The organism is Pseudomonas sp. SWRI111 (assembly GCF_014268555.1).
Classification (GTDB): Bacteria; Pseudomonadota; Gammaproteobacteria; order Pseudomonadales; family Pseudomonadaceae; genus Aquipseudomonas; species Aquipseudomonas hamedanensis.
The window spans coordinates 111,215-168,885 of the sequence record NZ_JABWQQ010000013.1; the positions used below are offsets into that span (position 1 = coordinate 111,215).

At 59.6% G+C, this 57,671-nt stretch carries 45 protein-coding genes and 1 pseudogene (2 of these 46 running past the window's edge); 23 read left to right on the forward strand and 23 right to left on the reverse strand.

The features are described from left to right. The 5 genes from aceK to HU755_RS16575 all read left to right on the forward strand — a co-directional run. Positions 1–759, forward strand: the 3' end of a protein-coding gene (gene aceK, locus HU755_RS16555) for a bifunctional isocitrate dehydrogenase kinase/phosphatase (RefSeq protein WP_186634546.1). 963 nt of this gene lie to the left of the window's left edge; 759 of the gene's 1,722 nt are visible here — the last part of the coding sequence; its start codon lies beyond the left edge, outside the window; its stop codon occupies positions 757–759. 196 nt (positions 760–955) lie between these two features. Next, positions 956–4,867 (forward strand): ATP-dependent RNA helicase HrpA, encoded by a 3,912-nt coding sequence (hrpA, locus tag HU755_RS16560; RefSeq protein WP_186634549.1) that lies wholly within the window; start codon positions 956–958, stop codon positions 4,865–4,867. Between the two features lie 328 nt (positions 4,868–5,195). Beyond that, a complete protein-coding gene (locus tag HU755_RS16565; protein ID WP_186634552.1) occupies positions 5,196–6,317 on the forward strand; it encodes a beta-ketoacyl-ACP synthase III in 1,122 nt (373 codons plus the stop codon). Between the two features lie 135 nt (positions 6,318–6,452). Then, a complete protein-coding gene (locus HU755_RS16570; protein ID WP_186634555.1) occupies positions 6,453–7,064 on the forward strand; it encodes an RNA polymerase sigma factor in 612 nt (203 codons plus the stop codon). After that, on the forward strand, positions 7,058–7,294 hold the full coding sequence (locus HU755_RS16575; protein ID WP_186634558.1) for an anti-sigma factor: 237 nt from the start codon (positions 7,058–7,060) through the stop codon (positions 7,292–7,294). Before HU755_RS16570 ends, HU755_RS16575 begins: the two co-directional genes overlap by 7 nt. A gap of 185 nt (positions 7,295–7,479) precedes the next feature. Here HU755_RS16575 and HU755_RS16580 read toward each other — a convergent pair whose 3' ends face one another. Then, complete coding sequence (locus HU755_RS16580; RefSeq protein ID WP_186634561.1) at positions 7,480–8,802, reverse strand: putative porin; 1,323 nt, start codon at positions 8,800–8,802, stop codon at positions 7,480–7,482. A 281-nt stretch (positions 8,803–9,083) separates the two neighbouring features. Here HU755_RS16580 and HU755_RS16585 point away from each other — a divergent pair, with 281 nt between their 5' ends. Then, a complete protein-coding gene (locus tag HU755_RS16585; protein ID WP_186634564.1) occupies positions 9,084–10,208 on the forward strand; it encodes a GNAT family N-acetyltransferase in 1,125 nt (374 codons plus the stop codon). 117 nt (positions 10,209–10,325) lie between these two features. Here HU755_RS16585 and HU755_RS16590 read toward each other — a convergent pair whose 3' ends face one another. The 4 genes from HU755_RS16590 to HU755_RS16605 all read right to left on the reverse strand — a co-directional run bounded on the left by HU755_RS16590 (position 10,326) and on the right by HU755_RS16605 (position 14,555). Then, a complete protein-coding gene (locus tag HU755_RS16590) occupies positions 10,326–12,158 on the reverse strand; it encodes an ABC transporter ATP-binding protein (protein ID WP_186634567.1) in 1,833 nt (610 codons plus the stop codon). An 88-nt stretch (positions 12,159–12,246) separates the two neighbouring features. Then, the gene (locus tag HU755_RS16595) at positions 12,247–12,810 is read right to left on the reverse strand and encodes a peptidylprolyl isomerase (protein ID WP_186548769.1); all 564 of its coding nucleotides are present in this window, start codon (positions 12,808–12,810) and stop codon (positions 12,247–12,249) included. Between the two features lie 3 nt (positions 12,811–12,813). Then, a complete protein-coding gene (locus tag HU755_RS16600) occupies positions 12,814–13,617 on the reverse strand; it encodes an alpha/beta fold hydrolase (RefSeq protein WP_186634570.1) in 804 nt (267 codons plus the stop codon). Between the two features lie 14 nt (positions 13,618–13,631). Beyond that, positions 13,632–14,555: a LysR family transcriptional regulator gene (locus HU755_RS16605; protein ID WP_186548765.1), complete on the reverse strand. Its 924-nt coding sequence runs from the start codon at positions 14,553–14,555 to the stop codon at positions 13,632–13,634. A 49-nt stretch (positions 14,556–14,604) separates the two neighbouring features. Here HU755_RS16605 and HU755_RS16610 point away from each other — a divergent pair, with 49 nt between their 5' ends. Together HU755_RS16610 and HU755_RS16615 are read left to right on the forward strand one after the other, a co-directional pair. Then, the gene (locus tag HU755_RS16610; RefSeq protein WP_101158571.1) at positions 14,605–14,919 is read left to right on the forward strand and encodes a 3-phosphoglycerate kinase; all 315 of its coding nucleotides are present in this window, start codon (positions 14,605–14,607) and stop codon (positions 14,917–14,919) included. A gap of 232 nt (positions 14,920–15,151) precedes the next feature. Further along, on the forward strand, positions 15,152–15,751 hold the full coding sequence (locus tag HU755_RS16615; RefSeq protein WP_186548763.1) for an FMN-dependent NADH-azoreductase: 600 nt from the start codon (positions 15,152–15,154) through the stop codon (positions 15,749–15,751). A gap of 53 nt (positions 15,752–15,804) precedes the next feature. Here the strand turns inward: HU755_RS16615 and HU755_RS16620 are convergent, their stop codons facing one another. Next, positions 15,805–16,056 (reverse strand): hypothetical protein, encoded by a 252-nt coding sequence (locus HU755_RS16620; protein WP_186620393.1) that lies wholly within the window; start codon positions 16,054–16,056, stop codon positions 15,805–15,807. Positions 16,057–16,095: 39 nt separating this feature from the next. On the opposite strand from HU755_RS16620, the gene HU755_RS16625 reads away from it, so the two are divergent. Further along, positions 16,096–16,962, forward strand: a complete 867-nt coding sequence (locus HU755_RS16625) for a carboxylate/amino acid/amine transporter (protein ID WP_186620392.1) — start codon at positions 16,096–16,098, stop codon at positions 16,960–16,962. Positions 16,963–16,984: 22 nt separating this feature from the next. Next, positions 16,985–17,074, forward strand: a pseudogene (locus HU755_RS27800) (metal ABC transporter ATP-binding protein); the annotation flags it as partial. A 15-nt stretch (positions 17,075–17,089) separates the two neighbouring features. Here HU755_RS27800 and HU755_RS16630 read toward each other — a convergent pair. Next, complete coding sequence (locus tag HU755_RS16630; RefSeq protein ID WP_186634573.1) at positions 17,090–18,388, reverse strand: mechanosensitive ion channel family protein; 1,299 nt, start codon at positions 18,386–18,388, stop codon at positions 17,090–17,092. Between the two features lie 192 nt (positions 18,389–18,580). Here HU755_RS16630 and HU755_RS16635 point away from each other — a divergent pair, with 192 nt between their 5' ends. After that, positions 18,581–19,921 (forward strand): DEAD/DEAH box helicase, encoded by a 1,341-nt coding sequence (locus HU755_RS16635; protein ID WP_186548757.1) that lies wholly within the window; start codon positions 18,581–18,583, stop codon positions 19,919–19,921. Positions 19,922–19,972: 51 nt separating this feature from the next. Here the strand turns inward: HU755_RS16635 and HU755_RS16640 are convergent, their stop codons facing one another. The 4 genes from HU755_RS16640 to HU755_RS16650 form a co-directional block, all read right to left on the reverse strand. After that, entirely contained in the window at positions 19,973–20,248 is a 276-nt protein-coding gene (locus HU755_RS16640) for a hypothetical protein (protein ID WP_186548755.1), read from the reverse strand. 90 nt (positions 20,249–20,338) lie between these two features. Next, entirely contained in the window at positions 20,339–20,950 is a 612-nt protein-coding gene (locus tag HU755_RS16645) for a Fic family protein (protein ID WP_186634576.1), read from the reverse strand. Then, complete coding sequence (locus tag HU755_RS27495) at positions 20,947–21,117, reverse strand: YhfG family protein (RefSeq protein ID WP_225922823.1); 171 nt, start codon at positions 21,115–21,117, stop codon at positions 20,947–20,949. Before HU755_RS27495 ends, HU755_RS16645 begins: the two co-directional genes overlap by 4 nt. A gap of 156 nt (positions 21,118–21,273) precedes the next feature. Further along, on the reverse strand, positions 21,274–22,017 hold the full coding sequence (locus HU755_RS16650; RefSeq protein ID WP_186634579.1) for a thioredoxin family protein: 744 nt from the start codon (positions 22,015–22,017) through the stop codon (positions 21,274–21,276). 175 nt (positions 22,018–22,192) lie between these two features. Here HU755_RS16650 and HU755_RS16655 point away from each other — a divergent pair, with 175 nt between their 5' ends. Beyond that, the gene (locus HU755_RS16655) at positions 22,193–22,585 is read left to right on the forward strand and encodes a transcriptional regulator (protein WP_186634620.1); all 393 of its coding nucleotides are present in this window, start codon (positions 22,193–22,195) and stop codon (positions 22,583–22,585) included. Between the two features lie 121 nt (positions 22,586–22,706). On the opposite strand, the gene HU755_RS16660 is transcribed toward HU755_RS16655, so the two are convergent. The 3 genes from HU755_RS16660 to HU755_RS16670 form a co-directional block, all read right to left on the reverse strand. Continuing rightward, positions 22,707–23,576 carry a DUF6279 family lipoprotein gene (locus HU755_RS16660; RefSeq protein ID WP_186634582.1) on the reverse strand — a complete coding sequence of 290 codons (870 nt, stop codon included), beginning with the start codon at positions 23,574–23,576 and terminating at the stop codon, positions 22,707–22,709. Positions 23,577–23,653: 77 nt separating this feature from the next. Then, positions 23,654–24,370: a TorF family putative porin gene (locus HU755_RS16665; RefSeq protein ID WP_186548745.1), complete on the reverse strand. Its 717-nt coding sequence runs from the start codon at positions 24,368–24,370 to the stop codon at positions 23,654–23,656. Between the two features lie 206 nt (positions 24,371–24,576). After that, complete coding sequence (locus tag HU755_RS16670) at positions 24,577–24,765, reverse strand: hypothetical protein (protein WP_016985943.1); 189 nt, start codon at positions 24,763–24,765, stop codon at positions 24,577–24,579. A gap of 338 nt (positions 24,766–25,103) precedes the next feature. Between HU755_RS16670 and HU755_RS16675 the strand changes: the two genes are divergently transcribed. From HU755_RS16675 to HU755_RS16685, 3 genes are all read left to right on the forward strand, one after another. After that, complete coding sequence (locus tag HU755_RS16675) at positions 25,104–25,940, forward strand: S1 RNA-binding domain-containing protein (protein ID WP_186548743.1); 837 nt, start codon at positions 25,104–25,106, stop codon at positions 25,938–25,940. 131 nt (positions 25,941–26,071) lie between these two features. Beyond that, positions 26,072–26,464 (forward strand): DUF2177 family protein, encoded by a 393-nt coding sequence (locus tag HU755_RS16680; RefSeq protein ID WP_186634623.1) that lies wholly within the window; start codon positions 26,072–26,074, stop codon positions 26,462–26,464. Between the two features lie 282 nt (positions 26,465–26,746). Next, complete coding sequence (locus HU755_RS16685; RefSeq protein ID WP_186548741.1) at positions 26,747–27,679, forward strand: DMT family transporter; 933 nt, start codon at positions 26,747–26,749, stop codon at positions 27,677–27,679. Here the strand turns inward: HU755_RS16685 and HU755_RS16690 are convergent. Beyond that, positions 27,624–28,805, reverse strand: coding sequence for an MFS transporter (locus HU755_RS16690; protein ID WP_186634585.1), 1,182 nt, complete (start codon positions 28,803–28,805; stop codon positions 27,624–27,626). The genes HU755_RS16685 and HU755_RS16690 overlap by 56 nt on opposite strands. A gap of 104 nt (positions 28,806–28,909) precedes the next feature. On the opposite strand from HU755_RS16690, the gene HU755_RS16695 reads away from it, so the two are divergent. After that, positions 28,910–29,803: a LysR substrate-binding domain-containing protein gene (locus tag HU755_RS16695; RefSeq protein ID WP_186634587.1), complete on the forward strand. Its 894-nt coding sequence runs from the start codon at positions 28,910–28,912 to the stop codon at positions 29,801–29,803. Between the two features lie 141 nt (positions 29,804–29,944). Further along, positions 29,945–30,073: a PA1414 family protein gene (locus tag HU755_RS27690; protein WP_003184145.1), complete on the forward strand. Its 129-nt coding sequence runs from the start codon at positions 29,945–29,947 to the stop codon at positions 30,071–30,073. Positions 30,074–30,234: 161 nt separating this feature from the next. On the opposite strand, the gene HU755_RS16700 is transcribed toward HU755_RS27690, so the two are convergent. From HU755_RS16700 to speB, 4 genes are all read right to left on the reverse strand, one after another. Further along, positions 30,235–31,614 carry a sodium:solute symporter gene (locus HU755_RS16700; protein ID WP_186620383.1) on the reverse strand — a complete coding sequence of 460 codons (1,380 nt, stop codon included), beginning with the start codon at positions 31,612–31,614 and terminating at the stop codon, positions 30,235–30,237. Between the two features lie 155 nt (positions 31,615–31,769). Then, positions 31,770–33,272 (reverse strand): cytosine permease, encoded by a 1,503-nt coding sequence (locus tag HU755_RS16705; RefSeq protein WP_186634590.1) that lies wholly within the window; start codon positions 33,270–33,272, stop codon positions 31,770–31,772. A gap of 51 nt (positions 33,273–33,323) precedes the next feature. Further along, entirely contained in the window at positions 33,324–33,746 is a 423-nt protein-coding gene (locus HU755_RS16710) for a nuclear transport factor 2 family protein (protein ID WP_186634593.1), read from the reverse strand. 10 nt (positions 33,747–33,756) lie between these two features. Then, a complete protein-coding gene (gene speB / locus HU755_RS16715) occupies positions 33,757–34,707 on the reverse strand; it encodes an agmatinase (protein ID WP_003222717.1) in 951 nt (316 codons plus the stop codon). 368 nt (positions 34,708–35,075) lie between these two features. Here speB and HU755_RS16720 point away from each other — a divergent pair, with 368 nt between their 5' ends. Then, complete coding sequence (locus HU755_RS16720) at positions 35,076–35,969, forward strand: LysR family transcriptional regulator (protein ID WP_007956593.1); 894 nt, start codon at positions 35,076–35,078, stop codon at positions 35,967–35,969. 5 nt (positions 35,970–35,974) lie between these two features. Beyond that, positions 35,975–36,571 (forward strand): tRNA-uridine aminocarboxypropyltransferase, encoded by a 597-nt coding sequence (locus tag HU755_RS16725; RefSeq protein ID WP_186634596.1) that lies wholly within the window; start codon positions 35,975–35,977, stop codon positions 36,569–36,571. A 139-nt stretch (positions 36,572–36,710) separates the two neighbouring features. Here HU755_RS16725 and HU755_RS16730 read toward each other — a convergent pair whose 3' ends face one another. From HU755_RS16730 to HU755_RS16740, 3 genes are all read right to left on the reverse strand, one after another. After that, complete coding sequence (locus tag HU755_RS16730) at positions 36,711–38,072, reverse strand: HlyD family type I secretion periplasmic adaptor subunit (protein ID WP_186548727.1); 1,362 nt, start codon at positions 38,070–38,072, stop codon at positions 36,711–36,713. Between the two features lie 225 nt (positions 38,073–38,297). Then, the gene (locus tag HU755_RS16735; RefSeq protein WP_186634599.1) at positions 38,298–40,457 is read right to left on the reverse strand and encodes a type I secretion system permease/ATPase; all 2,160 of its coding nucleotides are present in this window, start codon (positions 40,455–40,457) and stop codon (positions 38,298–38,300) included. 188 nt (positions 40,458–40,645) lie between these two features. Next, positions 40,646–42,004, reverse strand: coding sequence for a TolC family outer membrane protein (locus HU755_RS16740; RefSeq protein WP_186548724.1), 1,359 nt, complete (start codon positions 42,002–42,004; stop codon positions 40,646–40,648). 532 nt (positions 42,005–42,536) lie between these two features. On the opposite strand from HU755_RS16740, the gene HU755_RS16745 reads away from it, so the two are divergent. From HU755_RS16745 to HU755_RS16760, 4 genes are all read left to right on the forward strand, one after another. Beyond that, on the forward strand, positions 42,537–50,399 hold the full coding sequence (locus HU755_RS16745) for a retention module-containing protein (RefSeq protein WP_186634602.1): 7,863 nt from the start codon (positions 42,537–42,539) through the stop codon (positions 50,397–50,399). Positions 50,400–50,799: 400 nt separating this feature from the next. Then, on the forward strand, positions 50,800–52,719 hold the full coding sequence (locus HU755_RS16750; protein WP_186634605.1) for a hypothetical protein: 1,920 nt from the start codon (positions 50,800–50,802) through the stop codon (positions 52,717–52,719). A 147-nt stretch (positions 52,720–52,866) separates the two neighbouring features. Further along, positions 52,867–54,804: a hypothetical protein gene (locus tag HU755_RS16755; protein WP_238350006.1), complete on the forward strand. Its 1,938-nt coding sequence runs from the start codon at positions 52,867–52,869 to the stop codon at positions 54,802–54,804. A 182-nt stretch (positions 54,805–54,986) separates the two neighbouring features. Beyond that, positions 54,987–57,272: an autotransporter outer membrane beta-barrel domain-containing protein gene (locus HU755_RS16760; protein ID WP_186634608.1), complete on the forward strand. Its 2,286-nt coding sequence runs from the start codon at positions 54,987–54,989 to the stop codon at positions 57,270–57,272. Positions 57,273–57,359: 87 nt separating this feature from the next. On the opposite strand, the gene HU755_RS16765 is transcribed toward HU755_RS16760, so the two are convergent. Continuing rightward, positions 57,360–57,671: the 3' end of an Ig-like domain-containing protein gene (locus HU755_RS16765; RefSeq protein WP_186634611.1), read on the reverse strand. Its footprint extends 2,544 nt past the window's final position; 312 of the gene's 2,856 nt are visible here — the last part of the coding sequence; its start codon lies beyond the right edge, outside the window — the gene reads right to left on this strand; it ends in the stop codon at positions 57,360–57,362.

Consider the following 57,671-nt stretch of genomic DNA (forward strand, 5'->3'; position numbering starts at 1 on the left):
GGCATGGTCATGAGCGTGTTTACCCTGCCGGGCTTCAATACCGTTTTCAAGATCATCAAAGACCGATTCTCGCCCTCGAAAAACGTCGACCGCGCCACGGTGATTGAAAAGTATCGCTTGGTGAAAAGTGTCGACCGGGTCGGCCGCATGGCCGATACCCAGGAGTTCGCCGATTTTCGTTTTCCGCTGAGCAAATTCGATCCGGCATGCCTCGAGGAATTGCTCGAAGTCGCGCCGTCCACGGTCTCGGTCGAAGGCGAAAGCGTGCTGATCCGCCACTGCTGGACCGAGCGCCGGATGACCCCGCTCAACCTTTATCTGGAAAACGCCAACGACGCGCAGGTACGTGAAGCGCTTGAGGACTACGGTCTGGCGATCAAGCAATTGGCGGCGGCGAATATTTTCCCCGGCGACATGCTGCTGAAAAACTTCGGCGTCACCCGCCACGGCCGAGTGGTGTTTTATGACTACGACGAAATCTGCTTTCTGACCGAAGCCCATTTTCGCCACATCCCGGCACCGCGCACACCGGAAGACGAAATGGCCTCTGAACCGTGGTATTCGATCGGGCCGCTGGATGTGTTTCCCGAGGAGTTCCCGCCGTTTCTGTTTGCCGACGCCGGGCAGCGCAAGCTGTTCGATCAGTTGCATGGCGAGTTGTACAACGCCGATTACTGGAAGAGCCTGCAAGAGGCGATTCGTGCCGGTAAAGTCATCGACGTGTTCCCGTATCGGCGCAAGGGCCTCGATAACGAATAACGCTTGGTCTGCCCCTGATCGTTCCCATGCTCTGCGTGGGAATGCCTCATCGGACGCTCCGCGTCCGCTTCTGGGACGCGGAGCGTCCCTGGCTGCATTCCCACGCGGAGCGTGGGAACGATCACAGCAGGTCAATCGCAGGCAAATCTGCGACAATCCGCCCCCTGCACAAATAGACGACCGAATTGCCTACCCGATGACCGACGAATCGCCCTCCATCGACAAACTGCTGAAAAATCTCGATCACGCCATGCTCGCCGACCGTCACCGGCTGCGGCGGCAGTTGCTTGAGCTGCGCAAGAAACCCGACGAAGCCAAACTGACGCAGTGGGTGACGCGCATGCAGGCGTCCTGTGATCAGGTGCTGGCGCGCCGCGCCAGCCTGCCGGTGATTCGTTACGACGACAGTTTGCCGATTGCCGCCAAGCGCGACGAGATCAAAAAGGCCCTGGAGCAACATCAGGTGCTGATCATCGCCGGCGAGACCGGTTCGGGCAAAACCACGCAGTTGCCGAAAATCTGTCTGGAGATCGGTCGCGGCCAGCACGGCCTGATCGGCCACACCCAGCCGCGTCGGATCGCCGCGCGCAGCGTTGCCAGTCGCGTTGCCGAGGAGCTTGGCACACCGCTCGGTGCACTGGTCGGCTATCAGGTGCGCTTTGAAGACCAGAGCGATGCCAACACCCTGATCAAACTGATGACCGACGGCATCCTGCTCGCGGAAACCCAGAATGACCGCTACCTCGAACGCTACGACACGATCATCGTCGACGAAGCCCACGAGCGCAGCCTCAACATCGACTTCCTTCTCGGCTATCTGAAAACCCTGCTGCCGCGGCGTCCCGACCTGAAAGTCATCATCACTTCGGCGACCATCGACCTGGAGCGCTTCTCCAAGCATTTCGACGATGCACCCATTGTCGAAGTGTCGGGCCGTACCTTCCCGGTGGACACCTGGTATCGCCCGCTGACGCTGGAGCAGGACGAGGAAGGCAACCGCGTCGAGGATGACTTGACGGTCGATCAAGCGATTCTCGCCACCCTCGACGAAATCGCTGCGTACGAGCGTAGCGAACGCCGCAGCCCCGGTGATGTGTTGGTATTCCTGCCGGGTGAGCGGGAGATTCGCGACGCCGCGGACATGTTGCGCAAGGCCCAGCTCAAGCACACCGAAATTCTGCCGTTGTATGCGCGTCTGTCGCCGGCCGAGCAGCAGCGGATTTTCCAGTCGCACCCGGGCCGCCGCGTGGTACTGGCGACCAACGTTGCCGAGACCTCGCTGACCGTGCCGGGCATTCGCTACGTGATCGACAGCGGCACCGCGCGCATCAGCCGTTACAGCTACCGCGCCAAGGTCCAGCGTCTGCCGATCGAAGCGATTTCCCAGGCCAGTGCCAATCAGCGCAAGGGCCGTTGCGGGCGGGTCGAGCCGGGCATCTGCGTGCGTTTGTACAGCGAGGAAGATTTCCTCGGTCGTCCGGAATTCACCGATCCGGAAATTCTGCGCACCAACCTCGCCGCCGTGATTTTGCAGATGCTGCACCTGCGCCTCGGCGAAATCACCGCGTTCCCGTTTATCGAGCCGCCGGACGGCAAGGCGATCAGCGACGGCTTCAATTTGCTGCAAGAGCTTTCGGCAGTGGATCGCAACAGCCAACTGACGCCACTCGGTCGGCAGTTGGCGCGCTTGCCGGTGGATCCGCGCATGGGCCGCATGCTGCTCGAAGCGGCAAAACTCGGCAGTCTGCAGGAAGTGCTGATCGTCGCCAGTGCCATGTCGATTCAGGATCCGCGCGAGCGGCCGCCGGAGCGTCAGCAAGCGGCCGATCAGGCCCATGCGCAATGGAAGGACCCTGACTCGGATTTCGCCGGACTGGTCAATTTGTGGCGTGGTTTCGAAGAGCAACGCCAGGCACTGACCGCCAGCCCGCTGCGTAATTGGTGCCGCAAGAACTTCCTCAATTATTTGCGTTTGCGTGAGTGGCGCGACTCTCACCGCCAGTTGAGCCTGATCTGCCGCGACATGCAACTGAGCCTGAATAAGGAGCCGGCGGATTATCCGAAGCTGCACAAAGCGGTGCTGGTCGGCCTGCTCAGTCAGATTGGTCAGAAAACCGAGGACGGCGATTACCTCGGCGCGCGCCAGCGGCGCTTCTGGATTCACCCCTCTTCAGGCATCGGCAAGAAGCGCCCGCAGTGGTTGATGACCGCCGAACTGGTGGAAACCACCAAGCTCTACGCGCGCATGGTCGCCAAGATCGATGCCGACTGGATCGAACCGCTGGCCGGGCACCTGATCAAGAAAAACCACTTCGAACCGCACTGGGAAAAGAAGCGCGGCCAGGTCGTGGCGTACGAGCAGATCACCCTGTTCGGGCTGATCGTGGTCGGTCGTCGTCCGGTGCATTACGGTCCGGTGGACCCAGTGGTTTCGCGTGAGCTGTTTATCCGCGAAGGGCTGGTGCGCGGCGAGATTCAGTCGCGGGCCAAATGCCTGAGCGCCAATCAGAAGTTGCTCGAGCAGCTCGACGAACTGGAAGCCAAGGCCCGGCGCCGCGACATCCTCGCTGACGAAGAAACCTTGTACGCCTTCTACGATGCGCGTTTGCCGGCTGAGATCCATCAGACCGCGACATTCGACAGTTGGTACAAGGTCAACAGCCAGAAAGACCCGCAGCTGTTGATCATGCGCGAAGAAGACGTGCTGGCCCGCGAGGCCAGCGAAGTCACCGCCCGCGATTACCCGGATACGCTGCACATCGGCGATCTGGAGCTGGCGCTGACTTACCACTTCGAACCCAACCACCCGCGCGATGGCGTGACCTTGCGCGTACCGGCGCCGCTGCTGCCGATGCTGCCGCCGGAACGTCTGGAATGGCTGGTGCCGGGGCTGATCGAGGCCAAGTGCATTGCCCTGGTACGCAACTTGCCGAAAGCCCTGCGCAAGAACTTCGTGCCGGTGCCGGACTTCATCAAGGCCGCGTTGCAACGCATGGCCTTCGGCGACGGCTCGCTGCCGCAAGCGCTCGGCCGCGAGCTGCTGCGCATGACCGGCGCGCGGGTCAGCGATGAAGCGTGGGCGGAAGCTGCGCAACAGGTCGAAAGCCATCTGCGCATGAACCTGGAAATCGTCGACGGCCAAGGCAAGTTCCTCGGTGAAGGTCGCGATCTGGCCGAGCTGACCGCACGCTTTGCCGAAGCCAGTCAGGCCGCACTGGCGGTGCCGCAGAGTGCGAAAAGTCAGCAACCGGTCGAGGCGAAAGTCTTCGCGCCGGTGGCGGAAAAGACTCAGCAGAAGATCGCCGGGCTGTCGATGACGGTGTACCCGGCGCTGGTGGAAGAGGGCGGTACGGTCAAGGAAGGGCGTTTCTCCACCCCGGCTGAAGCCGAGTTCCAGCATCGCCGTGCCTTGCAGCGCTTGCTGATGCAGCAACTGGCCGAGCCGGCGAAATTCCTGCGTGGCAAGTTGCCGGGGCAGACGGAGCTGGGGCTGCTGTATCGCGAGCTGGGCCGGGTCGATGCACTGATCGAAGACATTTTGCTGGCCAGCCTCGACAGCTGCATTCTCGAAGGCGAAGACCCGTTGCCCCGCGACGGCGCCGGGTTGGCCGCACTGGCCGAGCGCAAGCGTGGTAACTGGACCGAGCATGCCGAGCGTGTGGCGCGGTTGACCCTGGAAATCCTCAAGATCTGGCACGGCCTGCAAAAGCGCTTCAAGGGCAAGATCGATCTTGCTCAGGCAGTGGCGCTCAACGACATCAAGCAGCAGATCGGCCATCTGGTCTATCCGGGCTTCGTCCGCGAAACGCCGATGCAGTGGCTCAAGGAACTGCCGCGTTATCTGAAAGCGGTCGAGCAGCGTTTCGAGAAACTCGGCGCGCAAGTACAGAAGGACCGGGTCTGGAGCGGCGAACTCGCCGGCCTGTGGGCGCAATACCAGACCCGCGCGGCCAAGCATGCGCAGGAAGGCAAACGCGATCCGCAACTGGAGTTGTACCGCTGGTGGCTGGAGGAATACCGCGTGTCGCTGTTTGCCCAGCAGTTGGGCACGAAAGTACCGATCTCGGACAAGCGCCTGAATAAACAGTGGAGCCAGGTAGAGCCCTGATCTTCAGGTATACACAATCCCCTGTGGGAGCGGGCTTGCTCGCGAAAGCAGAGTGTCAGGTACATATTTGGCTGCTGACACACCGCTTTCGCGAGCAAGCCCGCTCCCACATCAGGATGTGTGGTGTGCTTCACATAGGCGCCAAAATTCTGGGTTTATGGCAAACTTCGCCACCATAACCCGCCGTTTCGCGACCCAGAGCCTTCGGCCGTGTCGCGCCGCGGAATAAAACGATGCCAGGTTTGCGTTCCCCGGATGGGAATAGACCCTTTGCGTGTTGGTACGACGGTTCCAGCACTTTCTGCCTGAACAGATTAGAGAAACGACCATGCATAACGTCGTCATCAGCGGCACCGGCCTGTACACACCGGCCAACAGCATCTCCAACGAAGAGCTGGTGCAGTCTTTCAATACCTATGTCGCGCAGTTCAATGCGGACAACGCCGAGGCCATCGCTCGCGGTGAAGTCCAGGCCCTGACCGAATCCAGTGCCGCGTTCATTGAAAAAGCTTCGGGCATCAAGAGCCGCTTTGTCATGGACAAGGACGGCATCCTTGATCCGCAACGCATGGCCCCGCGCCTGCCGGAGCGTTCCAACGACGAATGGTCGGTGCTGTGCCAGATGGCCATCGGCGCTGCCGAGCAAGCCTTGCAACGTGCCGGCAAGACCGCCGCTGACATCGACGGCGTCATCGTTGCCTGCTCCAACCTGCAACGCGCTTATCCGGCCATCGCCATCGAAGTCCAGGAAGCGCTGGGCATTCAGGGCTTCGGTTTCGACATGAACGTGGCGTGCTCTTCGGCGACGTTTGGCATTCAGGCCGCGGCCAACAGCGTGCAACTGGGCCAGGCGCGGGCGATCCTGATGGTCAACCCGGAAGTCTGCACCGGTCACCTGAACTTCCGTGACCGTGACAGCCATTTCATCTTTGGTGACGCGGCGACTGCGGTGATCATCGAGCGCGCGGATCTGGCGACGTCGAAATATCAGTTCGACGTGGTCAGCACCAAGCTGCTGACCAAGTTCTCCAACAACATCCGCAACAACTTCGGTTTCCTCAACCGTGCCGCCGAGGAGGGCATCGGCGCCCCCGACAAGCTGTTCGTGCAGGAAGGCCGCAAGGTGTTCAAGGACGTCTGCCCGATGGTCGCCGAACTGATCGCTGCACACCTGCAAGAGAACCAGCTCAACGTTGCCGATGTGAAACGCTTCTGGCTCCACCAGGCCAACCTGAGCATGAATCACCTGATCGTGCGCAAGCTGCTGGGCCGCGAGGCCACCGAAGAAGAAGCACCGGTGATTCTCGATACTTACGCCAACACCAGCTCGGCGGGCTCGGTGATTGCCTTCCACAAAAACCAGGATGATCTGGCGTCGGGTTCGCTGGCGGTGCTGAGTTCGTTCGGTGCCGGTTACTCGATCGGTAGCGTGATTCTGCGCAAGCGCTGAAACAGGTTAATTTCCCCTTAATCGCGTCGCCCTTTCCTACATCCGAAGCGGCTGAAACGCTGTAATTTTTCGGACATGGCGGCAGGTGAATACCTGCCGCGTTCATTTTCGAAGTCCGGACAAGGGGATTGATCGATGGCGGCTGACGACACCCAACTGCTCGCGCGCTTGCTGGCGGGGGAGCAACAGGCGTTCAAGGAACTGGTCACTACTTATCAAAGCGCCATGCGCGCCGTGGCTTATGCCATTGTGGGCCAGCGTCATGTCGAAGAAGTGGTGCAGGATGCCTGGTTGTCGGTGGTGCGCCATTTGGGTAGCTTCGAGGGCCGATCCAGTCTCAAGACCTGGTTGCTGACCATCACCGCCAACTCGGCCAAGAGTCGCTACAAGCTCAATCGCCGGGAAGTGCTGATGGACGATCTGCCGGCGCTGCACGGCACCCTTGGCGATGAACGCTTCTCCTCAAGCGACGGGCATTGGCTGGTCGCGCCTTTCGCCTGGCATCAGGACACTCCCGAAGCGCTGCTGACCGAAAATGAACTGCGCGAATGCCTCGAGCACACCTTGCTGAGCCTCTCTGAGTTGCAAAGCAGCGTGTTGCTGTTGCGCGAACGGCAGGGCCTGGAGCTGGAAGAAATCTGTAATCTTCTGGAAATATCGCTCTCCAATGTCCGCGTGCTGCTGCACCGGGCGCGCTTGAAGGTCTTTGCGACCGTGGAACATTTTGAGGAGACGGGAGAATGTTGACCTGCAAGGAGCAAGTGGCACGATCCAGCGATTATCTCGACGGCCAACTGAGCTTTCGCGAGACGCTGATGGTGCGTCATCACCTGTTGTTCTGCCCCAACTGCCGGCGTTTCATGCGGCAGATGCGCTTGATGCAGGCGACGCTCAAAGCCATGCCGGAACAGCCTGACGAGAATGTCGATGCGCTGGCCGAGCGCTTGGCCGAGCATCGCCGTAACAACAGCCCCTGATGGACATGTGGCGAGGGAGCTTGCTCCCGCTGGGTCGCGAAGCGGCCCCCGCTTTACAAAAGCAGAGGGCCGCTTCGCAGTCCAGCGGGCGCCAGCTCCCTCGCCACAGATCAATGAATAACCCAAGTGCGGATGAAACGAACGGATGATGGGGATCGTTCCGCCCGCACCGGGCCATTACTCTTTTAGAACTTGGCTTCGGCATCCAGCTGCAAGGTGTTTGCATCGGCATCGCGCTGACCACGGCTGGCGAAATCAGCCTTGGTCAGGAAGTACGTGGCACCGACGGCGAAGTTCTTGTCGATGTCATAACCGACCTTGAACTTGTGCCCGCGCGAACCGGTAGTGCCGTTGGCAAAGTCGGAGTCGGTGAAGGCGCCAACCACGGCGTTGCGCTGCACGTCGCGATAGTTGTAGTCGAGGTTGAAACCGAAGACTTTCGACTTCGCACCGAGCAACCAGGCAGTGTCCTGATCGGTCACGGCATCGTTGTTCTTCACGTACTGGCCGTAGAACGACAGCGGCATCGGCAAACCGCCGATATCGACCTGGCTGAACCCTTCATACAAACGGAATTCGTTGTTGGCCGAGTTGCCATTGACCGCCAGGGCGCACGGCGTGGAGGTGCCGGTGCAGCGGCTGTCTTCATCGTTCTGGTAGGCGTAGACGCTGCCGCCCAGGGTCAGTTTCAGGTTGTCGGTGACGTTGAAGCGGCTCCCCAACTGGCCGGCGGTCAGGCGCAGGTCGTGACGGAATTGCACGCCGTCGCCGTCAACGTTGTCCTTGAGATTGTAGTTACCCAGGCTGCCGAACAGTTCGGCGCTGCTGCCCAGCGGGTATTTGTAGGTAACAGCCAGACCTTCCGGGTTGATGTCGCTGTCCCAGATCACGTCGCCCATGCTCACCCACGGTTGCAACATCTTGCCGCCGATGACGTGCAGGTTCTTGATCTGGTCGGGGTGGTAGTCGATGTAACCGAGGTCGAGCCAGATCTGCTTCTTGTCGAAGTAGTTATCCTGGTCCTGGTTGGTCGAGCGGGCATCGTCGCCGCCGCCGGTGGCGATACGGATGCCGGTGTCGACCTGCGGGTTGATCTCGGTGTAGGCGCCCAGACGTGCACGGATGCGCTGACGGTCCTTGTCGCGGCCGCCGTTGTTCGGCTCGCCGTCGATCTTGATGGTCTCCTGACGGATACGCACGTCGCCCTTGAACTGGGTCTTGGCCGCCCAGGCCAGTTTCTGGTCGAAAGCGCTCTGTTCGTTGGTCTTTTTCGCGACCGCCGCCACTTGCTCGTTGGTTTCCTGCTGTGCCTGCCGGGCGATCTGCTGAGCCTTCTGATCCTTGGCCAGTTCTGTTTGCAGCTCGATGTACTGCGCCTGGGAAATCGACCCGTTGGCTTTGAGCATGTCGAGCAGTTTGGCGTCGACTGCAGCACTGGCCGGAACGCTCATGGCCAGCAACAAGCCGCCGCACAGGGCCGCCGCAGTTTTGGTGGAAGCAAGACGCATAGCAATCTCCAAAGATGAAAGGGGATGGCTGAACCATCCTGGGCACAACCGACCCGAAGGCCGGAAAACGGTGTCCGGGTTAGAACCCGGCGCTCTAAAAACAGGCGCCAGTATCGCGATCGTTTATGACAGAGCGGTGGCACAGTGATGGCAGGTTGATGACGATGCAGGTCGAGCGTGAACTATTGAGATAGAGCGCTGTCGGCCGATTGAGCGTGTGCAACGGCTCGCGATCAGCGATACTCGCCGGGCTTTGTCGCCAAGCTGTGGAGTGCCAGTGGATGCCGTTGCAACGCCTGCAAAACCTGTCAGAAATCACCCCGGCAAGCTGGGATGCGCTGGTACCGGATAACCAGCCGTTCCTGCGTCACGCTTTTCTGAGTGCGCTGGAAGACAGTGGCAGTGTCGGCCCACATTCGGGCTGGCAGCCCGAGCATTTGCTGCATATCGAAGGTGATCGACTGATCGCCGCGCTGCCCAGTTACCGCAAGTGGCATTCCTACGGCGAGTACGTGTTCGATCATGGCTGGGCCGACGCCTGCGCGCGGGCCGGCATCGATTACTACCCCAAACTGTTGACTGCCGTGCCGTTCAGTCCTGTCAGCGGCCCGCGCTTGCTGGCGGCAAAGGTTGAGGATGGTTTCGAACTGCTGAAGAGCCTGCCGGGGTATCTGCAGATCGAAGAGCTTTCCAGTGCGCACATCAACTTCACCGATCCGTTTACTGACGCGGCGATGGCTGAGCAGCCGGGCTGGTTGCAGCGCATCGGTTGCCAATATCACTGGCAGAATCGTGATTACCGCGACTTTCAGGATTTCCTCGACGCCCTCAGCTCACGCAAGCGCAAACAGATGCGCAAGGAGCGCGAGCAGGTGGCGGGGCAGGGCTTTGAGTTTGAATGGCTGGAAGGTCGCGAGCTGGACGAGGCGCAGTGGGATTTTGTCTACGCCTGTTATGCCAACACCTATGCGGTGCGACGTCAGGCACCGTATCTGACCCGAAAATTCTTCAGCCTGCTGGCCGAGCGCATGCCCGAAGCGATTCGCGTGGTGCTGGCGAAGCAGGGCTCAAGGCCGGTCGCAATGGCCTTCAGCCTGGTCGGGGGCGACAGTTTTTACGGGCGCTATTGGGGCTGCCTGGCCGAATTTGATCGGCTGCATTTCGAGACGTGTTTTTATCAGGGCATGGATTATGCGATTGCCCATGGCATCCAGCGCTTCGATGCCGGCGCTCAGGGCGAGCACAAGTTGATTCGTGGTTTCGAACCGGTGATCACCCATTCCTGGCATTACCTGCGCCATCCGGGATTGAAAGCGGCGGTGAAGGATTTTCTTCAGCAAGAGCGCGCCGGGGTCCTGGCGTATGCCGAAGAGGCGAGAACGGCGTTGCCCTATCGCCAAACCTAGATCCCTTGTAGGAGTGAGCCTGCTCGCGATAGCGGCGTGTCTGTCAATATTACTGGTGCTGACACTCCGCTATCGCGAGCAGGCTCACTCCTACAGGGGTTGTGGTGATCGGCAATCTCAATCGATGCCGACAAAACCTCCGGTCTGGTGCGCCCACAACCGCGCGTACAAGCCTCGATGCGCGAGCAGCTCGGCGTGGGTGCCGCTCTCGGCGATCTTGCCGTTCTCCAGCACCACCAGCCGGTCCATGCGTGCGATGGTCGAGAGGCGGTGGGCAATCGCGATCACGGTTTTGCCCTGCATCAAGGTCTCGAGGCTTTCCTGAATCGCCGCTTCGACTTCCGAGTCCAGCGCCGAGGTGGCTTCGTCCATGATCAGAATCGGCGCGTCCTTGAGCAACACTCGCGCAATCGCGATGCGCTGACGCTGACCGCCGGACAGTTTCACCCCGCGCTCGCCGACATGCGCATCGAAACCGGTGCGGCCTTCAGCGTCGGACAGCAGAGGAATGAACTCATCGGCGCGAGCCTTGTGCACCGCATCCCACAACTCGGCATCGGTCGCATCCGGTTTGCCGTAAAGCAAATTGTCGCGGATCGAGCGGTGCAGCAGCGAGGTGTCTTGAGTGATCATGCCGATCCGCGCGCGCAGGCTTTCCTGGCCGACTTCGGCGATGTTCTGCCCATCGATCAGGATGCGCCCGCCCTCGACGTCGTACAGGCGCAGCAACAGGTTGACCAAGGTCGATTTACCGGCGCCGGACGGCCCGATCAAGCCGATTTTCTCGCCCGGTTTGATGGTCAGGTTGAGGTCGCCGATGATGCCCTTCTGCTTGCCGTAGTGAAAATCCACCTGCTCGAAACGCACTTCGCCACGGGCCACGTCCAGCGGCTTGGCCTGCTCGCGGTCGGTGACGCTGACCGGTTGCGAGATGGTGCGCAGACCGTCCTGAACCATGCCGATGTTCTCGAAAATGCCGGTGACCACCCACATGATCCAGCCGGACATATTGACGATGCGAATCACCAGGCCGGTGGCCAGGGCAATCGCGCCGACGGTGATCAGCGACTGTGTCCACAGCCACAAAGCCAGCGCGGTGGTGCCGACAATCAGCAAGCCGTTCATGGCAGTGATTGCCACGTCCATGCTGGTGACCACGCGTCCGGCCATCTGCGCCTTGACGGTCTGTTCTTCGATGGCTTCCTTGGCGTAATGCTGTTCGAAGTTGGTGTGGGCGAACAGCTTTAACGTGGCGATGTTGGTGTAGCCGTCGACGATGCGCCCCATCAGTTTCGAGCGCGCGTCGGAGGCTTCCACCGAACGGTCTTTCACGCGGGGAACGAAGTAGTACAGCGCGCCGATGTAGGCGACGATCCACGTCAGCAGCGGAATCATCAGGCGCCAGTCCGCCTCGGCGAACAGCACCAGCGAACTGATTGCGTAGATCACCACGTGCCACAGCGCGTCGACCGCTTGTACGGCAGAATCGCGCAGCGAGTTGCCGGTCTGCATGATGCGCTGGGCGATGCGCCCGGCGAAGTCATTCTGGAAGAAATTCAGGCTTTGCTTGAGCACATAGCTGTGGTTCTGCCAGCGGATCATGCTGGTCATGCCGGGACTCAGGGTCTGGTGCACCAGCAGATCGTGCAGGCCGAAAAAAATCGGTCGCAGCACAAGGGCGACCACCAGCATCCACGTCAGTTCGAGGGCGTGGTCGCTGAAGAAATTCGGGTTCGGTGTGCCCTGGGCCAGATCGATGATACGGCTCAGGTAGCTGAACAGCGCCACTTCGATCAACGCGGCGAACAGGCCGACCACAAGCAGGGCGGCGAAGCTCGGCCAGACCTGCTTCAGGTAATAGATGTAGAAGGGCCAGACGCGGTCCGGCGGGGACGCCGTCGGGGCGTCGCGGAAGATATCGATCAGTTGTTCGAAACGGCGATAGAGCATCAGATAACCGCCCGGAATCCGGGCTCTCCTTTTATCAGTGCGAGCGGCGCAGGCTCAGCCCGGCGCCGCTCGGTATGCCCGGCGAAACTCAGTCGATGCGCTTGGCCGACTTGATGATCACAGGGTCGACCGGCACGTTTTGCATGCCGCTTTTGGTGGTGGTCTGCGAGTTGACGATGACGTCTACGACGTCCATGCCCTTGACCACTTTGGCGAACACCGCGTAACCGGCGTCACGGCCCGGGTCGAGGAAGGCGTTGTCGGCAACGTTGATGAAGAACTGGCTGGTGGCCGAGTCAGGGTTGGAGGTGCGCGCCATCGACAGGGTGCCGCGAACGTTGTGCAGGCCATTGCTGGCTTCGTTCTTGATCGGCGCCTTGGTGTCTTTCTGTTGCATCTGCTGGGTGAAACCGCCGCCCTGGGCCATGAAGCCCGGGATCACGCGATGGAAAATGGTGTTGTTGTAGAAACCGCTGTCGACGTACTCAAGAAAGTTCTTGGTACTGATCGGTGCCTTGACCGGGTCCAGTTCGATTTCGATCTGGCCGTTGGTCGTGTCCAGCAGCACGTGGGGTGCTTTGGCCGGCGTGGCAGCCATCAGGTTGGCGGCGAACAGCACGGTACCAGCGGCGAGGGCGAGTTTTTTCAGCATGGGTCAGTGATCCTGAGATTGAAGGTCGGCTGCCTGTAGAAATTCCAGCAGCGTTTGATTGAAACGTTCGGGTTGATCGAGCGGGGTGGCGTGGCGCGAATCGGCAATCACCGCCAGCCGCGCATTCGGCAATAGTTTCACATAGGTTTCTTTCAATGCCACCGGTGTGTAGTCACGGTCGGCGCTGATGACGAGCGTTGGACAGGACACCCGGGAAAGTCGTTCCTGAACGCCCCAGCCAACAATCGCATCGAAGCTGGCGAGATAAGCACGTTTGTCGTTTTTTGCCCAGCGTTCAGCCATTTTGCGCCGCAGATCGGCTTGTTCCGGTTTTGGAAAAAGTTTGCTGCCGAGGGCCTTGCCGATGGTTTCCAGGCTGAGCAGGCGCATCAGGCTCCAGCGCTTGAACCACTGCCAGTAATCGTCGCGAGTGCGCAGTTTGACTTGTGGCGCGCTGTTGACGATGGTCAGGCTCTTGAGAAGTTGCGGCTGATCGACGGCCAGCTGAAAGCCGATCATGCCGCCCATCGACAGCCCGACGTAATGCACCGGGCCGAGCTTCAGGTGTTCGGCCAGCGCCACCAGGTCAGCGCTGAAACCGGCGATGCTGTAGCGTTCGCGCGGTTTGTCCGAACGCCCGTGGCCGCGAATGTCGGCGACGATCACCCGGTAGTGCGCGGCCAGCGCCGGGATCTGCATTTCCCAGTCCAGCGTGCTCGAGCCGAGCCCGTGAACCAGCAGCAACGGCGTACCGTGGCCATATTCCTCGTAGTGCAGGTTGCAACCTTCGTGCTCGAAATACGCCATCGGTGAACTCCGTGTCAGGCTTGTTCGGGGGCGGCGAACGGTGCGTCCAGCGGCAAGGTGTCGAAGGTACGCAGCAACTCGATGAGGATTTGCGTGGCCGGGCCCAGGGGTTTTTCCTTGTTCGTGTACAGGTAGAAGTTGGAGTTGCGGCTGCGACCCTGATCCAACGGTAGCAGCTTGAGCGAACCTTCTTTCAATTCCCGTTCGATCATGTGGCGCGGCAGCCAGGCAAAGCCCAGGCCGTTGCTGACGAAGGTTGCCGCCGTGGCCAGGCTGCCGACCGTCCAGCGCTGCTCCGCGCCCAGCCAGCCGACGTCCCGTGGCTGCTGGCGGCCGGAGTCGCGAATCACCACCTGCATCTGGTTTTCCAGGTCCTGGAAGCTCAGCTCGCGGTTGAGCCGGTGCAGTGAGTGTTCCGGGTGGGCGACGGCGATGAATTCGACATCGCACAACTCGGCGCCGAGATAACCGGGAATGCTCAGCCCGGTGATCGCCAGATCGGCGACGCCTTCGAGCAATACTTCCTCCACGCCCGAAAGGACTTCTTCGCGCAGACGCACGCGGCAGCCACGGCTTTGCGGCATGAACGCGGTCAGCGCGCGGACGAGGCGGGCGCTCGGATAGGCCGCATCGACCACCAGTCGCACTTCCGCTTCCCAGCCTTGCTCCATGTGATGGGCGAGGTCTTCCAGTTGGCTGGCCTGTTTCACCAGTTGGCGCGAACGCCGAAGCAGCACGCCGCCGGCTTCGGTGAGCACGGCTTTGCGCCCGTCGATGCGCAGCAGCGGCACGCCGAGCTGGTCCTGCATGCGCGCCACGGTGTAGCTCACCGACGACTGCGAACGATGCAAAGCCTCGGCGGCCTGGGCGAATCCGCCGTGGTCGACCACGGCCTGCAACGTTCGCCACTGATCAAGGGTTACGCGGGGCGCTTTCATCAATAGCTCCTCTTGTCCTAAGCTGGCCGTCCCTCATGGAGACTGCCGAATGAAAAAATTCTGTTGTGTGCTGCTGGCGCTGCTGCCGTTGACCGCGTTTGCCTATCCGATCGATGTGCAGAAGGATCTCAACGGCATGAAGATCGACTACGAGACTTTCGATACCGACAACGACATCGGCTCGATCCGGGTGGCCAACTACGGTGACGTCGACGCGACCTGCCGGGCAGTGTTCAGCAACGGTCCGGAAGCACCGCGAACGCGCAGCATCGACGTACCGGCCGGCAAACATAAAAACGCCACGGCCAAGTTCACCCGCGAGATCATCAAGCTGCGCATCAAACTGACCTGCACCCCGAAATAAGCGGTTTTCCATTTGTAGGAGTGAGCCTGCTCGCGATAGCGGTGTATCAGGTACATCAATGTTGCCTGACACACCGCTATCGCGAGCAGGCTCACTCCTACAAGGGTATGCGTTAGCTTATAAACGAATTTATCGATGGGTTACAGCGGATATTTGCGCTTTTTCATCGAATGGGCTTTGTTTAACCTTCACTCCATCGACTTACAACATTCTCGGATGGAGGCTACACACCATGTCCCGCGTTCTGATCATCGAAAGCAGCGCCCGCCAGCAAGACTCGGTTTCCCGTCAACTGACCCAGACCTTCATCGCTCAATGGAAAGCCGCGCACCCTGCCGATCAGATCACCGTGCGTGACCTCGCCGTGAACCCGGTGCCGCATCTGGACAGCAACTTGCTGGGTGGCTGGATGAAACCCGCCGAGCAGCGTAACGACGCCGAGCAATCCTCGCTGGACCGCTCCAACGCCTTGACCGATGAACTGCTCGCCGCCGATGTGCTGGTCATGGCTGCGCCGATGTACAACTTTGCGATCCCGAGCACCCTCAAGGCCTGGCTCGATCATGTGCTGCGTGCCGGTGTGACGTTCAAATACACCGAAACCGGCCCGCAAGGCCTGCTCAACGGCAAGCGTGCCTTTGTATTGACCGCCCGCGGTGGTGTGTATGCCGGTGGTCCGGCGGATCATCAGGAACCGTATTTGCGTCAGGTCATGGGGTTCATTGGTATCCATGACGTGACCTTTATCCATGCCGAGGGCATGAACCTGGGCGGTGACTTCCAGGAGAGGGGGCTGAATCAGGCCAACGCCAAATTGTCTCAGGTCGCTTGATCGGTTAATCGCCAGATAATCGCTGGATGGTCTAGTGATCTGGCGCAACCCCTTCAAGGCTCTACGCGCATCGAACCTCCCTTTGCACTTTTGCTCCTGAGTGCTGTAGCCCGATTGAACGCTTTAGCGAGATCGGGCTTTTTTTTGTCTGCGATTTGATGAGCAGGATAGATTTCCTTGTAGGAGTGAGCCTGCTCGCGATAGCGGTCGTTCAGACGCATCAGTTTTGACTGAAACACCGCCATCGCGAGCAGGCTCACTCCTACAGGGGATTGTGTTGTCAGTGGGTTCGCGGTCTGGCGCAAAAACCGCTATCGTCGCCGCCATTCGATTTCGAGGCGAGCATGGGCTATCTACTTTTTGTCACGCTGATCCAGGCGTTCTCTTTCAGTCTGATCGGCGAGTATCTGGCGGGGCATGTCGACAGTTACTTTGCGGTGCTGGTGCGTGTGGTGCTGGCCGGGTTGGTGTTTATTCCGTTGACGCGCTGGCGTTCGGTGGAGCCGGCGTTCATGCGTGGCATGCTGCTGATCGGCGCCTTGCAGTTCGGCGTGACTTACGTCTGTCTGTATCTGAGCTTCCGCGTGCTGACAGTACCGGAGGTGTTGCTGTTTACCATTCTCACGCCTCTGCATGTGACCTTGATCGAAGACGCGCTGAACCGCCGCTTCAACCCGTGGGCGTTGATCGCCGCGCTGGTCGCAGTCGGTGGCGCGGCGGTGATTCGTTTCGACAGCATCAGTCCGGACTTCTTCATGGGCTTCCTGCTGCTGCAACTGGCCAACTTCACCTACGCCGCCGGACAGGTGCTGTACAAGCATCTGGTGGCGAAACACCCGAGTGATCTGCCGCATTACCGCCGCTTCGGTTATTTCTACCTGGGCGCATTGATGGTGGTACTGCCGGCGTTTCTGCTGTTCGGCAAATCCAACTTCCTGCCGGAAGCGCCACTGCAATGGGCGGTTTTGCTGTTCCTCGGGCTGGTTTCGACGGCATTGGGCCTGTACTGGTGGAACAAGGGCGCGTGCATGGTCAATGGCGGCACCCTGGCGGTGATGAACAACCTGCATGTGCCGGTGGGGTTGTTGTTGAATTTGCTGATCTGGAATCAGCATGAGGAACTGGGGCGGTTGTTCCTCGGCGGCAGTGTGATCCTCGCCGCGGTGTGGATCAGCCGGTTGGGTATCCGAAAATCCGCGGCCACCGCGTAACCGCTGATTCACAAATACCAATGTGGGAGCGGGCTTGCTCGCGAAGGCGTCAGGTCAGTCAATCTCTTTGTTGAATGACACTGCGCTTTCGCGAGCAAGCCCGCTCCCACAGTTTCGATTTGCAGGGTTACATAACGTGTTTTTCAGGCTGCGGAATACTCGCCGAGCCCAGCACCGCCGGCAATAACCCCGCGCGCAAGTCCCCGCCACTCGGCTGCTGATACAGACTCAGCCCGAACTCCGGCAGCACCGCCAGCAGATAATCAAAAATATCCCCCTGAATCCGCTCGTAATCGGCCCAAACGGTGGTGCGGGTGAAGCAGTAGATTTCCAGCGGAATGCCCTGCGCGGTGGTTTGCATCTGGCGAACCATGCAGGTCATGTTCGGTTGAATCTCCGGGTGACTCTTCAGATACGCCAGTGCATAGGCGCGGAAGGTGCCGACATTGGTCATGCGCCGGCGGTTGGCGGACATCGCCGCGACATTGCCCTGGGCCTCGTTCCACGCCTTGAGCTCGGCTTTCTTGCGACTCATGTAGTCGGTCAGCAGGTGCACTTGCGAGAGCTTTTCTTCCTCGTCATCGCGGATGAAACGCACGCCGCTGGCATCGATGAACAGGCTGCGCTTGATCCGCCGTCCGCCGGATTGCTGCATGCCGCGCCAGTTCTTGAACGACTCGGACATCAGGCGCCAGGTCGGGATCGAGACGATGGTCTTGTCGAAATTCTGCACCTTGACCGTGTGCAGGGTGATGTCGACCACGTCGCCATCGGCGCCGACCTGCGGCATCTCGATCCAGTCGCCGACGCGCAGCATGTCGTTGCTGGTCAATTGCACACTGGCGACAAACGACAGCAGGGTGTCCTTGTAGACCAACAGAATCACCGCCGACATCGCACCCAGACCCGACAGCAGCAACAGCGGCGAACGGTCGATCAGGGTGGCGACAATGATGATCGCGCCGAACACGTACAAGACCATTTTCGCCAGTTGCACATAGCCTTTGATCGAGCGCGTGCGGGCGTGTTCGGTGCGCGCATAGATGTCGAGCAAGGCATTGAGCAGGGCGCTGATCGCCAGCAGCAGGAACAGAATGGTGAACGCCAGCGCCACGTTGCCGAGAAAATTCATCGAGGTTTTGCTGAGTTCCGGCACCAGATGCAGGCCGAACTGGATCACCAGCGATGGCGTCATCTGCGCCAGGCGCTGAAACACCTTGTTGTGCCGGAAGTCGTTGATCCAGTGCAGGGCCGGCTGGCGACCGAGCATGCGGCTGGCGTGCAGGATCAGGTAGCGCGCCACTCGTCCGAGCACGAGCGCGATCACCAGCAGCACCATCAGCGCCAGTCCCGACTGCAAGAGCGGATGCTGTTCAAGGGTGCCCCAGAGGTCTTGGGCGTTGAGCCAGAGCTGTTTGATATCCATAAGCGAAACGTTTCTTCTATAAAGACGCGAGGGGCAATTAGAGCATTTAAGACGCTGCGTATTGCGGTCGGCGACAAAACGGGCAACAAAAAAACCACTGATTGTCACCGTTTGCACAAAGAAACTCGGCCTGAGTGCTCGAAACCGGTAATCTATGCAGCTGTTTTTTTGCATATCTTCGAGGTAGCACCCGTGTTTTCCCAATTCGCCCTGCACGAACGCCTGCTTAAAGCCGTGGCCGAGCTGAAATTTGTCGAGCCAACGCCTGTGCAAGCCGCGGCCATTCCGCTGGCGCTCCAAGGGCGTGATTTGCGGGTAACGGCGCAAACCGGAAGCGGCAAGACTGCGGCTTTCGTTCTGCCGATCCTCAATCGTCTGATCGGGCCGGCGAAGATCCGCGTCAGCATCAAGACGCTGATCCTGCTGCCGACCCGCGAGCTGGCCCAGCAGACGTTGAAGGAAGTTGAGCGCTTCGCGCAGTTCACCTTCATCAAGTCCGGCCTGATCACCGGCGGTGAAGACTTCAAGGTCCAGGCGGCGATGCTGCGCAAGGTGCCGGACATCCTCATCGGTACGCCGGGGCGGATGATCGAGCAACTCAACGCCGGCAACCTCGACCTCAAAGAAGTCGAAGTGCTGGTACTCGACGAAGCCGACCGCATGCTCGACATGGGCTTCGCCGAAGACGTGCAACGTCTGGTCGACGAATGCCCGAACCGTCAGCAGACCATGCTGTTCTCCGCCACCACTGGCGGTTCCGGCCTGCGCGAGATGATCGCCAAGGTGCTGAACAATCCGGAGCACTTGCAGCTCAATGCGGTCAGCCAACTGAACTCGACGACGCGTCAGCAAATCATCACCGCCGACCACAATCAGCACAAAGAGCAGATTGTGAACTGGCTGCTGGCCAACGAGACCTACCAGAAAGCCATCATCTTCACCAACACCCGCGCCATGGCCGACCGCATTTATGGCCGCCTCGTGGCTCAGGAATACAAGGCGTTCGTGCTGCACGGCGAGAAAGACCAGAAGGATCGCAAACTGGCGATCGATCGCCTGAAGCAGGGCGGCGTGAAGATCCTCGTGGCCACCGACGTCGCGGCCCGTGGTCTGGACGTCGATGGTCTGGACATGGTGATCAACTTCGACATGCCACGCAGCGGCGACGAGTACGTACACCGCATCGGTCGTACCGGCCGCGCCGGCAACGATGGCCTGGCGATCTCGCTGATCTGCCACGGCGACTGGAACCTGATGTCGAGCATCGAGCGCTACTTGAAGCAGAGCTTCGAGCGCCGCACGATCAAGGAAGTCAAAGGCACCTACGGCGGGCCGAAAAAGGTCAAGGCCTCGGGCAAAGCCGTCGGCGTGAAGAAGAAAAAGACCGACGCCAAGGGTGACAAAAAGAAAACCGCCGCCAAGACGCCGACCAAGCGCAAGAGCGTCAACCGTCCAAAACCGGATTCTCTGGTGAGCAGCGACGGCATGGCCCCGCTCAAGCGCCGCAAGCCGGCCGAGCCTGCGGCTGAGTAAGCTTTAGTATCGCGCATAAAAAAACCGGACATTGTCCGGTTTTTTTATGTCTCAACTGTCGGCTTTTTTCTCCGCCGAACCCAGTTCCTGCAAGCGCTTATCGATCAGCTGACACTTGTCAGGTAGATCGGCGCTGGCCGTGCCCAGATTCATTTTCTGCAACTCGGCGTTGATTTCCTTGGCCTTGGCCGGATTTTGCTCGGTGAGTTTCGCAACCTCCTTGGCCAGTTGCTCACGTTTGACCGCGGCCTCTTCGGGCGTACAGGCCCAGACGGGCAGGGCACAGGCGAGCGTAGCGGCGAGGGACAGCTTGATCAGGGTTTTCATGGGCAGGCCTCAGTTCCGGTTAAGGCGGGTTAACCGGTTGAGGGCTAAAGCCTGGGAAAAGTTCAGTGTGCTTAGCAGTGAGAATTTGGATCACAAGTCCAACTCACTTAGCGAAGTGCCGATGCAGCGATCAAAGATATCGATAAGAGGTTGATCAACTCCGTAGAAGGAGTGAATGCATGCATCAATCCATCCCTCGCGATTTACTGAATGCCAATCGATTGAATAGCCTGCGTTGAGAATAATGTACTCAAAGACGATACGCTGGGTTCGTCCGTTACCTTCTCTGAACGGGTGGGCAACGTTGATATTTCCATACGTCTCGGCCACGGTGTGGATGAGGTGATCACGAGAATAGTCCTCGAACCAGCCCGCAGCGGCCATTTTCGAAAACTCTTTTTCGACCTCGCGCTCAATGAAGTCCGGGCTGCAAAAACGGGTGCTGCCTTTGCTGATCGCCAGCGTGCGGATTTCACCCGCCCAAGAATAAACTTTTTCGAATAAGGTGCGGTGAACGTCCCTCAACGTAGCAAGACTGTACGGAGGGGTAATGAATTCAAGCTTCGCGGCAGCTACTTCGTTGATATAGCGTTCCGCTTCGTCCAGATCCTCCGCAGTGCGTAAATCGAGCAGATTGATGAGTACGTCTGACCCCGGATAGCAATCCGGGGCTTGGTCAGCACCGTATTTATCATTACTCAAGGTTTTACGTGCCGGACGGCTTTCAAGGCAGCCTCCCGAGTAGGAAGTTTGATGTCTCCATCGCAAGGCGAAGGAGCGAAACCTTCCAGACGCAAACTAGCTGCGAAGTTGGCTCTGCGATGCTTGGCGAACCAAACTTTCTTGGTTTCTAAACTGAGCTTTTCCATCCTGCCCCCTCAATGTCAGGTGCGCCTATTATAGCGGACGGGCACCCGATGGGCCCGATGACCTAGCATCGCACAATCGAAAGTCCTGGTGAATCCACTCGCCGTGCGCTTTCGGCGCGTAAGTACGCCAGGCTAGCCTACGGTCACAGATTACGCTCAAGAACGCTGCTCGCCATGACAGCAGCCTGGCTTCATCACTTCGTCGTACCGGTCATGATGCCGCACCCATTCCATGATCTCGTCCTCATTTCTGCCCTTGGGCGTCAGATCAAGGTAGTGGTAAGCGCCGACCAGCATGTCCAGGCCTCGGGCGTATGTTGAATAGGTGTGGAAAATCTCGCCTTGGTCGTTGCGATAAAACACGCTCAGCCCCGGCATTTCTTCCTCGGCGCTGTCGGTTTTTTCGTAGTTGTACGTGGCTTTTCCCTCCGCGACGTCTTCAGCCCGAGCGCAGACGCCGAAGTCGTAATTGAAGTCGCAACCCTCGGACGAAACCCAGTCGAACTTCCAGCCCATCCTCTGTTTGAATGCCTGAAACTCGTTAAACGGCGCGTGGGACACTGCTACCACCGCGACATCGTGGTGGGCCAGATGTTGATTGGCGCCGTCGATGTGATCGCTGAGGAACGAGCAGCCCTGGCAACCTTCCTGCCAATCTTTGGCGAACATGAAGTGGTAAATGATCAACTGGCTGTGCTTGCCGAACAGGTCGTTGAGTTTCACTTCGCCGCTCGCGCTCTGGAAATGGTAATCCTTATCGACTTTTACCCACGGCAGGGCGCGGCGCTCGGCGCTGAGGCGGTCGCGTTCCCGGGTGAAGGCTTTTTCGTGGGCCAGGTGTTGCTGGCGGGCGGCGAGCCAGGCTTCGCGTGTTACCACCGGATGGTTCTCAACGTTCATGACGATGTCTCCTGCGGGGTTAAACCGGCTGTTTCAGACTAGTCGTTTAACGTACCGAAGAATCGACACACCGTCGGTCGGTCGGACGCCGTAAATGCGGCTGAACGGCTGCGCAGCGCTTCGGTCACAACCTTTGAACGCGGCACACATCACCCGCACCGGAGGTTGGATCAGGATGACGACTTATAACTGGGATTTGATTGAGCGTTTGCTGCATGAAGTGCAGAACAGCGCTGGCCACAGTTTTACGCCACGATCTTATGCCGAGCAGCATGCTGCGGACCAGGCGGCGGTCGGTGAATCCGTAGGGAATCTGGATCACTTGAAAACAGAGGCCTGCCAATACGAAAAGCTCTTGCTGGAGCGCGGCTACATCGAGCCTCGGCCGGAGGAAGAGGGCGGCAATGGCGAGAACTTCGTGCTGACGCCGCGTGGCTCGAGATTGCTGAGCCTGATCGACAGCAGCATTCCCGGCAATGACCATCCGCGTCAGGTGCTGGATGAGCAGGAGGATGCGCTGGATGAGCTGACATTTGATGAAGTCGCCTCCAAGGCGCAGATTGCCTGACTGAACACCGACCCCTTGTAGGAGTGAGCCTGCTCGCGATAGCGGTCTCTCAGGCACAGATGTCCTGACAGGGAAAACGCTATCGCGAGCAGGCTCACTCCTACAGGGGGATGTGTATTTCTCAAGATTTTTGTGCGGCCTTCAGGCATTTGAGGTCATTGAAGTCTTTGCGCACGCCCTCGATCTTCTTCAACAAGCGCTCTCGCTGTTGCGGCGTGCTCTCGGCCATAAGGTCGACAAACAGTGCACGTGCCTGCGCTTCCGTGTTGGCGTAGGCCTTGCGGTAATCCGCTGTCCATAACTGCTCGCGGTTGACCAGAAGCGTCTCGATGCGTTGTGGGAATTCCGGACTGTTGCGTTGCGCAACGGCGGCGCTGAACTGTTGCTGCCAGTGGGCGCGGTTGGCAATCCACTGGGTGTTCTGATCGCCCAGCGCGTTGCTCCAGGCTGCGACGCGTTGCTTCTGCGTGTCGCTCAACGGCCCCAGCCAGTCATTCAGGCGTTTTTCCATGCGTTCACCGCGTTCCTTGATTTGTTGCGCCAAGGGCGGTTTGAGGTATTCCTGCTGGCGCTTGCGCAGATCCTTGGCGAACGCGTCGTTCATTTCCGCGACCTGTTTATCGTCCAGGCCTTGCAGCAGTTCGATGGCCGACGGGGTGATTTCCCGCGCGGTTTCGGCGATCGCCTGTTTGGCTTCGGCGGTGCGTTCCTGCAGGGCGGCGTCGGTGATTTGATTGCGTTCGACCATGGCCTGCAATCGGTCCAGCCAGTCAAGGTAACCCGGCAATTGAGTGGTGCAGTGCCAGCTCAAGTGGCCCTTGAGGCGTTCGTTGAACCAGTCTTTCTGCTCGCCGTTCATGTCCACGTAGTCGCCAAGCGTCCACGGGATGATCACGTCGAGGTTGCGGTAGGCCAGGCCGACACGGCTGCAGGCGCCGAGGGCGAGGGTAAAGATCAGCAGGGCGGCAATCTGTTTGAACCAGCGAGACATGGGCAAATCCTTGCGAGAGCCTGGCTTCGGGAATCTGATTCTTATGTGATGCAGGATGCGCGCGGCAGTTCAGCCGATCAATAGAAGGCGTGGGCAGCCTTGAGGGTGACGAGACCGTCGCACTGGCTGTTGTGCCCGGAATAGGCCGAACAATCGCTGCCGCTGAGGCTGGAATTGCTATAGATCAGGTCGAGATCGACGCCCATGAACGGCCGGGACAACTTCACCGACCAGTCGGTGAAACTGCTGATATAGCCACCGTCCACCGCGGCGGGGGTGTTCAGTTGATGGGTGGTGTATTTCATACTGACACCGATGCCGAACGGTTGGTTACCGCCGAGATCGGCAAACAGCGTGTTGTTCTGTTTATCCGGGTCGTTGCTCAAGGCGACGCCGAAGCGGCTGCCGAGCAGGGTCAGCCCGCCGAACACCTCCTGACTGTCGAGGGTGTCCACGCGAGGATAGCTGTAGTGGATCATTCCGACTTCATAGCCGAGGGTCTGATCGAAAGGCTGCTTAAAGCCTACGTAGGAGTCGATTTCAAGATTCTTGCCCGGCGTGATGCCCATGCTCGGTGCGTATTGGCCGAAATACACGCCGCTGTCGTGACTCAAGTCGAGGCCGCCATGGAATGAGCCGACCGCCGCCGGTTTCACCAGGCCCTGGGCCATGCTGCGGCTGGGAGTCGTGCCGAGTTTGAGATCGAAATCGCCCAGTTCGCGCTGAAAAACCTGGGCGTGCGCGGTCGCTGCCGATAGCAGGCTGACGAGCAATAAACAGGAAGATAGGCGCATGCGTCACTCCATGAACCGCGAGCGCAGGACCATGGGCCTGCTGAAACGCTTGATCTAGACGCGTGCAAGGATACCGGCGAATGCTCGGCATTGATGGCCGTTCGTCGATTTTCGAGGTTTTTGTTTAAAGCGAAGGGGGAATTGCGCGGTGCCAGTCCAGGCGCTTCGAAGCTCAAAGCGCCTCTGGACGGGGGTAAACCGGGTTGTTACTTCTTGCCCAGGCTGATCTGCTTGGACGGGCCGAACGTCTGGCCGCTGACGCCTTTGGCAATTTGCTGAATTTCGCCGCCGGATTTGAGGAACGCTGCGATTTGATCGTTGATCGATTCGCTGGTTTCAACGGCTGGAGCTGGCTTTGCTTTGCTGGTGGATGCTTTTACACGCATGGCGGCCATTAACCTTTAGAAAAGTAACTCGGCCAGGCATCGTACAGGAATAACTTGACAATTGCTTGGTAAATATCCCCCGGAATAACCAACCCCGGCGCTGCATTATTGTCGCTTCGATGTTCGTAATAGGTGGCTAAGCTGCTGTTTTAAATACGAACATTTATTCTGACGGTGCTTCGGCGGATGGCCGCCACGCGCTCGGCTGGACTGACGAGTGGCATCTCGTCGGGCTGCAAACGAGGAAAATCAATGCGTTGAAGCAGATTTAGCGCTGCGAGGATCTGGCGCCCGACGTTGCCGGTAAAAACGGGTAGAATGCCGCCCACGCAATGAGGGTTCTGGAAATGGCTTTAGTCGGGCGTTACAACAGTTTGCAAGTGGTTAAACACACTAACTTCGGTTTATATCTGGACGGCGGTGCTGACGGCGAGATTCTGTTGCCCAACCGTTATATCCCCAAAGATATTCCCAGCGAAGATGAAGACTGGCTCAATGTTTTTATTTATCTGGACAGCGAAGACAAACTTCTCGCCACTACGGAAAAACCGAAAGTTCAGGTCGGCGAATTTGCCAGCCTGAAAGTGGTTGAAGTCAACAGCATCGGGGTATTCCTCGATTGGGGGCTGCCAAAGGATCTGTTGTTGCCGTACTCGGAAGAGAAACGGCAGATGACCGCTGGCGACTATTGCGTGGTGCATGTCTACCTCGACAAACACACCCGCCGTATCACCGCCACCGCGCGGCTTGATCGTTATCTGGACAAGACCCCTGCGACTTACAGCCCGGGCCAGGAAGTTGACCTGCTGGTGGCCGAAGCCACCGACATGGGCTTCAAGGCGATCATCAACAACAAGCACTGGGGCTTGATCCACAAAAACGAAATCTTCAAGTTCATGCGCTCGGGCATGCGCGAAAAAGGCTTCATCAAGGAAGTGCGCGCCGACGGCAAAATCAGCCTGAGCCTGCAACCGGTCGGCCAGGAAGCGGCCAGCAGCCTGAGTTCGAAGATCCTCGGCAAGTTGCGTGAAAACGACGGCACCCTGGCGGTCAGCGACAAGAGCGACCCGGCGTTGATCAGCAGCCTGTTCGGCGTCAGCAAAGGCAACTTCAAGAAAGCCATCGGTTCGCTGTACAAGGAAGGCAAGATCGTCATTCACGCCGATCGCATTGAACTGACCTGAGTTCTCGCAGGCCCATGTTGGCGCTGCCGAAGGCTCGGTCCGCGTTCGGACGATCTGTTGATCTTGATCTTGAAAAAACAGACCAAAACATCGCAGCCGTCGGCAGCGCCTACATCAAGAGAGATGAGCAAATGAAAAAGCCGCTGATCGCGTACGTCGCTACGCTGCTGACGTTTCTGCTGCTCGACGGCATCTGGCTCGGGCTGCTGATGGCGCCGACCTATCGCGAACTGCTCGGTGCGCTGATGCTGGAACAACCGCTGCTGGTCCCCGCAGCGGTTTTTTATTGCCTGTACGTTTTCGGCTGTGTGGTGTTTGTGGTGTTGCCGGCGCTGAGCTGGCAGCGAGCGGCGAAGCTCGGTGCGCTGTTGGGGCTGGTGGCCTATGGCACCTATGACCTGACCAATTGGGCGACCTTGCGCGGCTGGTCGATGCAGGTGAGTTTGATGGACTGGACGTGGGGCACAGTGGCGACGGCGGTTGCTTGCACGGTGGGTTATTTGGTGGCGAAGCGGTTTGCGTGAGCTGATCTTTCAGTTGCGTTGGCAATGCTGGCCTCTTCGCGAGCAAGCCCGCTCCCACAATGAATTCCCCTCGTTCACATATTCCACTTCCACCGCAAATCCCCTGTGGGAGCGGGCTTGCCCGCGAATGACGGCGCAGCCGTCAACCATTCAGCACTGGCGTCACTGGCGAACTAAATGTCTTTTCCAGACGCCTTTTTCCGCGCGTCTGATTGATAATCCTCAACATTGATTTCTGACCATTGGATGGCCTGCCATGTTGTGTGCGTACGAGGTGTTGCGGTGAGTGCCGAGCGGCGTAATGCCGACGGGTTTGCCCTGCAAGTGATGATCGGCCTGTGCCTGATCTGGGGTGTGCAACAAGTGCTGATCAAGTGGGCTGCCGCGGACATCGCGCCGGTGATGCAGGCGGCGGGGCGCTCGGGGATTTCCGCGCTGCTGGTCGGCCTGCTGATCTGCTGGAAGGGCGGCTGGGATCAGGTCGGCAGCACTTGGCGTGGCGGCTTGCTGGCCGGTGCGTTGTTTGGTCTGGAGTTCCTGTTCATCGCTGAAGGTCTGCAACTGACGACGGCCGCGCACATGTCGGTGTTCCTGTATACCGCGCCGATTTTTACTGCACTCGGCGTGCATTTCCTGCTGGCCAGTGAGCGCCTGCGACCGCTGCAATGGCTGGGGATTCTGCTCGCGTTCATCGGCATCGCGATTGCCTTCGCCGGCGGTGTGTCGTGGGATAACCTCGACCGGCGCATGCTGCTGGGCGATGCCTTCGGCGTGCTGGCCGGCGCTTGCTGGGGCGCGACCACCGTAGTGGTGCGTGCCTCGCGATTGTCGGAAGCGCCGGTAACGCTGACCTTGTTTTACCAGTTAATGGTCGGTTTCATCGGCCTGCTGTTGATTGCGCTGTTCAGCGGCCAGATCACCCACGTCAGCCTGACCACCGTGGCGGTGGCCAGCGTGCTGTTTCAGGGACTGGTGGTGTCGTTCTTCAGTTACCTGGTGTGGTTCTGGCTGCTGCGCCGTTATCTGGCGGCCAACCTGGCGGTGTTCTCGTTCATGACGCCGTTGTTCGGTGTGACCTTTGGCGTCTTGCTGCTCGGTGAAGCGTTGAGCCTGAACTTTGTCATCGGCGCCGTACTGGTGTTGCTCGGCATCACCTTCGTCAGCGCCGAACAGTGGCTGCGTCGGCGTTTGCGCAAAGCGCTGGGCCAGCGTTAGTCGACTGCCGCGCCAGACCGCCTGCAATCAACAGGCCTGCGCCGGCGATGACCAATGCCGGCTGCAAACCGCCACTGAAATGGCTGCTCAGCGCCGCCAGCAACGGGCCGCTGAGCTGGCCGATGGCAAAGCACGCCGTCAGCAGGCCGGCATTACGCTGGACAGCGTGGGGCGCCAGCTCCCGCGAGCGTTGCATGACCAGTTGCATGCAGGCCAGAAACGGCGTGCCGCACAGGAGCACGCCCAACGCCAGGCCGAGGCCACTGCCCAGCAGGCAGGCAAACACGCCGGCCGCTTGCAGCCACAGCGTCGCCATCAGCCAGTGCCGCGTGGTTTCGCGATCATGCCGGCGCAAGCTCACCAGCCACACGCCAATCGCCGCGCCCAGGCCGAAGCACGGCCAGAACAGATCTGCTTGCCATTGCCCGTGAAACTGCGCATTGGCCATTTGCGCGAGAAACGTCGCCGGGATGATGTAGCCGATGCCGTACAGCGCGTACACCAGCGCCAACCTGCCGATGCCACGACTTGCTGAAGCCACTTGGGTCGTCGCTGCCGTCACTACAACCGGGGGCTGCGGCAGGAGCCGCCAGACCCCGAGCATCATCAGCAACGCGGCGCCGGCATAAATCAGCCACAGCGTCGCTGATGTCTGCTGCAATCGATGTGAGATCAGCGCCAGCAACCCTGTCAGAAAAATTCCCAGACCCGGCCCGGCAAAGACCAGCGCGCCCCAGCGTGGCCGACCCGCTGCCGCCGCCAGTGGCTGACTGAGTGACGTGATCATCACCAGCACCCAGGCGCTGGCGACGCCGGTGCCAAAGCGCAGCATCAGGTGCGACCAGAAACCGTTGGCCCAGAACGAGGCCAGTGTCAGCAGCACGCATAGCCACAAACCGCCGTGCAGGCGGCGCTGCACCTGCTGCGGACGATGCGCGAACATCGCATCCACGGCACCCAGCAGATAGCCCAGGTAGTTGGCCGCCGCGATCAGGCCGGCGGCCGTCAGGTCGAACTGGCCTTCGCTGAGCAAGTGCGGCATTTGCGGAGTCAGGGCGAAACGTCCGATGCCCATGGCCATCATCAGGGCAACGAAGCAGGCGGATAAGCGAATCAGCGGCGACATGGTCGGGCTTCCGTCAAAAGAACAATGACCGTCAGGCTAGGGCTGATTGACTTTCTTTAAAATTGAATAATAGTGAGTAACTTGTTCTGTTCAGGAGAAAGCTTGTGGAGTTCAGCCAACTGCGGATTTTTCAGGCCGTTGCCGAAGAAGGTTCGATCACCCGTGCTGCCGAACGCCTGCACCGGGTACCGTCGAATCTGTCGACCCGCCTGAAACAGCTTGAAGAGCAATTGGGCGTCGAACTGTTCGTCCGCGAGCGTCAGCGTTTGCAGTTGTCGCCTGCGGGAAAAGTCCTGCTGGACTACACCGGCAAGTTGTTCGCCCTGCGTGACCAGGCCAGTGCTGCGGTGATGGGCGGTCAACCGGCGGGGGATTTTGCCTTGGGCACCATGTACAGCACGGCGGCGATCCATCTGCCGGCGTTGCTGGCGCGTTATCACAAGCAGTACCCGGCGGTGAATCTGCAGGTGCAGTCGGCGCCGAGCGGTGAGTTGCTTGAAGGTCTGCTCAGCGGACGCCTTGATGCCGCGTTGGTCGATGGTCCGCTGGAACTGGCCGGACTCGACGGCGTGCCATTGTGCGAAGAACGGCTGGTGCTGATCACCGAAATCGATCATCCGCCGGTGCGCAGCGCGCTCGATGTGCAAGGGCGCGCGGTGTTCACCTTTCGTCAGGGCTGCTCTTATCGCATGCGCCTGGAAGCCTGGTACGCCCACTACCACGCGGCCATGGGCCGGGCGATGGAGATCGAGTCGTATCAGGGCATGCTCGCCTGCGTGATCGCCGGCAGTGGCGTGGCGCTGATGGCGGAATCGATGCTGGCCAGTCTGCCCGGCCGCGAAAGTGTTGCGGCGCATCCGCTGGCCGAGCCGTTCGTGGCTGCGACAACATGGCTCATGTGGCGCAAAGGCATGGTCGGAGCGAATCTCAATGCATGGATCGAGGTGCAGCAAGCGGTCTATCCCGCGCCTGCGCTGGAGACCCGTGAAACAGCGTGAACCTGTTGCAACAGATTCTGTTCAATTCAGTAACAGATCATTGCGGATTTCACCGAGCATTGCGTAGGACTTCGGACTATTATCAGTGCGAAGCCGCCACAGAATTCCGGCCGCTCAGCACCACCCTGAAGGGGGCATACGATGAAAGAGAAAATTCAAAACTGGCTGCACGACCTGGGTGTTGCCCTCGGCTTGATCGAACCGCCTCTGCAACCGGTACCGATTCGCACTGATGACGAGCAGCGTCGGCGCCAGCCACGTCGGCGTTAATACCACCGATAAGAGATTTCAAGATCGCAGCCGTTGGCAGTTTCTACACATGGTAGGAGCTGCCGAAGGCTGCGATCTTTTGCTTTTATCCAGGCAAAAAAAACGGGTGTGGCCACCGACGCCACACCCGCTGAAGAAAACATCGAGTCGTTACATCAAGTTCAGACCGCAGTCGCCACCGTGGCCGGGCGACGCGAGCACAAGCTGACCACGACGAAACTCACCAGACCCACCGCCAGGCTGTAATAGATCGGCGTATTGGCGTCCAGACCGTCCTTGAACATGAACAGCAGCGCCGTGGCGAAGCCCAGGCCCATGCTGGCGATGGCGCCGGCGGTGGTCGCGCGTTTCCAGAAGATCGCCCCGATCAGCGGAATCAGCATGCCACCGACCAGCAGGTTGTAGGCGAGAGTGAGGGCGCTGATCACGTCATTCACCACCAGTGCGATACCCAGCACGACGATACCCGTCAGCAGGGTGAACAAGCGGTTCACGCCCAGGCTCGACTGCTTGCCGCCACGCAGTTTCGGCAGCAGGTCTTCGGTCAGCGTGGTGGCGGCGGCGAGCAGGCCGGCGCTGGCGGTGGACATCATGGCGGCCAGCGCGGCCGCGATGACCAGACCACGGATCCCGTCAGGCAGCGACAGTTTGACGATGGCGGCGAACGCGTTGTTGACGTTGTCCAGATCCGGAATCAGCACGTGCGCTGCCATGCCGATCAGCGCGCAAGCCAGGCCGTAAAGGATGCAGTAAATTCCCGCGATGCTGCCGGCGTATTGCGCGACCTTGGCGGTCTTGACGGTAAATACCCGTTGCCAGATGTCCTGACCGATCAGGATGCCGAAGAAGTAGATCATGAAGTAAGTGATGATCGTGTCCCAGCCGATCGTGGTGAAGCTGAAGGCGGTGGCCGGCAGCTTCAGCACCAATTCGTCCCAGCCGCCGACGCGGTACAGGCAAATCGGCAAGAGGATGAACATCAGGCCGACGGTCTTGATGATGAACTGCACGATGTCGGTCAGGGTCAGCGACCACATCCCGCCGATCGCCGAGTAAATCACCACCACGCCACCGCCGAGCAGCACCGAGATCCAGAACGGCAGGCCGAACAGCACTTGCAGCACGGTGCCGATGGCGAGGATCGAGGTCACGCCGATCATCAGCGCGTAGGCCAGCATGATCGCCGCACTCGCCGAGCGCGCCATCGGGTTGTAGCGCTTTTCCAGGACCTGGGTAACGGTGTAGATCTTCAGTTTCAGCAGCGGCTTGGCGAGGAACAGGTTCAGCGCGACGATGCCGCAACCCAGCGCCGCACACAGCCAGAAGCCGGAGATACCGTGCACATAGCCCAGGCGCACGGTGCCGACGGTGGACGCACCGCCGAGTACGGTCGCGGCCATGGTGCCCATGTACAGACTGGGGCCGAGGTTGCGACCGGCCACGAGAAAGTCCTCGTTGGTCTTGGCCTTGCGCATGCCGAAATAGCCGAGCAAGAGCATGCCGGCGGCGTAGATGAGGACGACGAATAAATCCAAAGCCATGATGGCGTGTCTCCGATTGTCTTTTTTATGATGAGGCTGAGATCAGTTCCCTTGTAGGAGTGAGCCTGCTCGCGATAGCGGTCTTTCAGTCACATCTGTGTTGGATGTGCTGCAGTCATCGCGAGCAGGCTCACTCCTACAGGGTTTTGTGTGGATCAGGCGGCCTGACGCAGTTCGGGTTTCAGGGCGGCTTCGCTGCGCGCGTCCCCGGGCCCAAACACCTCCCGAGGCTCCGGGAACAAGCGCAACAGCGTCAGATACACCACCGACGCCAGGCCCAATGTCACCGGCAAGCTGATGTCGATGCCGCCGGCCAGTTCGCCCAGCGGGCCGACAAACTGTCCCGGCAGGTTGACGAAGCACAGGCCGACCAGTGCGCTCGGGATCCACGCACCGAGGCCGCGCCAGTTCCAGCCATGGTTGAACCAGTAGCGTCCGCCCTGTTCGCCGCGGGTGAACACTTGCAGGTCTTCCGGGCAGTAGAAGCCGCGACGCACCAGCAGGCCGATGATCATGATCACCATCCACGGCGTGGTGCAGGTGATGATCAGCACGGCGAAGGTCGATACGCTCTGCACCAGGTTGGCGGCGAAACGGCCGATAAAGATGAAGGCAATCGACAGCACGCCGATCAGCAAGGTCGCCTTGACCCGCGACAGCACCCGCGGAAACACGCTGGACATGTCCAGCCCGGTGCCATACAGCGAGGTGGTGCCGGTCGACATGCCGCCGATCACCGCAATCAGGCACACCGGCAGGAAAAACCAGCTCGGCGACACCGCCAGCAAACCGCCCACGTAGTTGTTCGCCGCGATGTAATCCGGCGCCTTGATCGCGACGATGGTTGCGGTGGCAAGGCCGAACAGAAACGGGATCAACGTGGCCAGTTGCGCGGCGATCACTGCCAGCATGATCCGTCCCTTCGGCGTTTCACGCGGGATGTAGCGCGACCAGTCGCCAAGGAACGCACCGAAGGAGATCGGATTGCTCATCGCCACCAGCGCCGCGCCGATGAACGCCGCCCAGAACCCGGCCTGACCCAGCGCCACGCTGCCGGCGTACTGGCTGTCGAAAGCGGGGGCGAAAGCGAAGATGCCGAGCAGGAACAACAGGCTCGCGGCCCACACTGCGATGCGGTTGACCCACAGCATGAAGCGGAAGCCGTAGATGCACACGGTCAGCACCAGCAGTGCGAACAAGCCGTAGGCCAGGCCCAGGGTCAGGTCGGTTTCCGGCAGATCGAGCAGGCGTTTGGCGCCGCCGACCAGTGCATCGCCGGAACTCCACACCGAGAGCGAGAAGAACGCGATCGCCGTCAATAACGACAGGAACGAACCGACAATCCGCCCGTGCACGCCGAAGTGCGCACCGGAAGACACGGCGTTGTTGGTGCCGTTGATCGGGCCGAACAGGCCCATCGGCGCGAGGATCAGCGCACCGACCACCACACCCAGCACAATCGCCCAGACGCCAGCCTGAAATGACAGGCCGAACAGCACCGGGAAACTGCCGAGTACAGCGGTGGCGAAGGTATTGGCGCCGCCGAAGATCAAGCGAAACAAGTCGCTGGGTCGGGCGTCGCGTTCGTGGTCGGGAATCTGTTCGACCCCGTTTGTTTCTATGCTGCTAAGGCGTTTTTCGTTGTTGTTGTTATTCATGATCTGCTCCGATCATCAGGCGCGCTCATCGTGCGTGAGCGTCACCCTTGGCTAAGGGGATGGCAGCCCTTCCGGCATTGCGGACAAATGTTCATGACAGGCCAGCCAGAGGCCTTGTTGTTCTAGGCTCGACGTTTGTTTTTTGAAAACAATCGTCTCGCGCTCCTGGCTAAAGTGTTGCTCCCCTTGCATGCGCAGCTCGGTGGCCACGTCATGGATGAAAATCGCCACGTCACCTTGCAGGCTGACGAAGGCGTTGCTCGAGGTACACGACAGCACCTCGAAACCCTCCTCGGCGCGCCAGCGGTCCCACAACGCCTGATAGGCATCGCGCGACAGCAACGGCTGGTCGAGGGTGTAGAAAACGAAGCTGGCATCGGCGCTGAAAGCCCCGAAGTAAGCTTCGCGATCATTGCGCGCAAACGCGGCGACCAGTTCGGCGGCCGCGTGCAAAACCTGATCATGTTCGTGCATGACCGACCCCTCAGCGATGGACCACGCCAGGCAGTACGCAGAGCATTTCGTACAGCAGGTTGGCGGCCAGCAGCGAGGTGTTGCCGGTGGTGTCGTAAGCGGGCGAGACTTCTACCAGATCGCAGCCGATCAGGTCGAGGCCCTGGCAGCCACGCACAATCTCAATCGCCTGAATGGTGGTCAGACCGCCGATTTCCGGGGTGCCGGTGCCTGGCGCCCAGGCCGGATCGATGCCGTCGATGTCGAAGCTCAGATACACCGGACCGCCGCCGACTTTCTCGCGCACTTCGGCCATCAGCGGTGCCAGCGACTTGTGCCAGCACTCTTCGGCCTGAACCACGCGGAAGCCCTGATCGCGGCTCCAGTTGAAGTCATCGGCGGTGTAGCCCTGCGCACGCAGACCGATCTGCACCACACGGTCGCAATCGAGCAAGCCTTCTTCGACGGCGCGGCGAAAGGTGGTGCCGTGGGCGATTTTCTCGCCGAACATGTGATCATTGACGTCAGCGTGGGCATCGATGTGCACCAGGCCAACCTTGCCGTGCTTCTTATGAATCGCGCGCAGAATCGGCAGGGTGATGGTGTGGTCGCCACCCAGCGTCATCGGAATAACGTTGTGCTCAAGGATGTTGTCGTAAGCTTCTTCGATGATGCGCACGGCATCAAGCAGGTTGAAGGTGTTGATTGCCACATCACCGATGTCGGCAACCGACAGCGAATCAAACGGCGCAGCGCCGGTGGCCATGTTGTATGGGCGGATCATCACCGATTCGGTGCGAATGTCGCGCGGCCCGAAGCGGGTGCCGGGGCGCAGCGAAGTGCCGATGTCCAGTGGCACGCCAACGAAGGCAGCGTCCAGGCCGGCAGCGGTCGGTACATGGGGAAGTCGGAGCATGGTGGCGATGCCGCCGAAGCGCGGCATTTCGTTGCCGCCCAGTGGTTGGTGAAGAATCTTGTCCACGGGTAGGGCCTCATCGTCTTTGTTTTATTTATGCCGGCGCGCCGTCGAACACAGGTCCGGGCGCCGCTGTGGGGCCGATGATGCGAAATGCAGTGGCGGGGAAGAATCGCTGTGGGCAAAAACTTAGTTCAGATTTTTCTAAACTAAATCGAGAGGCTCGATATAGACTTCTTCCATGCACAGAATCGCTGAGGCCTGTCATTTTTGGCTGAACACCGCAACCCATGTGGGAGCGGGCTTGCTCGCGAAGGCGTCATGTCAGTCGAAATCAATGTTGCCTGACACACCGCTTTCGCGAGCAAGCCCGCTCCCACAAGGGTTGTGTTTCAACACAAGCACCGTGCGTATGCTTGCAACCGGAGCCCCTCATGGCCAACGCTTTACCCGACCTGAAACTCCTGCGCATCTTCGTCAGCGTCGTGCGGCATCAGGGTTTTGCCAATGCGCAGCAGGAACTCAACCTGTCGACTTCGGCAATCAGCACCTACATGAGCCAGCTCGAAGCCGCGCTTGGCCTGGTGTTGTGCCATCGCGGGCGCGGCGGGTTCAGCCTGACCAGCAAGGGCGAGCTGTTCCATCAGGAAACCCTGCGCCTGCTCGCTGAGCTTGAGGGTTTCGAGCAATACGCCGCCGCGCTCAAGGGCGAACTGCGCGGCACGCTTAACTTAGGGGTGATCGACTCCACCGTCAGCGACAAGGCCTTGCCATTTGCCGAAGCCATCGGCGCCTACAGTCAGGAACACCCGGCGGTGCATTTACATTTGTCGGTGATGAGCCCGTACGAACTGCAACTCGGCGTGCAAGACAACCGCCTCGACCTCGCCATCGGTGCGTTCTCCACACGCATGAGCGGTCTGGTGTACATGCCGCTGTACCGCGAACAGCACTGGCTGTATTGCAGCAGTCGCCACCCGCTGTTCAACGAACGGCGGATCCCCGAACAGGTCATCACCCAGCAACGCATGGTCGGGCGCGGTTACTGGAGTCAGGCGGAACTGGCCCGTCACGGCTTCAAACACAGCGCCGCGACTGTGGAAAGTATGGAAGCGCAACTGATTCTGGTGCTCTCCGGCGCGTACATCGGCTACTTGCCGGAGCACTACGCGCAGGCCTGGGCAGACAAGGGCGACTTGCGCGTTTTGCTGCCGGCGACGTTCGGTTATCAGGCGCCGTTTTCGATGATCATGCGCCGCGGCCGCAGTCGCGAGCCGCTGATCCAGACCTTCCGCGATTTGCTCAAAGCGCAGCTCAATCAGGCCTAACCTTTATGTCCAGACCCCAATGCCCGCGCTGCCTGCGCCCTCAAACTCACTGTTTGTGCGAGTTGATCCCACGCCTCGACAGCCGCACCCGGGTGTTGCTGCTGCAACATCCGAGCGAGGTCAATCATGCGTTGAATACTGCGCGCCTGGCAGCGCTGGGGCTGACCAACGCCGAGCTGATCGTCGGTGAGGTGTTCGAGGATCTGCCGACACTGCTGAACCGTCCGGGTTATCAGGCGCGATTACTGTTCCCGGCTGACGATGCGCAGCCGCTCCAGACTTACGCCCCAGGAGATGAACCGCTGTTGCTGGTGGTGCCTGACGGCACCTGGCGCAAGGCGCGCAAGCTGCTGCACCTCAATCCGCTGCTGTCGGCGTTGCCACGGGTGGCGCTGGCTGAAGGTGGCGTGTCGCGTTATCGCCTGCGCAAGGCACCGGGGCCGGGGGCGTTGTCGACGGTCGAAGCCATTGTGCAGGCGTTGCAGACGCTGGAGGCACCGACGTCATTCGAGGCGTTGCTCAAGCCGTTTGAAGCGTTGATCGAAGGGCAGATAGCGGCGATGGGGGAGGAGACTTTTCAGCGTAATCATGGCGGCAGATAGTCGTCGTCTGGGCTGGCCTCTTCGCGAGCAAGCCCGCTCCCACATTCGATCGGGTTCTTCCAGATAGAATGCGATCAACTGTGGGAGCGGGCTTGCTCGCGAAGGCGTCAGATCAATCACCGCTGATTCCGGATAATCTTCACCGTTCACGCATCGCCTCGGTCCGCGCTTTCAGCACCGGTTTGAGCAGGTAATCCAGGACGCTTTTTTCCCCGGTAATAATGTCCACCGTCGCCACCATCCCCGGAATGATCAGCAGCGGTTTCACGTCGCCACCCAAGTGATTCTTATCGGTGCGCACCTGGATCAAATAAAAGCTGTTGCCCTTGTCGTCGGTAATCGTATCGGCGCCGATCAGCTCGAGTCTGGCGCTCAGCCCGCCATAAATCGTGTAGTCGTAGGCACTGAACTTGACCATGGCTTTCTGGCCTGGATGCAGGAACGCGACGTCTTGCGGGCGCACCTTGGCTTCGATCAGCAGGTTGTCTTCCAGCGGCACGATTTCAACCATGTCGCTGCCCGGCTGAACCACGCCGCCGATGGTGTTGACCTTCATTTGCTTGATCACTCCGCGCACCGGCGACGTCACCGTCGTGCGGCTGACGCGGTCGTCGATGGCGATGCTCGATGCGGTGATTTTTGACAGGTCGGTGCGTTTCTCATTCAGCTCCTTGGCAGCCTCGGAGCGGAAGGTTTGTTCCGATTCGTCGATCTTGCTGCGGATCTCGGCGATGGCCGATTCGGCGCGGGGAATCGCCAGGGTCGTCGCGTTCAGCGAACCGCGAATTTCCACCGCGCTGCGCCTCAGGCGGAGGATTTCCACCGGTGACACGGCGCCGGTTTTCACCAGCGGTTCAGACATGTTCATCTCTTGCTGCAGCAGCGCCAGGCTGGAACTGAACTGGCCTTGCTTGGAGCGAAACTCGGCGAGTTCCTGAGTTTTCTGCCGCAGTTGTTCGCTGAGGGTGCGCTGTTCGCTGGCCAAGCGGCGTTGGCGTTGTTCGTACAGCGAGCGCTCGTCTTCGGCGACTTGCGGCGCCTTGGCGATCACTTCAGCGGAGAGCTTGAAAGGCCGGCCTTCGGCCTCTGCCGAAAGCCGCTCGACCTGCGCCGTCAGCGCATAGCGATCAGCCTCGCTCTCGCCCTTGTTCGAACGGAAACGCGTGTCATCCAGACGCAGCAGCGTGTCGCCTTTGTTGACCATTTGCCCTTCGCGTACGAAAAGCTCGGTGACGATGCCGCCCTCAAGGTTCTGGATCACCTGCACCTTGCTCGACGGAATCGCCTTGCCTTCGCCCATGGTCACTTCTTCGAGCACGGCGAATTTGGCCCAGACCAGCGCAGCGATCAGCAGCGCCGCCGCCAGCCACACGGTGATGCGTGATTTGCGCGGCGAGTCCTGCAACGCCGCGCCAGCGGTTTCCGGCATGAACTCGGCTTCGGCACTTTTGCCGAAGCTGTCGAAGTAACCGCGTGACTTGCTATCAGATGAAGCAGACATGGGGCGATACCCCTCAATTAAGAAACATCAACTGGATGGCAAATCAGTGCCCAAGCTATCCTGGCCAGAGAACGTCCCTGCAGCCAGATAGCCACCCTGTGGCCAGGGGATTTATCCCCGATGGGTTGCGCAGCAGCCCCAAAAATTCATAGGCGCTGCGCACCCAATCGGGGATAAATACCCTCGCCACAGGTTTTGTGCATGCCGTAAATAATCTATGCGCATTTAAACCGCCGCCGAGCCGACCCGGCCCTTGCGCAGTGCATCGATGACCGCATCTTTCGGACCGTCGGCGACCACGCGGCCGTTGTCCAGCACCAGCAGCCGGTCCACCAGGCTCAGCATCGAGGTTCGGTGGGTGACCAGCAGCAGGGTTTTGCCTTGTACCCAGGTGTGCAGTTTTTGGCGCAGCAGGTCTTCGCTGCTGTTGTCCATGGCGCTGGTCGGTTCGTCGAGCAGCATGATTGGCGGATCGAGCAACAGCGAGCGCGCCAGCAACACGGCCTGGCGCTGGCCGCCGGACAGCAGTTGGCCGCGTTCGCCCACCGGCCGGTCGAAACCCTGCGGATGCTGGCGCGCCAGTTCGGTCACGCCGGTCAGTTCGGCGACTTCGAGCATGCGTGCATCGCTGATGTAGCGCGCGCCAAGGGTCAGGTTGTCGCGCAGGCTACCGGCCAGCAATGGCAAGTCGTGGGCGACGTAACCGATCTGCTGGCGCAGGTCAGCGACATCCAGTTGGCGCAGATCGAGACCGTCGAGCAGCAACTGGCCTTCTTCGGGTTCATAAAAGCCCATGAGCAATCGCGCCAACGTGCTTTTGCCGGAACCGCTGCGCCCGATGATGCCGACCCTTTCACCGGGTTTGAGGCTGAAGGTGACGTTGCTCAGGGCCGGTGCATTCTGGCCGTTGTAGTGAAAGGTCACGCCGCTGACGTCCAGTGCGCCTTGCAATTGCGTGCGTTCCAGCGGCCGTTGCTTGCCGTCGCGCTCCTGCGGCAGGGCCATCAGCGCGTCGGTGCTTTTCATGGTCAGTTGCGCTTGCTGATAGCGGGTGATCAGCCCGGCGATCTGGCCCAGCGGCGCAAGCACACGGCTGCCGAGCATGTACGTGGCGACCAGCGCACCGACGCTGAGGTTGCCGGCGATGATGCTGTAGACCCCGGCGACAATCGTCGCCATCCCGGAAAATTGTTGAATGAACAGCGTGCCGTTGGTCGCCAGCGCCGCCAGATTGCGGGCATGGCTGTCGAGGCGGGTGAGGGCGCCGTGAGTGCTTTCCCAGCGGTGCTGGCGTTCGCTTTCGGCGCTGCACGCCTTGAGGGTTTCCAGGCCGCCGAGGGTTTCGATCAGCACCGCCTGCCGTTCGGCGCCCAGGCTCAGGCTTCTCTGCACGGTGTCGCGCAGGCGGGCCTGAATCGCCAGTGCGAAGCAGATCGTGATCGGGAAGGCCAACAGTGGAATCACCACCAGCCAGCCGCCGAGCAGGCCGATCACCACCAGCATCAACACCACGAAGGGCAAATCGATCAGGCTGGTCAGCGTGACTGCCGTGAGAAATTCGCGCAGGCCCTGGAAGTCATGAATGCTCTGGGCAAATCCGCCGATGGTCGCCGGCCGCGCCTTCATCGACATGCCGGTGATGCGCTCGAACAACGTCGCCGAGAGGATGACGTCGGTTTTCTTGCCGGCGGTATCGAGCAAGTGCGCCCGCACCACGCGCAACACCAGTTCGAAACCGGTGCCGATCAGCAGCCCGATCGACAGCACCCACAGCGTCGATGTTGCCTGATTCGGCACCACGCGGTCGTAAGTCTGCATGACAAACAACGGCACCATCAGGCCCAGCAGGTTGATCAGGAAACTGGCGAGAATCGCATCGCTGTACAGCCATTTCGACAGCTTCAGGGTGTCGCGAAACCAGGCGTTGACCCGGGGCACCAAAGGCGCGCGCAGGTCTTCGAGTTCGTGGCGCGGTCGGGCGAACAAGGCCTGGCCGCTGTAGTGTTCGCTGAGTTCTTCGCGGCTGACCCATTGCTCGCCGCCATCGGCTTCACTGGGCAGCAAGAGGGCTTTGCCGTCATCGGCAAAACGCCGCAGCACGGCGGTGCGACCGTCGTTGAGCAGCAACAAAATCGGCAGATTGAGCGGTGAGATGTCTTTCAGGTCGCGGCGCAGAATGCGTGCCTGCAACCCGGCCCGGGCGGCGGCACGGGGCAGCAAATCGAGGCTCAGGCGTTGGTTGTGCAGGGGCAGGCCGGCGCTCAGGCTGGCACGACTGACCGTCGCGCCATGCAGTTTGCAGAGGATCAACAGACCGTCGAGTAACGGATCATCGAAGCTTGCGCGCGGATCGACCCCGGGGGCGCCGGGTTCCATGCTGGTCATATTGACTGCCTCTGTTGAACGGCGATGCGAGATGAACACGGCTCTTGTCGGATCGTTGCAGCCCGTGACGCTCCGCGTCACTGGACGCGGAGCGTCCCTAGAGGCATTCCCACGCAGAGCGTGGGAACGATCAACACGTTGGGGCTGCTGCGCATCCCAGCGGGAGCAAGCTCCCTCGCCACAATGAGTCACTTCAGTTCGGGCAGGCGTGCCTGGTTTTTCACTTCGGTCGTGGCAATCGCGTCAGCCGGCAGCACCACGCGTTGTTTGCTCAGCAACTGGCCCATGTTCGCCAGCACGCGGTACATCGAGTACTCCTCGGTGTAGCGAATTTCGGTGTAGCGGCGGTTGGCGTTGTACAGCTCGTTTTCGCTGTCGAGCAGGTCGAGCAGGGTGCGTTGGCCGAGGCCGAACTGGTCCTGATACGCCGCGCGCACGCGTTTGCTGGTTTCGGCGTATTCGCGGGCGGTCGGCGTCTGCTTCTTCGCGTTTTCCATGGCGTTCCAAGCCAGACGAATGTTCTCGTTGAGCTGACGCAGGGCGTTGTTGCGGATGTCCATCGCCTGGTTGATATCGTGTGCGTTGGCGGCCAGACGCGCCTTGTCGCTGCCACCGCGGAACAGGTTGTAGTTCATCACCACGCCCACGCGCCATTCGTTGTCGTGGCCTTCGTCGCCCTGCACGTTGTTGTTCGCGCCCACCGCGGCTTCGGCGTCGAAGCGTGGATAGAACGGCGACTTGGCCACTTCGTACTGGCTCTCGGCGGACTGCACGTCGGCCTGAGCCGATTTCAGGTATGGGTTGTTGTCTACCATGCTCTGCTGCGCTTCACGCAGCTCGGTAGGCAATTCGCCTCGGGTCGAGGCCGGGGTTTCCAGCTCATCGGGCATGCGTCCGACCACGCTGTAGAAGTTCGATTCGGCGTCGGCCAGATCGACTTCGGCGGTGTCGAGGTTGTTTTGCGCCAGCGCCTTGCGAGCGACCGATTGATCGGAGTCAGCGTTGCTGCCGATACCGCGTTCGGTGCGCAGGCCGATCTGATCGTTGACCCGCAAGTGCGCCTGCAGGTTGTTTTTGGCCAAAGTCACCAGCTCACGACGCTTGAGCACTTCGAGGTAGACCTCGATGGTGCGCAAGGCCAGATCCTGCGCGGTGCCTTGCGCGTAGTAGGCGCGCGAGTTGGACACGCCCTTGGTGCGCTCGACCTCGTTGGCGGTGTTGAAACCGTCGAACAACATTTGCCGCAAACGCAGCTCCGACTGGGTGTAGTTGAGGATCTCGGTGTTGTGATTACCAAAGGCCCGGGTGTTGGTGTTGTCGCTGTAGCCTCGACCATAAGCGGCGTTCAAATCGACCGACGGGTAGAACCCGCCCTTGGCGACCTTGACCTGTTCGTCAGCCGACAGGCGTGCGTCCACGCGCGACGCGAGTTCCGGGTGAGTGGCGATGGTGCTTTGGATCGCCTCGGTGAGGTTCATGGCCTGGGCTTGGGATGTGCAAGCCATGGCCAGCAAAACCGCGCTGCAGAGGGGGGTTAAAACGCGCATGGGTGCATCTCCCTGAGTCCTGATGGTGTGTTACCGTCGCCAAATATTTGACGAATTTAAAGGGTGTAAGCGTTTCACTCTTGTAACAACAGAGCTAAGAACATCTTGAAGCGTAGCTAAGAAAAAATTTTCATAGGGCTTATGCCAAAAAAAACTTATGCGCTTTGTAAAAAGCAGCACATTGTTCAGCGTGAAAGCCTTTGTTTTATGCGCTTTAGGGAGCTCGAAAAGGCTTGAGGAAAGTTCCATTCACTTTGCGAGACACGGCGAAGTACTGCTGAAGGGGAGGGACGCGTAGCGGTTGATGAGCGACAGATTTTTGTCACTCGGGTGATTCACCACCGTTACGTAGCGTTAGTGGAATGGCTGTTTTGACCGGGACTCGCAAGTGCTTGATGCACGAGCGATTCCCTGCAAACGCTACCTGCGAAACGAACTGTCGAGGGTGCGAGCGTCACTCCCGGCAACCCGATTGAGCCATGGGCTGCTTCGCGAACCTGTGCCGACGGTGGTCGGCAGCGGAGGATTTCACATGGCAACGCTCATCGGTACGGTCACTAAAGTCATTGGTCAGGTATTTGCCCAAAAGGCCAACGGCGAGAAAATTCTTTTGATCGAAGGCGATCGCTTGAACGCCGGCGATCAACTGATCACCGGCGCGGAAGGCGCGGTGGCGGTGAAACTGCAAAACGGCCAGGAATTGACCCTCGGGCGCGGCAGCAGCATCACAATGACCGGGCAGTTGCTGGCCGACCAGGCTGTCGCCGTGAAAGTGGACGAAGCGCAGACTCCGAGCCAGGCGCAGCTGACCGATGTCGAGCAGATCCAGAAAGCCATCGCCGCCGGTGAAGACCCGAGCCAGACCGCCGAAGCCACTGCGGCCGGTCCCAATGCCCCCAGCGCCACACCGGGCGATGCGGGCGGCGGGCACAGTTTTGTGCTGCTGACCGAAGTGGGCGGACGGGTCGATCCGGTGATCGGTTTCCCAACCGCCGGTTTCAACGGCATTCCCGAATTCCCTGAAGAACGCCGCGAAGCGGTGATCGACGACGGCGACGACACTCCCGCGCCGATCGTGGTGCCACCGCCACCGGTGAACAATCCGGTCACGCTCAACGGTCTCGACACGTCTGGCGGCGAACTGAACCTCAACGAAGCCAATCTGCCTGACGGCACGGCGGCCAATCCAGGCGCGCTGACCCAGAGCGGCAGCTTCACCGTCTCCGCACCGGACGGTTTGACCAGCCTGAACATCGGCGGCATCAGCCTGATCAGCGCTGGCGTGGCGCTGGGTTTCCCGCAGTCGATCACCACGCAACTGGGCAACACCCTGACCATCACCGGCTACAACCCGGCAACCGGCACGGTCACCTACAGCTACACGCTCAATGGCAACGAAACCCACGCGGCGGGCGACGGCGCCAACAGTCTCAGCGAACAATTCACGGTGATTGCCGTCGACAGCAATGGCGACACGGCGACCGGCACGCTGGACGTGAACATCACCGATGATGTGCCCAAAGCTGTTGACGACGCTAACGGCACCGCCTCGGAAACCTTGCTGACCCTGACTGGCAACGTCCTCACTAACGATGTACAAGGCGCTGACCGCGTACCGACCGGCCCGGTTACACCCGGCACCTTCACCGGCACTTACGGCACGCTGGTGCTGAACGCTGACGGCACTTACACCTACACCCTCAACACCAGCGACGCCGATTTCAAAGCGCTGACCGGTGGTGGCAACGGCACGGAAACGTTCGCCTATGTGATTACCGATGCCGATGGCGACACCAGCACCGCCAACCTCGTTTTGCAGATTCATAACAACGATGATCCGGTGATCATTGACGGTCTGAACGTTGCGGGTGGCGAGCTGACGGTTTACGAAAAAAACCTCAGCGACGGCAGCGCCCCGGATGCCGGCGCGCTGACGCAAAACGGCACGTTCACCATCACTGCGCTGGATGGCGTCACCTCGCTGACTGTCGGTGGTATCGCCGTGATCGCCAATGGCCTGGCCGCCGGCCTTCCACAATCCATTACAACGCCACAGGGCAACACGCTGACCATCACCGGTTTTAACGCTGCAACCGGCGTGGTCAGTTACAGCTACACCCTGGCCGACAACGAAGCGCATCCGAATGCTGACGGCGCGAATAGCCTGCCGGAGCAATTCACCGTTACGGTTGTCGACGACAACGGCACCACCGCCAACGGCACGCTGGATGTGAACATCGTTGACGACCTGCCGAAGGCCAACGATGACAGCAACGGAACGGCCTCGGAATCTCAACTGACTCTGACCGGCAACGTCCTGACCAACGACGTACAAGGCGCTGACCGTGTCCCGACTGGCCCTGTCACCGCCGGCACCTTCACCGGCACTTACGGCACGCTGGTGCTCAACGCTGACGGCACTTACACCTACACCCTCAACACCAGCGACGCCGATTTCAAAGCGCTGACCGGTGGCGGCAATGGCACGGAAACGTTCGCCTATGTGATTACCGATGCCGACGGCGACACCAGCACCGCCAACCTCGTTTTGCAGATTCACAACAACGATGATCCGGTGATCATTGACGGCCTGAATGTCGCGGGTGGCGAACTGACAGTTTATGAGCAAAACCTCAGCGACGGCAGCGCCCCGGATGCCGGCGCGCTGACGCAAAACGGCACGTTCACCATCACTGCGCTGGATGGCGTCACGACGCTGACCGTTGGCGGTATCGCCGTGGTCACTGGCGGTGTAGCCGCAGGCTTCCCGCAATCGATCACCACGCCACAGGGCAACACGCTGACCATCACCGGCTTCAACGCGGCAACCGGCGTGGTCAGTTACAGCTACACCCTGGCCGACAACGAAGCGCATCCGGACGCCAATGGTGCGAACAATCTGCCAGAGCAATTCGCTGTCACCGTGGTCGACGACAACGGCACCACCGCCAATGGCACGCTCGATGTGAACATCGTCGACGACCTGCCGAAAGCCGTGGACGACGCTAACGGCACCGCCTCGGAATCTCAACTGACCCTGACCGGCAACGTCCTCACCAACGACGTACAAGGCGCCGACCGTGTCCCGACTGGTCCTGTCACCGCCGGCACCTTCACCGGCACTTACGGCACCTTGGTGCTGAACGCTGACGGCACTTACACCTACACCCTGAACACCAGCGACGCCGATTTCAAAGCGCTGACCGGTGGCGGCAACGGCACGGAAACTTTCGCCTATGTGATTACTGATGCCGATGGCGACACCAGCACCGCTAACCTCGTTTTGCAGATTCACAACAACGACGATCCAGTGATCATTGACGGCCTCGATGTAAATGGCGGCGAACTCACCGTTTACGAAAAAAACCTCAGCGATGGCACCAGCCCCAACACACCGGCGCTGACCCAGAGCGGCACCTTCACCGTCAGTGCCCTTGATGGCCTGCAAACCCTCACGGTGGGTGGCATTGCCGTGGTCACCAACGGCGTCGCGGCAGGCTTCCCGCAATCGGCCATCACTCCGCTGGGCAGCACGTTGACGATTACCGGTTACGACCCGGCGACCGGCGTGGTCAGCTACAGCTACACCCTGGTCGACAACGAAAGCCATCCCACCGCCAATGGCACCAACAGCCTCAGCGAAAATTTCGACGTGGTCGCGACCGACACTGATGGCAGCACTGCCAGCGGCCAGATCAACGTCAACATCGTCGACGACTTGCCCACCGCACACCCGGATGCCGCATCGGTGGCGGAGGGCGGCACGGTCAGCGGCAACGTGCTGAACAATGACATCGGCGGCGCTGACGGCCCGGCCGTCACGGGCGCAGTGGTCGGCGTGCGCGCCGGTGCCGATACCTCGACCTCCGCCATTGGCGGCCTCAATTCGCAAATCAACGGCACCTACGGCTACCTGACCCTCGACGCCAACGGCAACGCGGTTTATCACAGCAATCCCAACGTGGTGAGCGGCCCGGGCGCAGTGGATGTGTTCACTTACACCGTGCGCGATGCAGACGGTGATGAAAGCACTACCACCATCACCATCGACGTCTACAACAGCTGCCTGAAAGCCGTCAGCGACACCGATGCCACCGTCTATGAAAAATCCCTCGACCTGATCAAGGACGGCCAGGATCTGGCGGCGGGCAGCGTGGTTGGCAGCGATCCGAACAGCACGGGCGAAACCGCGTCCGGCACGCTGGTCGGTTCGGTCACCGGCGCGGTCGGTGCAATCAGTTATGCGCTGGTCGGCAGTGCTACCGGCAACCATGGACAAATCGTCCTCAACCCCAACGGCACTTACACCTACACGCTGACGTCACCGGCCAGCACCACACCACACGCTGACGATGGCGCCAACAGCCTGAGCGAAACCTTCACCTATCAGGCCACCGATTCGCTGGGCAACGTGGTCACCAGCAGCATCGTTGTGAGCATCGTCGATGACGTGCCGAAAGCGCTGAACGACAGCAATGCCGACAGCGCAACAGAGACCCTGTTGACCCTGACCGGCAACGTGCTCGACAACGACGTACAAGGCGCCGACATCGTTGCGAGCGGGCCGATCACCCCCGGTACCTTCACCGGCACCTACGGCACGATGGTGCTCAACGCCGACGGCACTTACACCTACACGCTCAATACCAATGACGTCGACTTCAAGAATCTGCACGGCGGCGGCAACGGCAGCGAAACGTTCACCTACACATTGACCGATGCCGATGGCGACACCAGCACTGCCAACCTGGTGCTGAACGTCCATAACAACGATGACCCGGTGTGCCTCGACGGCCTCAATGTGAAGGGCGGCGAACTCACCGTTTACGAGAAAAATCTCAGCGACGGCAGCAGCCCCGATACTCCGGCGCTGACCCAGAGCGGCAGCTTCACCGTCACCGCCCTCGATGGCCTGCAAACCCTGACCGTCGGTGGTATCGCCGTGGTCAGCAACGGCGTCGCCGCCGGTTTGCCGCAATCGGTCGTGTCGCCGCTGGGCAGCACCCTCACCGTCACCGGTTATAACCCGGCCACCGGTGTGGTCAGCTACAGCTACACCTTGGTGGATAACGAAAGTCATTCGACCGCCAATGGCGCCAACAGCCTCAGCGAAAACTTCGATGTGGTGGCGACCGATACCGATGGCAGCACGGCGGCAGGGCAGATCAACGTCAACATTGTTGACGATCTGCCGACCGCTAATCCGGATGCGGCTTCGGTCGTGGAGGGCGCCACCGTCAGTGGCAACGTCTTCACTAACGATATCGGCGGCGCTGACGGTCCGGCGGTTTCGGGAGCCGTGATCGGCGTGCGTGCCGGCGCCGATACATCCACTTCCGCCATCGGTGGTTTGAATTCGCAGATCAACGGCACCTACGGCTACCTGACCCTCGACGCGAACGGCAACGCCGTCTACCACAGCAATCCCGACGCGGTGAACGGTCCGGGCGCGGTCGATGTGTTCACTTACACCGTGCGCGATTCCGACGGGGACGAAAGCACTACCACCCTCACCATCGACGTGCATGACAGCTGCTTGATAGCAATCAGCGATACTGATGTCACCGTCTACGAAAAAGCCCTCGACCTGACCAAGGACGGCCAGGATCTCGCCCCCGGTACGGTCACCGGCAGCGAACCGGGCAACAGCGGCGAAACCGCCAGCGGCACGCTGGTCGGTTCGGTCAGCGGCGGCAGCGGCGCGATCACTTACACCTTGGTTGGCAACGCCACCGGCAGTTATGGGCAACTGCTGCTCAACGGTGACGGCAGCTACACCTACACGCTGACGTCGGCACCGAAAACCGCGCCGAACGCCAACGACGGGCCGAACACCCTTAGTGAAAGCTTCACCTATAAAGCCACCGATTCGCTGGGCAACAGCACCACCAGCACCCTCGTCGTCAACATTGTCGATGACGTGCCCAAAGCGGTGGCGTCGGACCGTTCGGTGGCGGCGGTGGAGATCGATTCCAACCTGCTGATCGTCCTCGACATCTCCGGCAGCATGGCCGACCCCTCCGGCGTGCCGGGCCTGTCGCGACTGGCGCTGGCCAAGCAGGCGATCAGCGCCTTGCTCGACAAGTACGACGATCTGGGCGATGTGAAAGTGCAGCTTGTCACCTTCAGCAGCGATGCCACGGACCGCACGGCGGTGTGGGTGGATGTGGCAACGGCGAAAACCATTCTTGCCGGCCTCAATGCCGGCGGCGGCACCAACTACGACGCCGCCGTGGCGGTGATGCAGAGCGCGTTCAACACCTCGGGCAAACTCACCGGGGCGCAGAACGTCGGCTACTTCTTCTCTGACGGCAAACCCAATGAAGGCGAGATCAACGCCGCCGAAGAAGCCGCGCTGAAAAATTTCCTCGATGCCAACAACATCAAGAACTACGCGATCGGCCTGGGCAGCGGCGTGAGCAACGCCTACCTCGATCCGCTGGCCTACGACGGTATCAGCCACACCAACACCAACGCGGTGGTGGTCACCGACCTCAACCAACTCAATTCGGTGCTGTCCGGCACTGTGCAGGGCGCACCGGTCACCGGTTCGTTGCTGGGCGAGGGCGGTTCGTTTGGTGCCGATGGCGGCTTCATCAAGTCGATCGTGGTCGACGGCACCACTTACACCTACGATCCGAAAGCCCTCAGCGGTCAGGGTTCGCTGACCGCCAGCGGCGGCGCCAACCACGGCACCTTCAACACGGCCAACAACACCGTGAGCATCGCCACCAACAACAGCGGCACTCTGGTGATCAACCTCGACACCGGCGAATACAGCTACACCTCACAGAAAACCACCGCCGTGGTCATCACCGAAAACATCGGCTTCACCGTGACCGATAACGACGGCGACCTGGCCAGTTCGACGCTGACCGTGAAAGTGATCCCCAACGCGCCGCCCGTGGCGATGGACGACCACGTCATCACCAACGTGCTCTCGGGCAATATTGTGGTGCCGGGCGAGCTGTTGCTGGCCAACGACACCGACCCGAACGGCGATCCCCTCAACGCCACGCCGACCAGTTTCAACACCGGCTGGGTCTCGAAGGCGGCGGATTTTACCGGCACTGGCGCGATCAACTTCACCGGCACCAATGCCAATAACAGCGCCAATCAGACTCTGGCCAACGTGCGCAGCGCCTTCAGTGCCAATGCCGCGACCATGACCGCGGTGCTGGTGGTCAGCGGCTACCTCGGCATGGTGAGCAACAGCAACGCCAACGATGAAGACCGCATCACCGTCCACCTGCGCCAGGGTGAAACCCTCAACCTGGATCACAACCTGGGCGCCGGTCAGATCAGCCTGGAGTATTCGCTCAACGGCGGCGCCTACCTGCCATTGACGGATGGGCAAACCCTCACCGCCTCGGCGAACGGCATCTACCAGATCCACATCACCAACATCAGCAACGGCGGTGGCGGCAACGCCAATGCGGCGGAAAACTATCAGCTGACCATGACCCTCAACTACACCGGAGCCCACGACGTCGCCCCGGATTTCAACGGCAGCTACACCGCCAGTGACAACCACGGCGGCAGCGACACGGCCAACGTCAGCATCAGCTATCAGGACGGCCACACCCTCACCGGGACTGCCGGCGACGATATTCTGGTGGCGGGCGCTGGCAACAACGTGATCAACGCTGGCGACGGCAACGACGTACTCACCGCAGGTTCCGGCAACAACGAAATGCACGGCGGCGCCGGCAACGACTTGCTCTACAGCGGCGCGGGCAATGACCTGCTCGACGGCGGCACTGGCAGCGACACCGCCAGCTACGCCCATGCCACGGCGGCGGTCACGGTCAATCTCGGCCTGCTCGGTGCGCAAAACACCCTCGGCGCCGGGACGGATACCCTGACCGGCATCGAAAACCTGCTCGGCTCGAACTTCAATGACAGCCTCACCGGCGACGGCAACAGCAACGTGATCAACGGCGGTTTGGGCAACGACGTGCTCAATGGCGGCGGCGGTGACGACTTGCTGATCGGTGGCCTGGGCAACAACACCCTGACCGGTGGGGCAGGGGCCGATACGTTCCAGTGGCTCAAAGGCAATAGCGGCCACGACCTGATCACCGACTTCACCCCCGGCACCGACAAGCTCGACCTGTCGCAACTGCTGCAAGGTGAAAACGGCAGCACGGCGTCGCTGGATGATTACCTGCACTTCACCGTCAGTGGCAGCGGTGCCTCGGTGATGACCAGCATCGATGTCAGTGCCATGGCCGGCGCCACGCCGAACCAGACCATTGATCTTGCCGGTGTCAACCTCGCCAGCCACTACGGCGTCACGCCGGGCGCAGGCGGCATGGTGGCCAGCGGGCACGATACGGCTACGATCATCAGCGGAATGCTCAATGATCATTCGTTGAAGGTGGATACGGTCTGATCTGAGATCTGAAAACACAAAACCCGCCGCCCCGGTTGATTCGGGACGGCGGGTTTTGTCTGTCTGTAGAGACGTGTTGTCGTTAAGTCAGCCTTCGCGAGCAGGCTCGCTCCCACATTGGAACGCGGTCAAAAAGGTGGGAGCGAGCCTGCTCGCGAAGAGGCCCGCGTGAACAGCGCATAATTGCGCCGGCCTGCCTCAACTCCAGATTATCTAGCGCTCGGTCCACCATCCAATTCCCTTCCCCTGCCAATCGCCTTCCGACAAACGGTAGCAATACCTGTAATTTCTGACAGTAGGCAGGACGTCTTCAACGTCGTTAAATCAATTCCAGCAGCAACCCATCACACCTGGTAATTCGTGCATGTTCTGCTTGGGATGAGGCGAGGGAGGTCGTTCAATGCAACGCTCTGAATACACGGATGATGACCTGCTTGAGGTGCCTCAAGTCCCTGCCATTCTCAAAGATGAAGAAGGCAAGGAAAGCCCCGATGGGCTGTTGCCGCGTTCCGCGTTGGCCGAAGACCTGACGGTCGTCATCCCGGATTGGAGCGCTCCCTTCGAAGATCCCATTCCCTTGATCGTTATCATCAGCTGGGTAGCACAGGGCGGACCGTTCACGGAAGTCTACCGTGAACCTTTCGACGATCCCGGAGAGAAGACGCTGGTTGTCCCCCGGGACAAGTTGAACTTCGATCACGGCACTTATTCCCTGTCGTACAGAGTCAGCTATGGCGGCAACCCGCTGGACTCAGAGATCAAGCGAGTCACAGTCGACAGATCGCCGCCGAACGATAATCAGGAACCCGATCCTCTGATTTTGCTGGATGTGGCTGGCGACATCACTGACGACTACCTCTCCCAGCATGGCGAAGTACGGTTTCAGGTACCGTTCTACGTCGACGTCAGGGCGAAGGATCGTGCGATCTATTACTGGACGGACGACCCGGATCCTCCGGATTCTGAAAGCGAAATAGCTGAGCAGGAGTTCAGTCAGGAGGACATCGACCAGAACCGTCTGATCATCACCATGACTGAGGGAGACATTCGTGATAGCGGTCCCGGGCAGCGCTTTATTTACTACCGGCTCCGGGACTGGTCTGGAAATCGAGGGCCGCGCTCAACTTTATTGCCGGCTTTCGTCAATCTGAATCCGGCCCCGGGCAAACTCAAACCGCCTAAGGTGCCATTGTCAGTGCGTGGCTTCATTGACCGTGAACATGCCCGTGAAGGCGCGGTAAACCAACGGGCTGTCACCGTCGAAATCGATGAGTATGAAAAGCCGGATCCTTCCGACAAGGTGTTGATTGACTGGAACGGTCACGCACTCACCCCGCTCGACGTCGATCCCGGCAAGTTCCCGCAAGTGGCTATCGTGCCCTGGATGACCCTGACAGCAGACGGACTAGGGCCACTGAACGTTCGCGTGAGCTACCGCATACAGCGCGGCGGTACGCCGACTTTGCCATCAGCCGATACGCGGGTGATGGTGAATCTGACAATCGCTGGGCAGGATCATGCCAACGCCCCGGCACTATTGAATTCCACGTTGGCCAAGGTTGAAGTTTACGGTGCCCGATCCAGGCAATTGAACAAACTACTCACCATCGATTTCGGGGAGCCAGCCGAGGCACATCTAAGGCTGTATGACGCACCGTTACTCGGTGAAAAGCTGTTCCTCTACTGGGGCGCAATCAGTACGCCCATCGCAGAGTATGAAGTTCAAGCCGGTGATGTCGCCGGCAAGCCGCTCATCTTCATCGTTCCCTGGGAGGCGATCGAGCAGGACAAAGTGAATCCGTCGCTGCCGACCTGGTATACCACCAGTAATGGCGTGAACCTGCAGCAGGCGGATGCAACGGCCGTTGACATTGCGATCATTGTTATCGAGAACTTGCCAGAGCCGACATTTCCTCATGCCAACAAGGATGGCGTACTTCATTGCTGCAGCAAACCCAGATTATGGGAAGGCGTGTTCGTACATATCAGCGGTAATGCAGCCTTCGATGAAGACGATATCGTGGAGTTGTCTTGGCAGGGGTGTTTCGGTCTGAATGGAACCGATCCGATTGACGGAACGGACGAAACATTCAAAACAACGCTGACCGCCGAGCAGGCTCGCGAAGGTTTTGATGTGCATGTCAGTGACTACGAGCGTTTGATTGCGCCCATGGTAAACAATGGCTCGGCGTTGTGCAGTTATCACCTGAAAAAAGCTAATGGTGGCATAGGTAATTCAATGCCTGAGTTTGTCATTATCAATCGAACGTGGCCGAGTGGCGCCGTTTGCAGCCCGGACAATGACCTGTGTGAAGTTTAACTTACAGGCGGGTTGACGATGTTCGGTCGAAGTTGATTCAAGGCTTTATTCAATTTTTTTCACCCATGCAGTCGTTGTGTACAAAGCTCTGGCCAGGAAGCTGTTCGCCCTGTGCCAATCAAAAAGTTGCTCAGAGGATGATAAAAAATGACAAGTTTTCACTCGTTGACACCGGCGCAGAACCGCGAACGTTTCTCTAATGTTCGTTTTCGCAGGCCGAAAGCGGCGGCATTGCCCCCGCAACTTCATCCGGATAATCCGCTGCTGGCTGATGAAACGGATGATGCTCCCAACCAACTGCACTCAAGCTTTCAAGGATTTCCGCTGAAAGTGCAGATCCCGCGATTTGCCGAAGCGGATGATCCAAACGCTGTTCAAGGACATCTTCAACTTATGTGGGATGGCACCGTACGGGGTATCCGGCTCAATTTTACAACTCCGGTTGATCCGGCTACGACGGTGTTTGATCTGGTTTTGCCTGAGGGCTACACATCATCCTCAGGACCTCATGAGTTGAGTTATGTATTGAATTTTGGCGGTAATCCATCGGAGGTCACACCACTCCCAATCAACATTGATACAACGCCCCCAGTAGCTTTCGGCAAAGCAACTGTTCCTCCTGAGGTGGAGAGAGACGGTATTACAAAAAAATACCTCGACGATAACGGGTTCGTATTGGTAACCGTTCCAAATTATGGAAGCAAAAAGCTTGGTGACCTCGTTGAGTGTTTCTTTGGATCGAGTTTGCCAACTCCGACGCTAATCGGAACAGTGACCATAACTGATCCGGCAGCTCCGATAACATTTCGATTGACCCCCGCACTGGTCGGAACCGAGGAAGGTCTAAGATCCATTTTTTATTACCTCAGCGACCGTAAAGGTAACCGAAACACGCCAGTGTACTACACGGAACTCAATGTCTCGCTGACCGATCCGCCTGAAGGGCTTATAGCACCCAGTATCCCTTTGTTTGATGACGATGCCGCCCCCAAGCTGATAGATCTGGCTGATGCCCAGGCCCCTCTGGGGGTCGGTATTCTGGCTGAATATACAAACTATCTGACGGATGTCGACGAGTTGGAAGTGACTTTCGACGGGGTCGTGCAACCGGCGCAGAAGATCAATACGTTTCCGTTCTACGTGAGCATTCCTTATCGGGATGTATTCAACGGCAACCTCGATGAAAAAAAGGTACCCGTAAGTTATCGGATCAAACGCCATAACCTGCGCTATCCACTTGGCGCAACGCCACCTTCAAAAGACGTGGACGTTGACCTGCGCCGGCCCGGAGACGGCGACGGCGGCGAGAATCCGGATCCAACTCTGGCGCTTGCGATTGTGCAAGGTGCGGTTACGCCTACTCCGAATACTCTGCGGGAAGAGGACAAAGACCAGGTTGTAACTGTAACTGTTCCGGTTTTCGGCGGTGTCAAAGCCAACGATATTATGACACTGATATGGAAAGGAGTTGACGTTACGGACGCGCAAGGCGGTGTAAAGAAGTTGGACGGGACGGAAACCGGGAACTTGGTTTTCAGTTTACTTTGGGAGGTCGCAGACGCGGGTGGCAATGGTAATCCGCTGCCGGTCACCTACAAGATTACCAATCCTGACATCAATCAAAACGAAGTGCACTCATTGCCTCAGGACGTCGACGTGCTCATTCGGCCGGGTGTGCTTCCCGAAGTCAAGTTTCAGCATCTTGATCCGGACTACCTTGATTGGTTTAACTGTGGTTCACTGCGCCCTGACCCGGTTCTGACCAGATGTGCAGAAGTGCTGGTTTCCGGTGGCGAGCCGCAATTGGCCGGTCAAACTCTGGAGTTTACATATCAGGGTTATACCGATTCGGCCGGTACGGTAGTAAAACCCAACACTGATCAAAAAGTCTCTTACGCGCCGACATTACAGGAAGCGAATGACGGGTTTATCGTAAAAATTCCCTATCAGAAAATATTGGCTACGGAGAGCGCTTGGGGCGATATCACTTATTCGGCAATGATTGACGGGCGCCCGGTATCAGCTCAGAGACACTTGGTCAGGGTACACATGAAGAAAGGCGACGGGGCAGTCTGTGATATCTGATCGTTGATGTTAGGGAGGCATTTGTGCCTCCCTTTTTTTTGAAGGATTACCAAGTGGTAGGAAGTTTCCGAGCGCATCGAAGACTATTCCTACATTTTGTTGTGGAGAGGTCAGGTTATTGTTCGCTTCCGTCAATGCTATTGAGTTGCTCGGGCCCGTAATAATTTCTAGGTGAATCAATCATGAAAATGTTGGATGTATCACACGTTCGCGCTTTTTCAGCACGGTCTGGAGTAATGCTTTGCCTGCCAGCCGTTTTTTTTTTCGCAAACTTTGCCCATTCGGCCACTATCGTTGATAACACCACGCTGAATATCGATTCGTCTACCGCGCCTACCGACTACCTGGTGCGCAACAAAGGCGTACTGAATGCCTCCGATGCCAATACCCGATCGATCACGGCGCAATCCGGTTCGTCGCTAAGCATCAACGGCAGCACCATCGTTGGTAACGACGGTGGTGATGGCGTAACCGTGACCAGCAGTCGGGCAAGCATCGATCGAACGACGGTGACCAGTGATGAAATCGGGCTGGCGGTCAATCGCTCCAGTGTCGCCGCGGGCGGAGCCACCGTGACCGTGTCCGACAGCCAGATCAGTGGACAACTGATTGGTTCGCAGGTTACGGGCCTGAGCTCCCTGTCATTGACCAATACGCAAGTCATGGGCGCGGCCAGCGATGGCATTGGTGTGAATATCCTTGGTGGAGAGGTGAGTGCTTCCGCGCGTACGACCATCACCGGCCAGGCGACAGGGGTGCGGATGGTCAATGACGCCCTCAATGTGGGAAGCCGTACCCTTTCGCTGGATAATTCCACGGTGCAAGGTATTGGTGGTTCTGCGATTCTGGTGGATCGTGGTACTGAGGCCACGATAAACGTTCTCGACGGTTCCAGCCTTGTTGCTGGCAACGGCAGATTATTGGATGTTCAAGGCTCATCGATCGCGAGCCTGACCGTGGCCAACAGCACGTTGAATGGAAACGTCAATGTGGCGGATAACAGTACGGCCAATCTTCTTTTCGACCGAGGGGAAATAACAGGCAATGTGCTGATTGACGGCAGCTCTACTGCCAACGTCACGCTGGAAAACAACTCGCAATTGACGGGACGCCTCGACAACGTCGACAGCGTCAGTATCAACAGCAATTCGAACTGGACCCTGACCGGCAACGACTCGATCGGCGCGCTGAGCATGGACGGCGGGCGTGTGACGTTCGGCGCGGCGGATGCTCCCGATACCTATTACCAGTTGAACGTCGGCACGCTCGCGGGTACAGGTACGTTTTTGATGAAGGGCAATTTCGCCAGTGGTGAGCATGACTTTCTCAATGTGACCGGCGCTTCGGCGGGGAACTTCGCGTTGGCAGTTGCGGCCTCTGGCCTGGATGCCGCGTCGCCACAGGCCTTGACGCTGGTGCGTACCGCCACCACTGACAGTGCCAATTTTGCCCTGGCGGGTGAGCAGAGGGTGGATGTCGGCACCTGGTCCTACGGTTTGGCCAGTCGGGAAATCGAGGGGGGGGCGAAGGAGTGGTTTCTCGACCCGACCACCGAGGTGATCAGCCCCGGTGCGCGTTCGGTACTGGCGCTGTTCAACACCGCGCTCACCGTGTGGTACGGCGACATGGGGCCGTTACGCAACCGTCTGGATGAACTGCATTTCAACGGCGACCGCTCCGGTGGCTGGATCCGCACCTACGGCAATAAATACAACGTCGCTGATGGCTCCGGCGCGGGCTATCAACAGACGCAGCAGGGCCTGTCCCTTGGCGCCGACGCCCGGCTGGGTGAAAGCGATGTGCTGGTGGGGGTTCTGGCGGGTACGAGCGAGTCGGATCTGAATTTGAAAAACGGCACTTCGGGTACGGTGAAAAGCTACTACTTCGGCCCTTACGTGACCTGGTTCGACAGCGCCAAGGGTTACTACCTAGACGGCGTGCTCAAGTTCAACCGCTATCGCAACGAGTCCAAAGTCGGCCTGAGCGACGGCAGTCGCGCCAAGGGCGATTACGACAACTGGGGCGTGGGTGGCTCGGTGGAGTTCGGTCGTCAATTCACATTGGCCGATGGGTATTTTGTCCAGCCCTTCACTCAGTGGTCGGCGGTGCAGATCCAGGACAAGCGCTACACACTCGATAACGACATGCGCGCCGATGGTGATCGCACGCGCTCATTGCTCGGCAAGGCCGGTGCCACATTCGGGCGTAACTTCGCTGTCGGCAACGACACCGTTGTCCGCCCATATGTACGTGCCGCCATTGCCCATGAGTTCGCTACGAACAACGAGGTGAAGGTCAACGACAACGTGTTCAACAATGATTTGTCAGGCTCGCGGGCCGAGTTCGGCGCAGGGCTGGCGGTGGCCATGTCGGAGAAATGGCAGGTGCGTGCTGATTTTGATTACTCCAGAGGGGAGCATATTGAGCAGCCTTATGGTGTCAATGTGGGGATAAAGTACAGCTGGTAAACCGCCAGGCACCAAGGAACATTCAATACGCCCCGCAGTTGCGAGGCGTATTCGCGTTCAATGTAGCAACCTTGATGCGAAGGTAATTCAGCGGACTCGTCGGACAATAATGTCATCGATTTGATAATCGTTGCCACCCTCGGCTCCACTGCCCCCTCCGCGGTCCTGATGGCTCATTACTTGAATCGTGTAGTCCGCGCTCTGGGTGACTGAAAAATTCGCCGTTTGGATGTACCACTTGCCGTCTCGAGGAACGTTGTAGACCGGCAAGATCTGTTGTCCAGATGAAAGTTTGACTGAGAAAATCGGGGGGAGGTTATTGACCAGAGGGCTGAAATTTCGCAGTCGATAGCTGAACGAATAGGTTTGTCCGACTACAAATCGGAATGATTGGCTGAA

Coding starts and splice junctions, on each gene's coding strand:
- hrpA (WP_186634549.1), top strand. CDS start 956: ATGACCGACGAATCGCCCTCCATCGACAAACTGCTGAAAAATCTCGAT.
- HU755_RS16565 (WP_186634552.1), top strand. CDS start 5,196: ATGCATAACGTCGTCATCAGCGGCACCGGCCTGTACACACCGGCCAAC.
- HU755_RS16570 (WP_186634555.1), top strand. CDS start 6,453: ATGGCGGCTGACGACACCCAACTGCTCGCGCGCTTGCTGGCGGGGGAG.
- HU755_RS16575 (WP_186634558.1), top strand. CDS start 7,058: ATGTTGACCTGCAAGGAGCAAGTGGCACGATCCAGCGATTATCTCGAC.
- HU755_RS16580 (WP_186634561.1), bottom strand. CDS start 8,802: ATGCGTCTTGCTTCCACCAAAACTGCGGCGGCCCTGTGCGGCGGCTTG.
- HU755_RS16585 (WP_186634564.1), top strand. CDS start 9,084: ATGCCGTTGCAACGCCTGCAAAACCTGTCAGAAATCACCCCGGCAAGC.
- HU755_RS16590 (WP_186634567.1), bottom strand. CDS start 12,158: ATGCTCTATCGCCGTTTCGAACAACTGATCGATATCTTCCGCGACGCC.
- HU755_RS16595 (WP_186548769.1), bottom strand. CDS start 12,810: ATGCTGAAAAAACTCGCCCTCGCCGCTGGTACCGTGCTGTTCGCCGCC.
- HU755_RS16600 (WP_186634570.1), bottom strand. CDS start 13,617: ATGGCGTATTTCGAGCACGAAGGTTGCAACCTGCACTACGAGGAATAT.
- HU755_RS16605 (WP_186548765.1), bottom strand. CDS start 14,555: ATGAAAGCGCCCCGCGTAACCCTTGATCAGTGGCGAACGTTGCAGGCC.
- HU755_RS16610 (WP_101158571.1), top strand. CDS start 14,605: ATGAAAAAATTCTGTTGTGTGCTGCTGGCGCTGCTGCCGTTGACCGCG.
- HU755_RS16615 (WP_186548763.1), top strand. CDS start 15,152: ATGTCCCGCGTTCTGATCATCGAAAGCAGCGCCCGCCAGCAAGACTCG.
- HU755_RS16625 (WP_186620392.1), top strand. CDS start 16,096: ATGGGCTATCTACTTTTTGTCACGCTGATCCAGGCGTTCTCTTTCAGT.
- HU755_RS16630 (WP_186634573.1), bottom strand. CDS start 18,388: ATGGATATCAAACAGCTCTGGCTCAACGCCCAAGACCTCTGGGGCACC.
- HU755_RS16640 (WP_186548755.1), bottom strand. CDS start 20,248: ATGAAAACCCTGATCAAGCTGTCCCTCGCCGCTACGCTCGCCTGTGCC.
- HU755_RS27495 (WP_225922823.1), bottom strand. CDS start 21,117: ATGGAAAAGCTCAGTTTAGAAACCAAGAAAGTTTGGTTCGCCAAGCAT.
- HU755_RS16650 (WP_186634579.1), bottom strand. CDS start 22,017: ATGAACGTTGAGAACCATCCGGTGGTAACACGCGAAGCCTGGCTCGCC.
- HU755_RS16655 (WP_186634620.1), top strand. CDS start 22,193: ATGACGACTTATAACTGGGATTTGATTGAGCGTTTGCTGCATGAAGTG.
- HU755_RS16660 (WP_186634582.1), bottom strand. CDS start 23,576: ATGTCTCGCTGGTTCAAACAGATTGCCGCCCTGCTGATCTTTACCCTC.
- HU755_RS16665 (WP_186548745.1), bottom strand. CDS start 24,370: ATGCGCCTATCTTCCTGTTTATTGCTCGTCAGCCTGCTATCGGCAGCG.
- HU755_RS16670 (WP_016985943.1), bottom strand. CDS start 24,765: ATGGCCGCCATGCGTGTAAAAGCATCCACCAGCAAAGCAAAGCCAGCT.
- HU755_RS16675 (WP_186548743.1), top strand. CDS start 25,104: ATGGCTTTAGTCGGGCGTTACAACAGTTTGCAAGTGGTTAAACACACT.
- HU755_RS16680 (WP_186634623.1), top strand. CDS start 26,072: ATGAAAAAGCCGCTGATCGCGTACGTCGCTACGCTGCTGACGTTTCTG.
- HU755_RS16690 (WP_186634585.1), bottom strand. CDS start 28,805: ATGTCGCCGCTGATTCGCTTATCCGCCTGCTTCGTTGCCCTGATGATG.
- HU755_RS27690 (WP_003184145.1), top strand. CDS start 29,945: ATGAAAGAGAAAATTCAAAACTGGCTGCACGACCTGGGTGTTGCCCTC.
- HU755_RS16700 (WP_186620383.1), bottom strand. CDS start 31,614: ATGGCTTTGGATTTATTCGTCGTCCTCATCTACGCCGCCGGCATGCTC.
- HU755_RS16705 (WP_186634590.1), bottom strand. CDS start 33,272: ATGAATAACAACAACAACGAAAAACGCCTTAGCAGCATAGAAACAAAC.
- HU755_RS16710 (WP_186634593.1), bottom strand. CDS start 33,746: ATGCACGAACATGATCAGGTTTTGCACGCGGCCGCCGAACTGGTCGCC.
- HU755_RS16720 (WP_007956593.1), top strand. CDS start 35,076: ATGGCCAACGCTTTACCCGACCTGAAACTCCTGCGCATCTTCGTCAGC.
- HU755_RS16725 (WP_186634596.1), top strand. CDS start 35,975: ATGTCCAGACCCCAATGCCCGCGCTGCCTGCGCCCTCAAACTCACTGT.
- HU755_RS16730 (WP_186548727.1), bottom strand. CDS start 38,072: ATGTCTGCTTCATCTGATAGCAAGTCACGCGGTTACTTCGACAGCTTC.
- HU755_RS16735 (WP_186634599.1), bottom strand. CDS start 40,457: ATGACCAGCATGGAACCCGGCGCCCCCGGGGTCGATCCGCGCGCAAGC.
- HU755_RS16740 (WP_186548724.1), bottom strand. CDS start 42,004: ATGCGCGTTTTAACCCCCCTCTGCAGCGCGGTTTTGCTGGCCATGGCT.
- HU755_RS16745 (WP_186634602.1), top strand. CDS start 42,537: ATGGCAACGCTCATCGGTACGGTCACTAAAGTCATTGGTCAGGTATTT.
- HU755_RS16750 (WP_186634605.1), top strand. CDS start 50,800: ATGCAACGCTCTGAATACACGGATGATGACCTGCTTGAGGTGCCTCAA.
- HU755_RS16755 (WP_238350006.1), top strand. CDS start 52,867: ATGACAAGTTTTCACTCGTTGACACCGGCGCAGAACCGCGAACGTTTC.
- HU755_RS16760 (WP_186634608.1), top strand. CDS start 54,987: ATGAAAATGTTGGATGTATCACACGTTCGCGCTTTTTCAGCACGGTCT.